Origin of the sequence: Collinsella tanakaei YIT 12063 (assembly GCF_000225705.1) — a bacterium.
GTDB classification, from domain to species: domain Bacteria; phylum Actinomycetota; class Coriobacteriia; order Coriobacteriales; family Coriobacteriaceae; genus Collinsella; species Collinsella tanakaei.
The window spans coordinates 139,440-183,092 of sequence record NZ_JH126467.1 but is presented as its reverse complement, the minus strand read 5'-3'; the positions used below and the strand labels follow the sequence as shown (position 1 = coordinate 183,092).

Genomic DNA, 43,653 nt, shown 5'->3' with positions numbered 1-43,653 from the left:
GAAGCCGAGGCCGGGCCACGGGGTCGCGCCGGCGGCGTCGAGGCACGCCGCGAAGTGCAACCGCCGCCTGCAGGACAGGCGCGACGCCATGTCGCAGGCGGGAAAGAGGCCCTGCGTGGCGAACTGCGCGACGGCCCGCGAGATGGCCTGCTGGGTCTGGGCGATAGCGCTCATGGTCCGGTAGCGCCCGCGGCGAGATAGGAGTCCGACCCCGGGGCGCGCCGCGCTCGAGGCCGTTGGGAGGCCATTCCAGTTCCTTTTTCTGGGCAGCGGGGGACCGCCACGCCCGCCACGAGACTGCGATGAAGCCGGAGGCCCCCAGCCGTAGCAACGAAATGCGGTTCCGACCCGCGGATATTAGAGTGCCGAACGTGCGTCGAGCAGACACGCCCTCAAGCGGCGCGTCCCCCGGGTGAAGATAGGTCGTCCCCGCCCCCCGCGGTAGCTCCCCGGGGGGCGGGGACGTTTTGCCACTTGACAATGTTCAACTCATATTAAAAAGAGACCGCCGCACGAACGCAACGGAGTCTTGCAAGGGCATTTTAATGCAGTTCTAAACGATTTACGCGTTAAAGTCGACCTGGTCGATAACGTCCTTCAAAGCGGAGGCCGAGCGATGCAGCTCGGCGAGCTCGTCCTCGTCCAAGGAGACGGGCACGCGGCACTCGACGCCGTTGCGGCCAACGATGGTGGGCATGGAGATAGCGATATCCTCCAAACCGTACTCGCCGACCATCAGACTCGAAACGGGCAGAATGTGCTTCTCGTCGCGCATGATGGCGGTGCAGAGGCGCTTCACGGACATGGCGATTCCGTAGTAGGTTGCGTGCTTCTTGTTGATGATCTCGTACGCAGCGTTCTTGACCTCGTCAGCGATGCGCTTCTCGGAAGCCTCGTGATCGAAGTGGCCGCGCATCTCGCAGAAATCATGCAGCGGCACACCGGAGACGTTGGCGCTGGACCAAACAGCGAGCTCAGAGTCACCATGCTCGCCGATGATATAGGCGTGAACGTTGCGGGGGTCGACGCCAAGGTGCGCGCCCAGGGCGTCCTTAAGACGAGCGGAGTCGAGCACGGTGCCGGAACCGATAACGCGGCTCTCGGGCAGACCGCTCATCTTGATGGCGGCATAGGTGAGAACGTCGACGGGGTTGGAGACGATGAGCAGGATGCCCTCGAAGCCGACCTCGCGAATCTGCGGAATAATCGACTTAAAAATGTTGACGTTCTTGTTCACCAGATCCAAACGGGTCTCGCCGGGCTTTTGGGCGGCACCGGCGGTGACTACGATGATGGCGGCGTCAGCAGCGTCCTTATAGTCGCCCGCATAGATCTTCATGGGGCTGGCGAAGGGGGCGCCGTGGCTTATATCGAGGGCTTCGCCCTCAGCGCGATCGCGATCGACGTCGATGAGCACCATCTCGCTGAACAGACCGCTCTGCATCAACGCGAACGCGGAGGACGAACCAACGAAACCGCAACCGACGATAGCGACTTTCCTGTCATTAACCATGGGAGATTCCTTCCCTTCAAGCAGAAACTAAGGCAAGCATAGACTGTGAGATAGCGAGCCGCGAATTCCTGCAACAGTAGACAATGAATATTTTAACGCGCTTACACTGGTTTATCAGTGCCGTACACCGATTTTTTATTGACAATAGATCTTATGTTTGAAGCTGACATTAACCAACGATACCAGCATCGCGTATCGCCTGGACAGCAAGCGCAATCCGGTCGGGCGGAAGCACCAGCGCCATACGAACGTACCCCTCGCCCGAAGGCCCAAAGCTGGCCCCCGGAGTAACTATGACACCCGCTTTGTCCATAAGCTCCTCGCAGAACGCCATGGAGTCCGTGCGACCGCCCGGCAACTTGCACCAGATGAACATGGAACCATGCGCGTTGGGACGCTCCCAACCCAAGGACTCAAGACCGGCGCAGAGCGCATCGCGACGCTCCTGATATGCCAGGCGTTGATCCTCAACTTGCTCGAGAGGACCTGTTAACGCAGCGATGGCGGCCTTCTGCAACGGCAAGAACATACCAAAGTCAATCTGGCTGCGGAGCTTAGAGAACGCGGCGACAACATCAGCTCGGCCCACAAGAAAACCAATGCGAGCGCCGGTGACGTTGAAAGACTTGGAAAGCGAGAAGAACTCGACTCCAACCTGAAGCGCGCCGGGATACGAAAGGAAGCTTCCTCCGCGCGGACCATCGTAGGTGATATCGGAATAAGCGTTGTCGTGGACGATGAGAAGGTCGTGCTCGCGCGCGAATGCGATGATCTCCTCGTATAGCTCCGGGGTACCCACGCTACCAACCGGATTGGCGGGCAACGACACGATCATGTACTTGGCGCGATCGGCAACGGCCGGATCGATGCCGGCGACGTAGGGCAAGAAATGGTGCTCGGCATTAAGCGGATAATACGAGAGTTCGGCGCCGGCGAGCTTGGCGCCCGCCTCGAAGACGGGGTAACAGGGATCGGGGACCAGCACAACATCGCCCGGATCGAGCAAGGCGAGCGCAAAGTGCCCCACGCCCTCCTGGGTACCGTTGACCGAGCAGACCATGTCTTGCGTGATCCCATCAACGTCAAAACGACGTTTGTAGTAGTCGCACACCGCCTGCTTCATCTCCGGCAGATCGCGCAGGCTGTACTTCCACATCTGGGGATCGCGCGCAGCATCGATGAGCGCGTCAACGACATGATCATACGGAGCGAAATCGGGTGTTCCCACGGATAGGTTGTAGATAGTGTGGCCCGCCTCCTCGAGAGCAACCTTACGTGCATTGAGGGCAGCGAACACCTCGTCACCAAAACGATCGAGCCTGGAAGAGAATTGCATGGAAACATCCCCTCTCATGATGGGATATCGACATTTATACATCCTCCCCATTATGCACCTGCGTCAAGGCGTAGGCCGCCGCACTTGGCAAGGCGGCCCATATGGAAACCAATCGCGGCGCGCGATGCTTTGCGAACTACTTGACCAGGCGCACGTCGATATAGCCCTGATACTCGTCCACATGGGCAAAATCACCCAGGCCGGGACACTCGACCACGTTGGCACCGGTGGCCATGGAGCGCTTAAGGGCGTCTTCCACGCGGTCGGGCTCGGAACCCCAGATGGAAAGGAACGCAGCGAGCGAGGAGTCACCGGCGCAAACGGTGGAGAGCACCTTCACCTTGTGGGTGTTGTGCGCGAACCACACGTGCTCGCCGTTGGAAAAGTACGCGCCCGCGCCACCCAGCGTGAACAGTACGTTTTGGGCGCCGCGACGGTGCAGATCCGCTAGGGCGGAGACGGCGGAACCATCGTCACCAGGCTGCACGTCCAGGCCGAAGATATCGCGAAGCTCGTCGTCGTTGGGCTTGATAAGCAGGGGCTCGAGCTCAAGCAAATCGACAAGCTGCGTGCTTGAGATATCCAGAACAAAGCGGGAGCCCTTGGCGCGAACGGTCTCAAGGACACGGCGCAAAAAACCATTGGAGGTATTAGGGGGCAGGGAGCCGGAGATGACCAGGCAGTCGAGGTCCTCGAGCGAGGAGATGAGGCCGACCATGGCGTCCTCGTCTGCAGGCGTGATAGCGGCGCCGGCATTAACCATGTTGTATTCAACGCCCTCGCCGGCATTAAGGAAGACGTTGACGCGCGTGATGCCCTCGGTCCAAACGGGCTTCACCTCAACACCGCGCTCGCGCGCGCCCTCGACAATAAACCTGCCGGAGAAGCCGGCGAAGAAACCCAAGATGGTCGTGGGCACGTTGTAGTGGTCGAGCGTAAAGGACACGTTGAGGCCCTTGCCGTTGGGCGAATAAACCGCATCGCGGGTACGGGTGACCGTGTTGGCATCCAAGTGGTCGCAAGAAACGTTGTAGTCGATCGCGGGGTTGGCCGTGAGGGTGTAGATCATGTGAGTCCTCCCGTCACATACAGGTGATAAAGAGAACCCGGACCGATGGAAACCACCGGTCCGGGCGAAACGTCAGCGGACGGCTCTAACGCGAGCCCGCGGCGAGGCCTTAGACCAGGCGCTCGTTGATAAGGGAAGCGACCGCAGCGGGATCGGTCGCGTCCTTGCAGGCGGCGCGGAAATCATCGTCCGTGAGCGCCATGGCAACCTTGGAGAGGATCTGCAGGTGCGAAGTACCAGCCTCGGCCTCGGGAACAAGCAGGGCGATGGCGCAGGTGACGGGCGCCTCGTCCATGGTATCCCATCCGGGGACGCCCTCGGGGGCCTTAAGGACCATGACGGAAGCCTGCTTGACGGCATCGGTCTTGGCATGCGGAATCGCGAAGCCATCGACCATACCCGTAGTACCCTCCGCCTCGCGCTTAAGGAACGCGGCGAGAAGGGCATCGGCATCGTCAGCGATGCCAGCGGCGACGGCGTTGTCGGAAATGAACTTCAGCGCGGCATCGCGGTCATCGACCTTCTGGTCGCAGAAGACGTTGGACGCCTTGACGAATCCACCGGCGACTTCTGCCTCGTCGGCCTTGGTCTCGTCGACTTGCTGGGGCTTAACCGAATCAACCTCGGCGGAAACGGGCTCGGCGACAGAAGCAGGGGCGGCGGGCTCGGCGGAAATGGAAGCCTGCTCGCGAGTCCACTCGTGCTTCTTGAATGCCGTGAACAGAATGCCGCCCACAACGGTGCCGACGAGAATGGCGAGAACCCACTGGAGGCCGCCGTCAACCACGGGAAGCACCAGGAAGCCACCATGGGGAGCGGGGACGTGGACGCCCAACAGCAAGGTGAGCACGGAGGCGATGGCAGAGGAGACCATCATGATGGGCATGACGGGCCAGATGTTCTTAGTCATGAACGGGATGGCGCCCTCGGTGATGTGAGTGCAGCCAAGGATGATGTTGACGATACCGGCGTCATGATCTTCCTGGGAGAAGTATTTCTTGCCGGCGATAACCGCGAAGCTGGTAACCAGCGGCGGAACGATGCAGGCGGCGGAGACGGCGGCCATGAACGCGGTGCCGTCAGCGTACTCGGACGTGCCGACGCCAGCCTCAAGGCCGACACCCAGCAGCATGGTGCCGGTTACATAGGCAGCCTTGTTGACCGGACCACCCATGTCGACCGCGCACATGCAGCCAATGGCGATGCCCAGGGGAATAGCGCCGGCGTGCTGCAGGCTGCGAAGGAAGTCCATCATGCCGTTGTTGATGGTGACCATGGGGCCGGAGATGCCCAGCATCACAAGGCCAACAATGAGCGTGGAGAACAGCGGGTACAGGAAGATCGCCTTGAGACCGTTCAGGTTAGCGGGCAGCTTAGCGAATATCTTCTCCAGCAGCAAAATGACGTAACCGGAAAGAAAGCCGCCAACGATTCCGCCCAGGAAACCAAAGCCCACGCCGGAACCTCCGGCATCGATAAGACCGGTCTCAGCAGAAACGGGCAGGCCCTGGATGGCGATCATACCAGCGACAAAACCAGGAACCAGAGCAGGACGCTTTCCGATGGACTCGGCGATATAAGCGGACAGCACGGGAACCATAAGGTTCATAGCGATACCGCCGATGGTCTTAAGCATGGCGGCGAACGTGTTGTAATCCGAAGCGGTGGAATCAAAAGACGTGATGCCCCACAGGAAGGAGACGGCGGTAAGGACGCCGCCGGCGACGACGAACACCAGCATGTGGGAAACGCCGTTCATGAGGTGCTTGTAGAGCTGATGGCCGAAGCTCTCTTTCTCCGCGCTGAGAGCCTCTTGCGCAACGGCGGCGACGGCATTGGGGTCCGCCTTGGCGGCCAGGGCGTCGTCGATCAGCCTGCCCGCTGCCTCCTGCGAAATGGCGCGCGAAACACCCACGGAAACCATGGGCTTACCGGCGAAGCGCTCGGCGTTGACGTCTTTGTCGGCGGCGACCACCACGGCGCGAGCCGCGGCGATCTCGGCGGGGGTCAGCGCGTTCTCGATACCGACTTGGCCATGGGTCTCGACCTTGATGGTGAGCCCTCGCTCGGCCGCGGCTTTTTCAAGCGCCTCCTTCGCCATGAAGGTGTGGGCGATACCCGTTGGGCAGCCCGTGGCAGCAATAATGTCGTACTTCTCTGCCATGTTCCCTCCCTTAACTTCCATGCACCGGCGGTGCATCTAATAACCCTACTTTACATGAGCACATTTGATGGGTTTCTTTCACGTAGTGTATCATCCGTGAAAGGCTTTTTTACACCTGCGAGCGGTTATGTAAGGTTGCTTCATTACTCCTTCGCAATTGTGCTGCACTTTGGGGCTATGCTGTAGACAGGGAGATTGTAAGGAGAGAATCGTGTCGACTGCAGACCAACCAAGCGCGCTCGCGCTCATTACCTCAACCAGGGATTTTCTGGACAGTGAGCAACGTATCGTTGATTTCATCCTTGCCAACCCTGATAGAGCGCCCCGCATGACCAGCGCGCAGCTATCTGCGGCAAGCTCCACCTCCGAGGCGTCGGTATCGCGTTTCTGCAGGCGACTGGGCTTTGCAAACTACCGCGCCTTTCAATTCTCGCTAGCCCATGACCTTGCAATTCAAGGCGGCAACACGCAGATTACCCGCGAGGTCTCTTTGGACGACGTCCCGCAGTCGATTGCCAACATCAAGCACGCGAAGATACGCGAAATAGAATCGACCCTCGACTATTTGGACGAGAAGACCCTAAGGCGCGTCGTGGACCTGTTTGCCCGTGCCGACATGATCTTGTTTGCGGCGGTTGGCAACACCAACGCCGTCGCCATCGACGCGGCTATCAAATTTGGCCAGCTGGGCCTGCGCAGCGTCGCCACCACCATCACCGAAAGCTCTACGTCGTTGGCGCTCAGCATGCGCAAGGGCGACGTGCTGTTTCTCATCTCAAATTCAGGCAAGTCCAAGCGACTTGAAAAAATACTTCATGCTGCGAAGCAAGGCGGCGCCACGGCGATCCTCATCACCGGCGACGCCACCTCTCCCCTCGCCCGCATGTCAGACATAGTCCTTAGGGCAGTCAACTATGAAGCCCTGCTCACCACCGTGGACTTCACGTTTTCTAAAATATCCGCGACCCTCATCATCGAGGTCATCTACAGCTTCTTGCTGACGGTCATCCCGCACGCACGAGACGCCATCAGCGGATACGAAGAGCTTATCCAACCGGATAAGGAGATGGAGTAGCTCCCTACAGCTCGATACCGTCGACGTCTATGGCATCGACCTCGTCCAGCCACAACCGTGAAGAGGCATCGCTGGGCATGCGCCAATCGCCGCGCGGCGACAACGTCACGCTGCCCACCTTGGGACCATCGGGCAGGCAGCTGCGTTTGAACTGTTGGGCAAAGAAGCGGCGGTAGAACGTGCGCAGCCATACATGAATGGTCGCTGGATTGTAAACGCCCTCAAAAGAGCGACATGCCATACGGAAGATCTTTGACGGCGCAAACCCAAAGCGCAGCATGTGGTACAGGAAGAAGTCGTGTAGTTCATAGGGGCCAACAAGGTCTTCGGTGCGCTGTGCGATCTCATCGTCGCCCGTGGGCGGCAAAAGCTCCGGCGATACCGGCGTGTCGAGCACGTCAAGCAGCACCTCGGCGATCTCTCCCCCAAACACGTCGGCGGCGTAGCGAACCAGGTGGCGAACAAGTGTCTTTGGCACGCTGGCATTGACGCCGTACATGCTCATGTGGTCGGCGTTGTAAGTGGCCCAGCCCAGCGCCAGCTCGGAGAGGTCGCCCGTACCAATAACAAAGCCGCCCAGCTCGTTTGCCAAATCCATCAGAATCTGAGTGCGCTCTCGCGCCTGCGAGTTCTCATAGGTTACGTCTTGGACCTCCGGATCATGGCCGATATCGGAGAAGTGCAGGCGCACGGCCTCACCGATGGGAATCTCGCGGAAGGACGCGCCCAGCTGCTCGGCCAGGCGCTGCGCATTGGACTTTGTGCGGCCCGTGGTGCCAAAGCCGGGCATGGACACGGCCATGATGCCGGTGCGAGCAAGGCCCAGTCTATCGAAGGCGCGCACGCACACCAGCAAGGCAAGCGTGGAGTCAAGGCCGCCGGAAAGCCCTATGACCGCGTTTTGGGAAGGCGTATTTGCCAGGCGCGTGGCCAAGCCAACCGTCTGCAAGTCGAGGATGGTCTCGCAACGCTGCGCCAAGTCGCGGTCGTCCGCGGGAACAAACGGCGCACGCGGCGCCACTCGCAGGGTTTCAAGCGCTGAATACAAGAGCGACGGCGCTTCATGGATCTCGGGCGCGGAGGCATCGCATGCACGCTCATCACAGCGAGGCCTCGCGGCGCCATAGGAGAACGAGACTTCCTGAACCGCTCCGGTCGCAAATACCGGGCGCGTCCATGTGGACGAGGAGCGGCGTTCCGCCGCCAATCGGTCAAGATCGACGTCGGCGGCTACCATCCCCGTGGAAAACAATTCGCTACGGGCCAGAAGGCTGCCGTTCTCGGCAATGATGTTATCGCCCGCAAAAACAAGGTCCGTTGTAGACTCGCCCTCCCCTGCGTCCGCGTACGCGTAGGCGCAATAAAGGCGCGCGCTCTGACCGCACACCAAATCGCGGCGGTAACCGGCCTTCCCGATGACCTCGTCCGAGGCGCTGGGATTCAAGATAACGGTCGCGCCCGCCAGCGCCATCGATGTCGACGGAGGTTCGGGCACCCACAGGTCCTCGCAGATCTCGACACCGATGACCACGCCCGAGCACCCGTCATCCGCGCAGCGATACACAATGCCGGACCCAAACGGCACGCAACGTCCACCGGCAATGTCCGCAGGAACCTGAACAAAGGAGACGTTTAACGGCGCGGGGGCAAACCAGCGCCGCTCGTAGAACTCGCTGTGGTTGGGAAGATGCTTTTTGACGGTAAGGCCCAACAGCCGGCCGCGGCAGCACGCAGCCACGACGTTGTAGACGTTCTCGCCCTGAGCCCAGGGCAGGCCGACGGTGAAGAAGATGGGTAGGTCACGGGTTTGGGCCAGCAACCATGCCAGTGCGCGCTCGCACGCTTGCAAGAGCGTCCGATCATGGAACAGGTCGCCCGCGGTGTAACCGGTAAGGTTCAGCTCGGGCAGCGCCAGCGCGCCCACGCCCGCCGCCGCAGCCTCGCGTACAGCGTCAAGAGCCGCCTTCGCGTTGCCTTTGACATCGGCCACGCGAATCTTGGGCGTCGCCGCGGCTATGCGAAAGAACCCGTCACCATCGCCGGCGCCCGCGGCCCCGCTCACGCCTGCAAAGATCAACTCGTCCATGATGGCTCCCATCTAGATAATCAGCTCCACTCATTATACGCACGAGGCGCAGGCGGAATGAAATGCATTCTCCACAGGCTCTCCTTGTGTGTCGCTTCTTTTTGTTGTCTGGGCGCGGGGCGTTCAGATTTCGTGCAAGCGGTAACAAAATATATGGACGATTTTTCCGGGCTGCCTCATTGCCCGCACACGGCGCCCGACTCATAAGGGGGATTAATGGCAAACGACTTTCCTACATATACCGATATGAAAAGAACCCGCGTGATCGAGCGCGACAGCGTCTACACCAGGCCGCGCGAGAACGCCTCTATTGGCAGCACGCAACCCATCGCGAAAAAAAAGGGGCTGTTCGACGGCATCTCTATAGGCCAGATAGCCGCGAGCGCGGCCGCTGCGGCAACCTCCATGCTGCTAGCATCAAAGATAGGCATCGCAGGCTCGGTCATTGGCGCCGCCGTGAGCTCTGCGGTCACCATTGTGGCCACGCAGCTGTATCGACGCGCGCTATCAGCGGGGGCTCGCAAGCTCCAAAACGCGACGTTCGACGCCGTTCATAAACCGGCGGGCGCCTACGGCGCGCCCGAGCCCACGCAGATGAAAGCGCACACCCCCTATGCACAGGCATACACGAGCGCGCGCAGCGCCCGCGTCGCCCCCACAAAACTGCAAGCACGCGCCGCCGCGCAACGAGCCGGCACCCAGCGCAAGGTGATCGTAGCCTCCATAATCATCGCCGCCCTAAGCCTTGCCTTGGTGAGCGGCGCCATCATGCTCGCCACGGCGGGCGAGGGTCTAGGCACTCGCCCCAACCCCATCTTTACGCAGAGCACCACCTCAACCGATGCGAGCACGCAAAGCGATTCCGAGGCAAGCTCCTCGACCGCAACGGGCACCACGACGGACATTTCGAGCAATTCCAGCTCTACCGCCAACGGGGCGGCCGATGACTCCGCCGATAGCTCGCAGGGCCAGGAATCGATCGACAACTCCGCGCAAACCGGCAGCGATTCCTCGTCCAGCGACTCAACCAACGGCACAACGAACACCGGAAGCTCCAGCCAGCAGGACTCCACCGCAGGCGGAACCTCGTCTGACTCTCAAAAGCAGGACTCGTCCACCACCAACGGCAGCGGCACCACCGACGGCGCGAGCACCTCAAGCGGAACCACCGCCGAATAAGCGCCGCAAGCAACAATATGTAACGCCACAGGCGCTCGCGTCGCTTTTATCGCCCGCGATGCGCCCTGCTATGGCCCGTGGATGTTAAGATTCTTTCCAATCGTACCGTTTGGAAAGAAGCACATATGCCGCGCACATCCACATCGCCTCGCTTCACCGAGGCCAACAAGCTCTTTATGTACCGCCTGCTTCGCGACCAGCTTGGTTGCGGCAAGCAGACCTTTATCACCCGTGTGGACGAGGTTTTAGCGCAAGACCGCCTGACCGCCGAAGACCTGGGGTTTGACTCCACCTTGCAACTTCTAGAGGCGCTTGGCGCCGACGTGGTGAAGATCACCTTGTTTAAAGGCGGCCGCGCCTACGCCACCGTTTTACCCCGCGAGGATTGGGACAAGGCACTTGCCGCCCCCGAGATCAAGACTCCCGCAAAGGGAAACAAGCCCTGGAAGAAAAAGAAGGGCGACAAATCGATCAAGCCAAGCTGTCCCAAGCGCGTGAAGCGCGACGAGGCCCCATCCGACTCCCCCGCCGCAATGACGGACGAGGACGATGCGCCAGCCCTCCCCGATCGCAACGCCGCCGAAGGCAGCGCCTCTGCGTCAGACGCCGCCCTGTCCAATGCAGCGACGGCCGACTCAATGCCCACAGCACCACAGAAAGCCGCCGCCCGCGACCCGCGCCTGCGCAATGCCAACTTCTCGCTTGAAGGCATCGAAGCCGACCAGGCAGATACCGCAAAGGACGAGGGCGAAGGCGAAGCGGACGATACCGCAGCAGAGGCAAACGCTTCCGAGTCTGAAGCCGCACCCGGCGGCGACAACGCAGCGCAAGACGCCGAAGAGCGCGCTGCGGACTCCCCCCGTATCGCCCTCACCGTCACCTATGACCCCTATACGGGCCAGCAGGGCGAATCGTCCCTGGTAGCCACGCCCGAAGAGCTAGCCAAGCGCGCCGCCGAAAAAGCCGCCGCGCAGGCCGCCCGCCGCGCCGCGCAAGAAGCTACCGCCGCCGCAGCACGCGCCGCGCAGATCGCGCGCGAGCGCCGCGCCGCCGTTATCGCCGCCGCCATCGCGGAGCGCGCCGCGCAAAAGGAAGCCGAGGCGGCACGGGAACTCGCCGAAGCGGAAGCCCGCGCCCGCGCAGAGGCGGAAGCGGACATGGCCGCCATGGAGGACGCCGAGCACCAAGACGATGCCGCGCAAAACGAGACGGCCCCAAGCGAAAAGCCCGTTCTGGAGCAGGAGGCCGACGATGCCCCCAACGCCGAGATCTCTCACCAGGAGGCCGCCGACAAGACGCCAAAGGGAGACGCCTCCCTGCCCACGCCGCAAGAGGGAGCAGATCCCTCCGCGACAGCGGCAAAGCCCCTCGCACCCGCCGCCGACTCCTCGTCCACGCCCGCACCTGAACCCGCACCGGTAGCACCCGCGCTACCAAGCGATTTTCCGCTGGACTTTAGCAGCGAGGTCTTCTGCCCCGGTCCCCTGCTGCACTCCCTTACCATGCTCTACCCTTATGGCGCCGACGTCATGGGCATTGTTTCGGAATACTGCCTTATCGCGCGCGAACGCGGAAGCATCGAGGCGAGCAGGAGCAAGGCGACGTTTTCGATCTGCTACTTGCAAAACGGCCAACGCGCGACCGCGGATGTAGTCATTCGCAGGCGTCGCGACGACGGCATGGGGGCCGCGTGGGCCATCGACTCAGTCACCGTCGCAGATAGCGATGACGCAGAGTAGCCCGCTCATCGTTTTGAGCCCATTTATATGGACGATGCCGCGTGGCTGTAAACCAGTCGCGAACAGTTCGCACCAATAGACCGGGAGCGCCCCGCCATTACAGCAGGGCGCTCTTGTTTGTTGCAGCAATCTTTATGCACGGCAGATCTTCTCCAGGGGGCGCCCTTTTGCCAACTCGTCCACAAGCTTGTCGAGATAGCGTAGCTCCCGCATAAGGGGGTCCTCAATCGATTCCACCGCGACCCCACAGACCTTGCCGGTAATGAGAGCGCGGTTGGGATTAAGGCAGGGCGCGTTGCGAAAGAAATCTCCGTAGGGCACATCCTCATCCATCATAGCCTCGATATCTTCAGCGCCGTAGCCGGTCAGCCAGGAAACGACCGCATGAAACTCGTCTTGCGTCCTCCCCTTTTTGAGCGCTTTGGCCTTAAGCAGCGGCAAAACCTTACTTGTTGGCATCTCAAACACGTTCATTCTTGGCGTGCCCCCTTTCAAAGTTTGGGACGGCGCGCGTAGCCACCACAACGCCCGTTACCCTACATTTGGATGATATAGCATCATTTGTAGGGTAACACCCAATACAAAACGGCTCCCACGCCTAACCTGCGTGGGAGCCGTTTGTCTTAGCGAATCTCTCGCGAATAAAGCGCTAGTCGCGGGTGAGCTTGCGACGAATGCGATGGGGCTGAGCGGCGTCCTCGCCCAAGCGCGCGACGCGGTTCTCCTGGTACGCCTCGAAGTTACCCTCGAACCAATACCAGTTACCCGGATTTTCATCCGTGCCCTCCCACGCCAGGATATGCGTGGCGACGCGGTCGAGGAACATGCGGTCGTGGCTGATGACCACGGAGCAACCGGGGAACTCAAGCAGCGCGGACTCCAGGGAGGACAGGGTCTCGACGTCCAAGTCGTTGGTAGGCTCGTCCAAAAGCAGCAGGTTGCCGCCCTGCTTGAGGGTGAGGGCGAGGTTCAGGCGGTTGCGCTCGCCACCAGAGAGAACACCGGCGCGCTTCTGCTGGTCGGAACCCTTGAAGCCGAAGCTGGCAACGTAGGCGCGGCTGGGAACCTCGCTCTCGCCCACCTGCATGATGTCCAGACCGTCGGAGACAACCTCCCACAGGTTCTTATCGGGATCGATTCCGGAGCGGTTCTGGTCGACGTAGGAAATCTTTACGGTCTCACCGATCTCCAGATTGCCGCCGGATAGCTCCTCGAGCCCGACGATGCACTTGAACAGCGTGGACTTGCCGACGCCGTTGGGGCCGATGACGCCCACGATGCCGTTGCGCGGCAGGGTGAAGGAGAGGTCGTCGATCAGCACGCGGCCGTCGAACTCCTTGTGCAGATGCTCGGCAACCAGGACCTTGGCGCCCAGGCGCGGACCCACGGGAATACGGATATCGGTGTAATCGAGTTTCTGGCTGGCGCGGGCCTCCGCCTCCATCTCCTCGTAGCGGGCAAGACGGGCCTTGTTCTTGGCCTGGCGAGCCTTGGGGCTGGAGCGCACCCATTCGATTTCGGCAGCCATGCGCTTTGCCAGGCGCTCGTCGCGCTGGCCCTGGGCGGCGATGCGGGCTGCCTTGGTCTCCAGGTAGGTGGAGTAGTTGCCCTTGTAGGGATACAGATGGCCGCGGTCCACCTCGCAGATCCACTCGGCGACGTTATCCAGGAAGTAGCGGTCATGGGTGACGGCGAGCACGGCGCCGGGGTAGTTCTTCAAGAAGTGCTCCAGCCACAGTACGGACTCGGCGTCCAGGTGGTTGGTGGGCTCGTCCAAAAGCAACAGGTCGGGAGCCTCGAGAAGCAGCTTGCACAGCGCGACGCGACGGCGCTCGCCGCCGGAAAGGACGTTGACGGGCATATCCGAATCGGGCAGCTGCAGCGCGTCCATGGCGACGCCCAGCTTGGAGTCGATATCCCAGCCGTCGGCGGTATCGATCTCGTCCTGCAGGCGGCCCATCTCGGCCATCAGGGCGTCCATATCGGCATCGGGGTCGCACATCTCCTCGCCGATCTTGTTGAAGCGGTCGACCTTGGCAAGGATGTCGCCAAACGCCATGCGGACGTTTTCGATCACGGTCTTGTCATCGTCCAGCGGGGGTTCCTGCTGAAGGATGCCCACGGTGTAACCGGGGGTAAGACGGGCATCGCCATTGGAGACTTCCTCGATGCCTGCCATGATCTTGAGCAGGGTTGACTTGCCCATGCCATTGGGGCCAACCACACCGATCTTAGCGCCGGGGTAGAACGACAGCGTGACATCGTCCAAAATCACCTTGTCGCCATGCGCCTTGCGCGCCTGATACATCTGGTAGATAAACTCGGCCATATAAGCTCCGTTTCATAAGGGGCTCCTCAGTCATACGGGTTTATTGTCGCATGAAACAAAACCCTGCGGAAAATCTTGATGAATTCTGCTGGCACCACCCACGGAACAGTCAGCAAAACCCGGATTGACGCATAATGGTGGAACGACTCTTACCTATATTGTTTTCCAATAAGCATTCGCTACGAAGGGAAGCCGATGGCGCAGCAGCAAACAACGCAAGCCGACAACCAGCCCGCAGAGACCATGACCACCAAGCTCGAGGTCATATTGGGCGAAGACGGCGTCAAGCGTTTAAACCAAGCCCGCGTAGCGGTCTTTGGCTGCGGCGGCGTGGGCTCCAACTGCATTGAAGCCCTGGCGCGCGGCGGCGTGGGCACTCTCGCCATCGTCGACAAAGACGTGGTGGCCCCCAGCAACATCAACCGCCAGGCAATCGCATACCACAGCACCATCGGCCGTCGCAAAATCGACGTGACGGAAGAGATGATCCGCGACATCAACCCGCGCTGCCGCGTGATAGCCCGCCATTCATTTGTGCTCGCGGATAACATTGAGGAACTCCTGGCTCAGCTGGAACGCGAATGCGGCGGACCTTTTGACTACATTGTGGACGCCATCGATACCGTCTCGACCAAGCTCGCCATCGCCAAGCTCGCCCAAGAGCGAAGCCTGCCGCTCATAAGCTCCATGGGGGGCGCCAACAAGTTGCACCCAGAATGTCTGCGCATCGCCGACGTCCATAAAACGGTTAACGACTCGCTCTCGCGCATCATGCGCAAAGAGTGCCGAAAGCGCGGAATCCGCCATCTTAAAGTGCTCTACTCTTGCGAAGAGCCCATGCACCTCAAGGCGCGCGAGGGCGCGGCACGCAGCGAGCGCAGCGACCTGGGCACGGCGTCTTTCATGCCGCCCATCATGGGCCAGATGATCGCGGGCGAGGTCATTCGCCAAATATCCGGCGTAGGCACGCAGTCCGATACCGCCGCAGCACTCGCCATGCATGATGCCGCGCGGCGCGGGGCGCTTGCGGGGCGCAAGGGGCCATCGTCCAAAAAGAAGTCGTGATCCGCGACATGGAGCATTTGTATGACATGCACTGCCACCTTGGTTCCATGCCGAACGCGGACCAGGTAGCGAAACGGGCAGAGCAGCTAGGTCTTGTCCTGCTCAACGTGACGGTCTCCCCTACCGATGCCAACGGGTCCGCGCGGCTGAATCATCACGCCAACGTACGCACCGCATGCGGCCTGCATCCCTGGTGGATCGCTAACGGAGCCTGCGGTGAAGAGGACGTTGCACGGGCGGCGCTCATGTGCGCCGCGTCGCGTTTTGTGGGCGAGATCGGTCTCGACTTCAGCGGCGGGCGCATGGCGACCGCACCGCAGCAGCAAGAAGCATTCGACTGGATCATCCAATCTTGCGCAGAGCATCCCGTGACGGGACGAGTCATCTCCATCCATGCCGTACGCGCGGCAAGCGAGGCGCTCGACACCCTGCAGCGCTTTGACATGCCGCACAACTCGACATGCATCTTCCACTGGTTCTCGGGCACCAGCGACGAGCTTGCCCGAGCCCGCGCTTTGGGCTGCTACTTTTCCGTCAATGCGCGCATGCTCGCCACCAAGCGCGGGCGCGAATACGCACGGCAGATTCCGCTGGACAAGCTGCTGCTTGAAACCGATGCGCCAAAGGAGCTTGGAGACCAGGGCGACGCGCAGGCCCTTGCCGGTGAGCTAACGCAGACGCTCGATGTATTGGACGATATCCGAATAGAGCGAAAAGAGCTCCTAGCCGGCAGCATAGCGCAAACCAGCCAGGAGCTCCTAGGATAATCACGGCGCGGCGCATAAGGACGAGAACATCTCCCCGATAGCTTTAGCGACCTCGCGAGCCAGCTCCCCATGCCCTTGAGGGGTCATATGGATATGGTCGATAGGACTGGGCTCGCACACCTTGGACGCATCCAGATATGCGCACCCCTGCTCATCCGCAACCGCGCGCGATACGCTTCCGCAACCTCATGCGAAACGCGCACCGAATGCTCGCCAAAAGATGAAAGGACCACGTTGCGAACGCCTTCGCCGATATGCGGCGGAGACACAACGAGGATCATTGGCTCCCGGCAGCCGACCGCCCAGGGAAAACGCTTGATGGCAAGCACAAGGGACTCGACACCGCGGGCGATGTCGTTCGCGGCAAGATTGAAGCAGGTCTTCATGTCATTGGTGCCCAGCATCAAAACAATGCAGTCTATAGGCTGGGTGCTGGCGAGCGCCACCGGCAACTCGTCCAAACCGCACAGGCCGCCTTCAAAGGGATCTCGATGCACCGTGGTGCGGCCGCAAAGCCCCTCCTCGACAATCCGCCAATCAGGCCCCAGCAGCCCTTGTAGAACTCCGGGCCAGCGCACATCGACCGGATAGCGAAACCTTGTACCGCTCGCTACACCCTGAGGGTCATATCCAAAGGTGTTGCTGTCACCAAAGCACAGTACCGTTTTAATAGCCATAAGCTCCTCCTCGCAACAAGGATCAGCACATGAATGAAACCGTAACACGCCGCCAATGGTAGCGCGACCGGAACGAGTGCGCATAAGCAAAATGCCCGACCACGCAACGTGGTCGGGCTCGGCGAGCAACCTAGTTCTCGTATACCAGCGGATGGCCCCAACTGCCCTCGACCTTGCAGGTCTCGGCAGCAAAGCTCGCAGCGAAGTCCAGACTCTCGCGAATCGCGTCCGCGCCGCCCTCGCCCGCCTTCTGCTTTGAGAGGTAGGTAACCAAGAACGCCGTTAGCAGCGAGTCGCCGGCCGCCATGGCATCCTTGAGGTCCTCGGGCGCGACGGGCTTGATGCCCTGCTCGTAGAAGTTTTCTCCATCGTATGCAACGGAGCCCTTGCTGCCGCGCGACGCGCATACTATCTGGGGACCCAGAGCCTTCACCCATTCGAGTTTCGACTTGATATCCTCCAGGGACGCATCGCCCATCGGCATAAAGGCATAGGTCACAAACGGCGCTATCTGCTCGAAGTACTCATCGGTCGAGTCATCGGAGAAATCGAAGCTGATAGGCACGCCGGCAGCTTTGATCTTAGGCAGCTCTCGCTCGGTGAAGCATCAGCTTCCGCTGTGCACCAAATCAAAGCCGCGAACGTATTCGGCGGCGAAACGGTCGATCACGTAACGCATATCACCGCGGATACCGTCCTCATTAGACCCAAGGAAGATACGGTCTCCGTCCTCCTCAGCGGAAGCATCGGCGACGGCGAACTCGATGCGCTTCTGCTTATCGTCCTCATACGTTATCGAGGACTTGGGATCGAGCTTAACGCGGCACGCGTAGCGCATGGTCCAGGCAATGCCCACAGCGGTAAAGATGACCCACAAAACGGCGCGGAACCACAGCTAATCCGCCGGGTCAACCTCTGCCTTGATGTTGACGAATCGCATAACGCCTCCTATCGATCATCTGAATGCGGATAGTATGGCGTAGATTCATCCTATGTTGTTCTGTGTTTTTGCAGCACTAATTAAAATCGCCCTTACTCCACAACTAGAGCAAGGGCGGCTGAGATGAAAATTAGTGCCTTGAGAATGCAAGCGATAGGGCTAAGCGATACCCAGGATATCCGAAATTTGGTCGATGATGGCATCCGCCCTATCCTGTGAGAACCCAAAGCGATCCTCGCGCTTGGCGAACACGGTAAGGCCCGCCGCCTTACCAGCGGCGATACCGGGTACGGAGTCCTCGATGCAGCAGCATTCGGATGCATCGAGATCAAGCTTCTCGATAGTGTAGAGATAGATGGCGGGGTTGGGCTTGCTCTCATGGAAGTCCCTGCCGCTTACAATAAGCTCGAACTTATCAGAAAGATCGCACGCTTCAAGAACGGCTAAGATGCTGTCCATGGGCGAAGACGAAGCCAGCGCCACGCGAACACCCCGCGAGCGCAGCTCGTCAATGGTGTCGGCGACGCCGGGGTTCAAAATCGCCTTGTAGTCGCAAGGATGCAGCGCCTCCCAGTCCCTATACGTTTGCTCCGCGGCGTCCAAAGTCAGCTCGCGACCTGCGCGCGACCACCAGTCCGCCAGCACGCGCTGAAACGTTTGGTGCGACTGGCCAACCAGGTCCAAAATCTCCTGGTCGGAAACGTTCAGCCCCATCTCGTTCACAAACCTGCGCTGCTCGCGCTGATAGTACGCCTCGGTATCGACGATCACGCCATCCATATCAAAGATAACGGCCTTGTAGGGAAACGTCTTGTCAGCCATTGCCATCCATCCTCTGTACTCGTCAAACAGATATCGCCGCTATGCCAAAAGCTCTTCAAGAGCACCCGCGATGCCATCCTCGTTGTTGGTGCCGCAAACCATATCCGCCACGCTCTTGAGCTCATCAATGGCGTTACCCATAGCAACACCCACGCCGGCGAGCTCAATCATGGCTCGATCGTTTTGGCCATCGCCAAACGCCGCCATCTCGCTGGGGTCGATACCGCAGCGCGGCAGGGCAAACGAGAGCGCACGGCCCTTGTCGATACCCCGGTCGGTAAATTCAAAATACCACTCGGCCGTGAACATGCAACTCAAACGATCGCTAAAGGGCGCCGCCATCTCCTGGTAGTTCTTCTGAAGATACTCGCCCGTTCCGGCGGTGAGAATCTTATTCTGCGGAACCGTGCACCACTCTGCCAGATCGCGCACCTCATGCAGGCGAAGGTTGCATGCATCGCGTTCGTACTTGATTATGTTCTTGGGCTCGCCGCCGCTGTAGATGGTGCAGTTATACGCATCCTCAATGTAGAGGCGGTCGCCATCGACCAGCATGGGGATGACGTCGAACTTCTTCATGTGAACCAGCACCTCGCGTGCAAGGTCAGCAGAAATAGCCTGATCATAGAGCACCTCGCCCGTGCTGGCATCGCGTACCTGCGCGCCGTTGAACGCGACCAGCAAGCCATTGTGACGGTCGAGCTCGAGCTCGTGCGCAAGCGCACGCAGGCCGTGGACGGGACGACCGGAAGAGAGGATGAGCTTTATACCCGCCTCCTGCGCATCCATCAGCGCCTTCTTAGTGCGTGGCGTGATGACCTTTTGATCGTTTGTCAGCGTTCCATCAATATCGAGCGCGATCGCGCGAATAGCCATAGATGCTTCTCTTCTCCCCTTTTAGTACGTTCCAAGACTTTGTTTCGATTCTACATAATTGCGCGAGTTCGCTAAAGCCCGACGCACATATGCACCCGTAAACCTATCCTTACCTTTACAGCGAAAGCAAGCGCATCAACTCTCGAGACGATACGTGCCGCCCATATAACTAATAGAAGGCATTAAAATCTCGAAAGATGATGCGCGAAGGGTTTAAGCACCCTGACCACTATAAATGGGTTAGGCTGCAGCGAAGACTCCGAGCCAAGTACCCAAAATGCAGATTGCAAAAATGCCGAGGATAATCCAAATGGTCTTGACTCCCTTTTTATAGAGCCATACACAGGTAAACGTTGCAATCAAAGGCAGGATGCCCGGGAACACGGCGTCAAACAAAGACTGGAGCTCGATTTCAGATCCTCCGATGTTGAACACCATAGAGGTGCTGAGGGAAACCATGGTGGCAATCATCGCCCCAACAACGGTCATGCCAAGGACGCCCGCTCCATAGGTAAGGTTGTCCATCAGATTGCCGCTTGCGGACTGCTGGAGAAACTTGGTTCCGACATTGTAGCCGAGATGCGCCGTTCCGATTCGCGTAGCGATATTGATAACGGAGTAGATCAATGCATAGATAATCGGTCCCAAGGGATTGCCGGTAGCGGCAAGACCAATACCTATACCAGCGGCAACGACACGGAACGTGCCCCAGTAAAATGAATCGCCAATACCCGATAGGGGGCCCATCAGTCCCACTTTAATCGCATTGATCGATGATGTATCGAAAGTGGGATCCTTGGCCGCCTGTTCCTCCATAGACACCGACAAGCCGGCGACAAAGGGCAGAATGTGCGGAGTCATGTTGAAAAACTCCGTATGCCGGTCGAGGGCGGCGTAATAATCGTCATCATCGGGATAAATCTTGCGAAGCGGCTTCTCCAATGTGAACATGAAGCCGTAGGCCATCATCTTGTCGTAGGATTGGGAGCACTGACTGGTAAATTGCCTTAAGAACATACTGCGGTATATATCCGGAGTCATGATCTTATCTTGACCGGAATGATCCCTCGCCCCGGTGGCGTTCTCGTAGCCGCACATTAGAAATCCTCCTCTTCCACCTCGGTAGCCTGAGACCTATCGGCGCTCTTGTTAAATACGATGAGCAGAGCGATGCACGTGGCAGCAGCGGCAACGCCGATAACGTCCATGTTCAGATAGACCACCATGATGAAGCCGATGAACAAAAACGGAAGCAGCTTTGCGTTCGACATGGTTCTGATAAGCAGAGCGAAACCAACGCAAGCAAGGACACCTGAGGCAACGTTAAGACCATCCATGACGAACTGCGGGATAGCGTTGAGGGCGTTGTTGATAAGATCGGCGCCAAAAAAGAGCGAACCGAAAACCAGAAGGGCGGATGGGATGCCGATGGAAAGCGGAACGATAGTGAGATGGTAGAAATTCGCCTTCGCTAGATTCCTATCCGCGAGTGCTGCATCAATCTTTTTGCTCGCGAAAGCACCCGGAACCGCATAGCAAAAATTCCTCCAGACCTGGAGAAAAACCGAAACAGGCAAGGCAAGTGCCACGGCGGCTGCGGTACCCGCACCCGTAATAATGGCAAATGCGCAGCCAAGAACGCCGGATGCGTAGACCTCGGGAGGCACTGCGGCACCGACCATAATGGCGCCCATGAACATCGATTCCAAAGCGGCGCCGACGATGCAGCCCGTCTGAACATCACCAAGAATAAGGCCGACGAAAAGGCTGGTGAACAGAGGACGACCGAGCATGGTAATTCCGAATAGCTGCTCGTCCATCGACGCGACAAACGCGACCAGCGCAATGAGTATATATTGCACGACCATTTTGATCCCCTTAAAAAACACCGATGGCCCGGATTGAAGAGAACCCTTCAAACCCGGACCAACGATTGGATGACGCCTGCCTTAGTAATTCATCTGGTGATAGTAGCGGCGAGTGGTCAGCGGGTGGTTTCGCACATTCTCCAGGTGGCAGCTAAGACGCTCGGTGATGGTGTAGATAACCAGCGGGGAGACGATCTTGCGGAACTCGGGCTTGGAGAAAGGCAGCTCGACGGTGGAAGTGTCGAAGGTGTTGACCTTAACCTTAACGCCCTTCTCGTCCTCAAGCAACTTGGTGAAGTTCATAACACGGTCCATCAGCGGACGGGTCTCATCCTCGCCATAGAGCATGATGATGCTGGTGTCGTTCTCGCACAGCTCGATGGTGCCGTGGAAGAATTCAGCCGCGTGAATCGACTTGGTCTTGATCCACTGCATCTCCTCGAGGATGCACATGGCGTAATCGTAGGCCTCGCCCCAAAGCATTCCAGAGCCAACGACCATGTGGTAGTCAACGTCCTTGAAGTCCTCGGCCATGGCCTTGGCAGGAGCCTCGTAAGTCTCCTTGGCCTTGATGAGGTACGGAGTGATCTGGGCGAACTCATCCATAAAGGTGTCGTAGTCAGCGAAGTCGCCGGCGTTCTTGAGGAAGCGTGCGAGCATGGTGATCTGATAGGTGTAAATCGCCTCGCACAGCACGTCGTCCTCGGCAAAGCTGAAGAACTTATAATCGGCGTACTCAGTCGCGGGGGTATTATCGTTGGAAACGTACATCACGGTACGGGCACCGTGCTCCTGGCAGTACTTCGCCGCCTCGATGATCTCGGGCGTGGTGCCGGTACGAGTGGAGAAGACGCAAACGGAATCCTTGTTGAAACGCTTGTGGCCCATAGCAAGGAACTCGGCAGCGATTACGCAGTGGGTCTCGATCTTGGACGTGGTGGTATCGAACCAGTACTGCATGGGAAGGGTGTGGGCCCAGGTGCCACCGCAGCCGATGAAGAAGATGTTGGAATAACCCTGCTCGCAGATCTCATCCACGGCCTTGTCGATCCGGGGACGAAGGGCGAGTGCATCGCCGACAACCTTCTCATAACGCGGAACATCAAAGTTGAACATGGCATTTCCTCCTTTATTTGTGCTGCCTTGCCTTTGAATCCCCCACCCCTGCTTCTTTCTCTGTTCTGGTGGGCTCTTCGTTGTCTGTATTATGTAATATAACGTATCGATATCAAAGCTGTAATACTATTAGTTCCGCGAACGGTGTTCATTATTCCTACCAACGCATTTACCTGCATATTTCAATTGTCTCAACTTGCCGTAAACGGTATATCGTTGCAAAACACAGAAAGACATATAGTCGTAATAGTTATATAGATCTTTTTAAACCATCTGCAGTACGTAACTAGATGGCACATAATATGCGACCGGCAACCACCGTATCTTTTATCGCCCAGATTTTTATTTTTGGCCGCTCTTTTCAATGCGCATATAGAAAAACGAAACCGTCCCGCCTTCTGCCTAACGCAAAAGACGGGACGGAACTTTGTAAATCTGGTCAGAACAATCTTACGATACCGCCCCGTTCAAGAGCCGGGGGGCAAATATCACGAAAGGCAATGGACTACAGCTCGATTTTCTGGTCTCTCGGAACCTGCCTGATCTCCATCTCGATTCCCGCCGACTTGAGCTCATCTATCATCTCGAGATCGGCGTCGCTCGCAAACACCGTTGGAGAAAGTCGATGTATCGCCTCTTTGCGCGGCTTAGTGCCTCCGATATTTATATGGGTTATCGCATCAAAACCCTTAGCGAGCCTATAAGCATCCTCAATGCTCTCAACAACGATGAACAGCCGATATTTATCGGTTACGCCACTTGATAGCGCCTTAATGGAATCATCGATAGATTTGATAACGAGCTTCACGCCCGACGGACGTGCCAATTTAAGCGTATTTTTGCGAACGTCATCTTTTACAACAGCGTCGCTGGCGACAAGGATGCAATCGGTGCCGAGTTCCTGCGTCCACGTCATCGCAACCTGACCATGAATCAGTCGATAATCAACCCTAAGCAGAGTAATCATTGTTAACCTTCCTTATTAGAACTCATCATCTGCTTCAGCTTCTTTTGGAACAACGCATAACTTAGTTCCGCTCTTACCTATCCTATCTACCAAATCTTCCAGCCCCTTATCATCGAGCGAGTCGAGACTTACAAGAACCTCGAGTACCAATGGGAGAGACATACCGGCAACGAGGCGAATCGACTGGTCGCCAAGACGACTCATGAACGCGTTGTTGACCGACCCTCCATAAATATCAGTAACGATGACCCATTCGTCCCCGTCCTCGCGGCCCTCTTCCCAACAATCTATCAGCGCCTCTACATCCATGGATTCGGAATCAACATATGCACAAAGGACATTGATTCGCGAATCCTCTCCGCAGAACATCTGAACGGTTTCTCGCATGGCTCTCGCTAGGGGACCATGACTGGCGAGAAGCAATTTCCTCATATAGCAACCTCATCTTTCTTCAATTACTTAAATGTATACTACGTATTATTTTGTATTGTTATTAGTAGTATGCAAATATTTTTTATGAGGTCAATCTCGTTCTTTTCATCATCCGCAAATGGCAAGCAATTACCCGTAAACGGCAAAAAGGCGCGTATGCAACAAGCAAAACGCGCCCACAAGCAACTATAAATACTGCTTAAAGATAGAATTTCAAACGCTCAGTGCAATACACCTGTCGTGAAAGAAAAATCGGCTGTCCTTCTGAATCACATCGCTTGTCGACAAACAAAAGCAAGGCGGCACCAGTCTCAACATTAAGATTCTCCGCCTCATAACCGTTGGCAAAGCAGACCTGTAAAGTTCTCTCATTCGATCCGAGCGATACCCCATGACTTTCAAGAACCTCCAAAAGCGAGCCGGATAAATCCTCGTGATCAAGAAAGGAAAGGGATGGGGCATAACTGTTGGTTTCCAAAACAGTCGGAACGCCATCGACCAGACGAAGCCTTCTTGTTTGAAGAATGTTCTCGTCCTCACGCACACCTAGGAAGCGCATGTCCTTAAGAGACGGGTATACCCATCCAGCTTGGAGCACTTTGGTAGAGGGCTTCTTTCCGGACAACATGCAAGAATGGGTAAAACTCTCCCTATCGTCAGCGGCATACGTATCGCGCTTCATGGTCACAAAAGTACCCTTTCCCCTGGTCCTTTCAACCATGTCAGCATCTTCGAGTTCCTTGATGGCAGCGCGCACCGTGATTCTACTAACGTCATACTGATCCATAAGGTCAGTTTCCGTAGGTAGTTTGTCTCCCTCTTTGAACACGCCGCCGTCAATCTTTTCCATAAGATCGTTAACAATCTGCTTGTATAGAGGGACTGCACTCATCGCCTTCACCATGATGACATCTACTTTCTACCTTCGCGTTCCTCAAGGCTTTCCCAGTTAACACCCAGTTGGTTAGCCTTATTTGAGAAAAAAACTTGAAATAATCGCCAAGCATCACTTGTTTGGAATAATGAACAGGGGACCCGGTGCTCATATATACGGTTTCGGTTAATATGAACATCGCGGCTTCGCCCTGCACGCCAAGGAGGGCCTTTTCCTCTTCAGTGGCGAGCCCTGCCTCCAAGACAATGGATGGGAAACAATTATCCTCCAGCTTAAGGCCGGTTTCCCGTTCTATAACCGAGTAGAGGGAAGCATCGTTCATATCGATATCCAGCAAAAAGGAAAAACGGGATGCGGGAAGAAAGATGTGCTCGATCATCACAGGGATGCGGTCAATGGATCGGATGCGTTTAAGATATACGGTCTTCTCCCCTTCTTTAAGACGAAGGTAATGGGAGACCGTAGACGGGGGATCGATAAGGGCTAATACCAAGACATTTGAGGATAACTCTATATTGTTAATGTTACAGAAATGACTAAAGCCCTTAAACGTGCTCAAACTCGATGTGACCTTTGCTTGCCTGACAAAAACACCCTTACCATGACGAACATCCAAAACGTCATCATCGATAAGCGTTTGAATCGCTTTGCGCACCGTCGCTCGGCTGACGTCATAATCGGAACAAAGAACGGTCTCGGAGGGAATCGCTCCATTTGCGGAGAACTCCCCTTTTTCGATTCGATTTTTCAAGTCCCTTGCAACCTGCAAATACAGAGGGACCGCACTGGCTGAAGTTATCACAGCAACCCCTATGGAAAGATTTAACATAATACATAATAAGATAACGTACTATGTAATGTTGTCCATACTAAATAGGGCAACGGTACCGATAATTCTGGCACCGTTGCCCTTTTTGGTTAAACTATGCAGTCTTGAGACGTATTAGCGGCGATTTGCGCGATAGAACTCAATCAAAGCCTTAGTAGAAGCATCCTGGGTATCCAGGGCCTCATCATCATGAAAGGCAGGGGTGATTTGCTTGGCAAGCTGCTTGCCCAACTCAACGCCCCACTGGTCGTAAGAATCGATTCCCCAGACCGTACCCTCGATAAAGGTAATGTGCTCGTACAGGGCGATAAGGGCGCCCAGCGCGTGCGGGGTGAGGTCGACGCCAAAGATGGACGTTGTGGGACGGTTGCCCTCGAAGCAGCGGGCGGGAACCATCCACTCGGCAGTGCCCTCGGCGCGTACCTCGTCAGCGGTCTTACCAAAAGCGAGGGCCTTTGTCTGGGCAAGGAAGTTACCCAGGAACAGCTCGTGGACGTCCTGGCCGTTGTCCTCGACCGCGTTGGGGGTATTCACAAACGCGATGAAGTCAGCGGGGACCATACGGGTGCCCTGGTGGATAAGCTGGTAGAAGGCGTGCTGGCCGTTGGTACCCGGCTCGCCCCAGAAGATCTCGCCGGTAGCGGTGGTGATGGGGGTGCCGTCCCAGCGGACATGCTTGCCGTTGGACTCCATGGTCAGCTGCTGCAGGTAAGCCGGGAAGCGGTGCAGGTACTGGTTGTACGGCAAAACGGCGTGGCTCTCGGCGCCAAAGAAATTGACGTACCAAACGTTCAAAAGGCCCATGAGCGCAACAACGTTCTTGTCGAACGGGGTGTTGACAAAGTACTGGTCCACCTCATGGAAGCCCTCGAGGAAGCCCTGGAAGCGCTCCGGCCCCAGTGCAACGATAAGGGACAGGCCCACAGCGGAGTCGACGGAGTAGCGACCGCCAACCCAGCTCCAAAAACCAAAAGCGTTCTCGGGATCGATGCCAAAATCCGCAACCAGGTCAAGCGCGGTGGACACGGCGACAAAGTGACGGCGAATCGCCTCGGCGTCCTGCTCGGGCGTGCCGTCGATAACGCCGGCGTCGCGCAAGCTCTTGAGCATCCAGGTCTTAGCCTCGCGCGCGTTGGTAAGGGTCTCGAGCGTTGTGAAGGTCTTGGAGACGACGATCACCAGCGTGGTCTCAGGGTCGAGGCCCTTGACCTTCTCGGCCATGTCGTTGGGGTCGATATTGGAGACGTAGGTGCAATCGATGCCGGCGTCAGCATAGGGTTTCAGGGCCTCGTACACCATGACCGGGCCAAGGTCGGAACCACCGATACCGATGGACAGCACATGCTCGATGCGCTTGCCGGAGACGCCCTTCCACTCACCGGAGCGGACGCGCTCTGCGAAGGCATACATGCGGTCGAGGACCTCGTGCACGTCGGCAACGACGTCCTGGCCGTCAACCATCAAGGTGCCGGCATCGCTTGCGGGGCGGCGCAGCGCGGTATGGAGAACGGCGCGGTCCTCAGTGGTGTTGATGTGCTCGCCGGCGAACATGGCGTCGCGACGGGCCTCGATGCCCAGCTCGGAAGCAAGGTCGAGCAAAAGCTTGACGGTCTCGTCGGTAATGAGGTTCTTGGAAAGGTCGAAGTGCAGATCGCCCAGGTCATAGCTCAGCTTGGCCACGCGATCGGGATCGGCAGCGAACCAATCCTTCAGGCTGATACCCTGGGAGACCAGCTCGTCATGATGCTTCTGCAACGCAGCCCACGCGGGGGTCTTGGTCGCATCGATGGGCGCGGAGACGGTTGTCATATGCTTCCTCCTTGTAATGGACGCGATGGAGCAGGCTCAGGCGCCCGCCCCGCTGGACGGCCCTCCCGTACGAGGCCGAATGTCCAACATCTCTATTGTATCCCTATTGCACCTCGCGCAGCCCGTCCTCGCCCAGAAACGCGGGCGCCGCCAACTTGGTATAGAACACCAGCCAGATGATCGATGCGCAAAAGCCTCCAAGCACGTCGGAAGCGTAGTGGACGCCAAGGTAGATTCGGCTGATGCCGATCATAACGATCACCGCGCTGAACGCGACCGTCAGCAGAAGGCGCTGGCGACGGTCCTGCTCGTAGTGCCACACCATCCAGACGATCAGCCCAAAGAACGCCATAGCTGCCATGGAGTGGCCCGAGGGAAAGCTGAAGCCCGACTCTACCACCAAACGGAATCCTTCGGGCCGCGGGCGCTGTATCAATGTCTTGAGCACCACGTTCAGCAAAACCGCAAGAGCAAGGTTGACCGTGCAAAACCAACCGGGACGCTTACCCGGTGCAAAGGCGGCGATTACCAAGAGCATGGCGATAAGCGAGACCGGGGTCGCCAGCGCGGAGAACGACTCCATGATGGGCGTCAACCAGTCTGAACGAAGGGTTTCGACCACAAGCCAGTAGGCCATCTGGTCGAGCTTCATCACCTCGCCTCGCAGGACATATGAGAGCAGGCCTAAAAAGATCGCGGCGCATGCGGTCACCAAGAGAATCGTCTTGTTATTCCTCGCAGCGCTCGCCACGCGACCCGCCATCTTCTCGCGCTCGCGAGGCGCCAACGGGCTCTGCTCGTCAAATTGCTTCATAGACAGCTCCTTGTAAATGCGGGATCGGTTTAAGCGCCAACCGCTCCGCAGCCTAAGGGTCGTATACGTTGCAGGGCATTGTAGCAAAAGGCTTTGACGTTCCACGCGTATAAGAGTACTATCGAACAGTAGTTCTACAAAACATGTGTTCGTGTAAGGGAGGCGCCGTGGCACAGAAGACCTATATATGTATTGACCTCAAAACGTTCTACGCCTCGGTCGAATGCGTCGACCGAGGGTGCGACCCCTTTACCACCAACCTAGTGGTAGCGGACCCGGACCGCAGCCACACCACCATCTGCCTGGCCATCACCCCCGCCATGAAAAGGCTGGGCATTCACAACCGCTGCCGTATATTTGAGATTCCGCCCGGAGTCGACTACATAATGGCCAAACCGCGCATGCGCCATTACATGGAGGTCTCGGCGCAGATCTACGGCATTTACCTGGAATACGTGAGCCCGGAAGACATCCATGCCTATTCGGTGGACGAGTGCTTCATCGATGCGACCCCCTACCTTAAGCTCTATCGCCAAACCGCGCGCGGGTTCGCCAAGACCCTTATGGACACCGTGCGGTCGCGCACGGGCATCTACGCCACAGCCGGCATAGGCCCCAATCTGTTTCTCGCGAAAGTCGCGCTGGATATCACCGCCAAGCACGTGGACGATGGCATAGGGGAACTTGACCAAGACGAGTTCAGGCGCACCATTTGGCGGCACCGCCCCATCACCGATATCTGGGGTATTGGCCCCGGCATCGCGGCACGGCTGGCAAAATACCATGTAGAGGACCTTATGGGCGTAGCCGCGCTGGATGAGAGCATCCTCTACCGCGAGCTTGGCGTCAACGCGGAATACCTCATCGACCACGCTCACGGCATCGAGCCGTGCACCATCGCCCAGATACACGCCTACCGACCCCAGGCAACCTCGCTGATGAACGGACAGGTGCTCTCACGCGATTACAGTTTTGAAGAAGCCCGCACCGTGATGCGCGAGATGGTGGACACCTCCGTGCTCGACCTGGTGGAGCGTAAGGTGGTGTGCGACCAGATCTCGCTCTACGTGGGCTACGGCCGCGACGAGGCGCCCAACCGGAATATCCCTTCTACCTGTATCGATTTCAAGACGCATAGCGCGCTGGACGACACGGTCATGATCGGAAAGGGGCGCGGCCGCATGCAGGGAGGACCTCTGTTCCGCGGAGAGCACGGGACCAGGCCGGCGGCGGGCTACGGCGCCTTCGAGCACGGCGGCGGGCAGCGAAAACTAAGCGAGAGGACAAGCTCGTTCAAAAGCCTCATGCCCTGCTTTGAACAGCTGTTTGACCAAACCATCGACCCCAGGCGCGCCATTCGCCGGGTAAACATAGGCTTTGGCAACCTGCTGCCGGAGGAATTTGCAACCTATAACCTGTTTACGGACCTCGAGGCCGAGGCGGAGGAGCGCAGCCTGCAGGAGGCGGTGCTGAGCGTGAAGCAGCGCTACGGCAAGAACGCCCTGCTTAAGGGAACCAGCTTTAAACAAGGTGCCACCGGGCGCGAGCGCAACGAACAGGTGGGAGGACACCGTGCCTAATAGCTTAGACCGCGAGCAGCCGGGCCACACCCGCGGCGGCAGACCGCGTGCGGACCGCGCCCAGCAGTTTATGCCCTTCGCAGCGCTCACGGGCTACTACCAGATGATTCGCGAGATGCAACGCGTGATCGAGGAGCGCCATGAGCTTACGGACGAGGAAGCCGCCGAGCTTGACAACGTGCTGGCGCAGGTTCACCGCGGGGACCTGGTGCGTGTGCGCTACTACGAGCGCGACGGCTATGTATCACGAACAGACATCGTCCGTCAAATCGATGCGACGCTGAGAAAGATGCGGCTGGAGCATATGGACATTCCCTTTGCGGACGTGCTCTCGGTAGAGATCGTAGGCCGCTCCGAATAGGCGTCCCGCGCGTCTCTTATCCCCCGTCGCGGCAGCCCGCAACGGACATAAACAAGCCGTCGTATTATGCAGCGCCGTGGCTTACGGTCTCCACTGGCTTCTCATCCAGAAAGATTTGTTTGCTTTATCTAGCTTTCTTCTTAACGGAGACATTGCTCTCATTTAAGTTATCCCTGTCTAACTTGCATGCGACCAAAGGGGGACCATGACGCGCGAGATCACCAAGCAGGCACTTGAAGCCGCGATCGTTCGCAACTGCTCGCCCATGCTCGCCGGCCTTAAGCCGGCATGCCTGTTCACGTTTCCCGGCGTCTTTTTGGCGCAGGGCGAGCACGTCGATAAGCAAGGGCTGGCACGCTCGAACCGCACGAGGCTCCTTGAAGAGCTGAAACCATGCGCCAAGGCGCTCGCACCAAGCGGCATCTCGCTGCGCGTTCTCACCTGGAGATCATGCGGGGCGCTGGTGTACGTCTACCGACCGGCCATGCTTAGGCGCTGGATCGCGGACCCGCATGCGGCGCGCCCTTTAAGGGAGATGGGCTACACCGCAAGCGACCTCGAGCGCGACCTTGACCGCCTGGCGCAGCGCCTGGGAGGCGAGGCAGCACCGCGCGGCGAGAAAGCGGACTGCCCCATGACCTGCAAGCACGCCGGCGGCCGCTGCAAGAAAGACTTCCCCCATGAGATCGGCTACTTCTTGGGATACCCCTATGAAGACGTCGCCGGTTTCATCCGCCACAAGGGCGAGCGCTACCTGGCGTTTGGCCAGTGGAAAGTCTACGCGAACGTCAGCAGCGCGTTGGAAACGTTCGCGCGGTACAAGCGGTGCACGGCAGACACCACATCCGCGTACCGCAGCGGCCGCGACCTGGGATCCCTCGCGGTCGCCGCCATGTAGGAAACCCCCGATGCGGGGCGAGAAGAAGGAGAACAAACCATGAGCAAGATCGCAGTTGTGTATTGGAGCGGCACCGGCAATACCGAGTCCATGGCCGCGTCGGTTGCGGACGGGGCGCGCGAGCAGGGAGCCGAGGTGGACCTGTTCCAGGTTTCCGATTTTGACGCCTCGATGCTGGAGAATTATGACGCTCTGGCGTTTGGCTGTCCCGCCATGGGATCGGAGGAGCTTGAGTCCGAGGAGTTCCAGCCGCTGTGGGACGAGGTAAAAGACCATCTTGGCGAGCGCAAGGTTGTGCTGTTTGGCAGCTATGAATGGGCTGATGGCGAGTGGCTTGAGAACTGGAAGGCGGATGCGGAGGACGCGAGCGTAAACGTTGTCGACTCGCTTGCCGTCTACGACGCCCCCGGCCCGCAGGAGCAGGCCGCCTGCCAGGCACTGGGTGCCGCGCTGGCATAGCCAAAGGCTGCCAAAAGGCTGCCGGACTGCCGTCAAGAGGCTGTCAAACAACGGTCAAAAGAGGCCCCAAATATAAGCGCACGGGCCAAGAGGGAAACGCCGGCGCTACAATAAAACCCGCGCGGGCGCACCAACCGTCTTCTTGCAAGCGGTGCGCGCCCGCGCTGTGTTTTGAACGCACGGGCCATGCTCTAAAAACTCGTCCAAAAACCCGCACGCCAAACACCCGTGCAGGCAAAAGGCGAGCCGACGGGCGAACCTGCAGATTGGAGCCTTATGAACGATTTTTCCTTCTACTCCCCCACCCGCTTTGTTTTTGGACGAAAAGCGACCGATAAGGTTGGCGAGACCCTGTCCGCCTCCGGATACCGCCGCGCGCTCATCGTCTACGGCCAGGGATCCGTGGCTCGCTTGGGCACGCTGGACCGCGTGGTGGCATCGCTTGACGCCGCGGGCGTGGAGCACGTTGAGCTGGGCGGCGTGCGCCCCAACCCGGAGATTGGCCTGGTCCGCGAGGGCGTCGAGCTTGCCCGCAAGCACGGCGTCGACGTCATCTTGCCCGTTGGCGGCGGCTCTGCCATGGACTGCGCAAAGGCTATCGCCCTGGGCGCGGTCTACGACGGCGACGTGTGGGACTTCTTCCGCAAGCGAGCCACGCCCGCCGCACGTGTCGACGTCGCCTGCGTGGTGACCATCCCGGCATCCGGTTCCGAGGCCTCCAATTCCTGCGTTATCAGCAACGACGAGGAGCATCTTAAGTGCGGTATCAACACGGACCTTAACCGTCCGGTTATCGCCATCCTTGATCCGGAGCTTACCTTCACGCTGCCCGCTTACCAGACCGCCGCGGGCGTGACCGATATGATCGCCCATATCATGGAGCGCTTCTTCTCCGGCGAGCCCGCCGTGGGCGCAACCGACAACATCGCATGCGGGCTGGTGCGCGCCGCCATGGACGCCGCGCCCAAGGTGATGGAGAACCCCGAGGACTACGACGCCCGCGCCGAGATCATGTGGGTGGGCACGCTCGCCCATAACGGTCTTGCCGGCTGCGGCCTGGGCATCCCCGGTCTGCGCGACGGCGACTGGACCTGCCACGGCCTTGAGCACGAGCTGTCCGCACTGGACACCAAGATCACCCACGGCGCCGGCCTGGCCGTGATCTTCCCCGCCTGGATGCGCTATGTGTGGCGCGAGCACCCCGAGCGCTTCTTGGAATTTGGCTCCCAGGTCTTTGGCATCGAGCCGGTCGATCCGGAAGTGGACGAGCTCGACGTGGAGGTCACGCCCGGGCAGGCCGTTGAGTATGCGGTCGAGGCCACCATCGATGAGCTGCAGGAATTCTTTGTCTCGCTGGGCATGCCCCGCACGCTGTCCGAGTTTGGCGTTACCGAAGACGACATCGAGAAGATGATGCCCGGCCTTAAGATCAACCGCGGCGAGAGCTTTGGCAGCTTTATGAAGCTCACGCTGGACGATGCGCGCGAGATCTACCGCAGCGCACTGTAAGCGCCCCCGTTTTTGCAGACGGCACCGCGCCGTAACCCCGGGACGACGCTGCGCGGGCGCCGTCCGAGGACCCGCCGCCGGCTTCCAGCGCGAGCCCTACACCTTGAGACCCGCAATAAGGACGCTTTTCCAGATCAAAAAGGCTGGAGAAGCGTCCTTTTTGTGGGTCTCATGAACACGGGGAGCTATTGATAGAGCCCTAATGCCCAAGCAGGCCGGCTCGCCTCGCCCGCAAGCTGCTCCGGACGCACCATGAACAGCTGGCCCACGCGCTGCTCCAAGCTCATGTTGGCCAAAAGCTGCGTAGGCGACTCTGCCTGCGAAGAGCCGGGTGCGTCGCTCAAAGCGCCAGAAGAGGCGACAGAAGCAGTGAAAGAAGAAGTGGACGAGGGAGAGGAAGAGCCGGGCGCTGGCGACCCGCTTTGCGCTGCGGGCGCGCACCCGGCAAGGGCGGCAGGAGCGATCGCGGCGGCTGCAAGCGCTCCGAGCCTTGAGATGCTCGTCTGTTTTAGCCAGCTATCAACGTAATTCACAGCAAGCCCTTTCTTGCATTTCTTGCGCTAGCCTGCCAAAAGAGCCTGGCAGGCCAGACCATGGACAACCCTCGCATGTGCATGGGAGTCGTTCAAACAAGGAACGTACACCAAGCGGGGTAAAAGCGCACGGGCCTCAAATAACTGCGCGGGCTCAGCGTCGGCTCGGTCTGCGTCTGACAAACCCGCGAGAAACGCAGGCGCTAGCTCATGGGGAACGTCATAGAGCGTCTCCAGGCAATCAAATGCGAATCCAGGGCAAATGCAGTATACGTCTCCCCCGTCTTGCCGAGCCTCGCGCGCGAGTTCACCAAGCCGACTTGTGGTGAAGGGGCCGAGCCATGTCCTGTTGTCCTCAAAGGGCGATTGATAAGAAAGCGACCAACGTTCTCGAGGAATCCCCAGCAATCGCGCAACGTCCTCACACGTCGCCTCAACCTGAGAAGAATAAGCATCGCCGGCCTCAACGTCCGTCAACGGAATGGAATGGAAAGAGAATGCAACGCGGTCTTTTGCCACGTTGAACCCGGCAGCGGCGACCGAGGAGGCAATCGCGTCCACATATACTTGGTAAGACCCGTAGGATTCAACCTCGCGCACGTCTGGAGACCAGCCCATCTCTTTAAGACACGAGCGTACCCTTCGAAGGGCCGACCCCGTGGTTGAATGGGCGCTTTGCGGATACAGGGGGATAACCGCCAGGCGCTGGCAGCCCTCCTGCCGCAAGCGCTCGAGCGCATCGCGAATGGAGGGATCGCCATATGACATGCCACAAACCACGCGACACCCCTCTGGAAAAACCGCGCGGTCATCATCAAACATGCGTTGCACGCCGCGCGAAAGCGATTGCGCATACACAACAAGCGGCGAGCCTTTATCTAGCCAGACTTCGCGATACTTTGCCGCCGAGGTCTTTTTTCTACAAGGCAATATGCACGCGTGCAAGATAAGCCACCATGGCAGCGCTGGCAGGGGACGTATCGCGCCATCCATAAGGAACTCGGAAAGATAGGCGCCCACCGCCTGGGGCGTCGGAGCGGCCGGAGAACCCGTATTCACCAGCAAAACACCTGTCTTTTCTTGAATCATAACGGCTCCCTTTTAGGCCATAGCGCGGTCCCTTTTCCATATGGCGGCGTACAGGCGGCAGGCCTCTCGCAGCCGGCCCGTCCGTAATGTGCGCAGCGTTAGTAGAGCGAATACCAGCCGTCGTGCTTTGCCACCGTCAAAGGAACGCTAAACAGGTCGCTCATAACTTCGCTGGTAAGCAGCCGCTCTTTGGAGCCATTAGCAAACACTGCGGCGTCCTTTATCAGCAGAATGCGATCGATTTCCGGGACGATGTCCTCTGGATAGTGGGTCACCAAAATGATGGAGCGGCCATCTTCCGCCAGGGTGCTCATAATCTGTCGCAGGTGGTACATGCCCTGCGGGTCAAGACCGGTACAGGGTTCGTCAAACACCAGCACCTGGGGGTCGCGAACAAGCTCGCGCGCCACCAGCACGCGGCGAACCTGGCCGGTAGAGAGCGTCATGATGTCGCGGTTCGCAAGGTCGCCTATACCCAGGCGCTCAAGAGCGTCCCGCGCGCGATCGCGAACCTCGCCATCCACGCTGACGCGCATGGGCAGGCCAAGCGTACCAAACACGCCGCCCATAACGATCTCGATCGCGGGCAGGTGGACGCGAACCTGATCGTGCATGGTGGCACTGACAATGCCCAGCGAAGAACGGATGTCCTCAAGCAACGGGCGCGCCTGGCCGCGAAACCTCACCGGCGGCTCCTCGCGAAACAAAGGGAACACCTCGCGCGTAAGCAGTTGGATAAACGTGGATTTGCCCGCGCCGTTGGGACCAAGCAGCGCCACATGCTCGCCCTCGTCCAATGAAAAGTCAGCAACGTGCAAAATGGTCTTGCCCGCACGCACCACCTCGGCGTCGCGAATCTGGAACAACGGCGCAGATGCGCAGCTGCCGGCCTGAGTCAACATGAAGCCCTCCCCCAAGTTGTAATGAGTTGTCTGCTATCTTACCCCTAACCTTATGGCACAACCTCCGCGCGAAAGAAGTTAACCATGTCAGAAATGCTCACCTTAGAGGCGTTTGAAGAGGCCTCGATCAAGGTCAAGGAAGTTACGCAGGAGACCAAGCTGGTCGAGAGCCCCTACCTTACTGCCGCAACGGGCAACCGCGTATGGCTCAAGCCCGAGAACATGCAGCGCACCGGAGCCTACAAGGTTCGCGGCGCGTACTACAAGATTTCCACCCTTACGCCCGAAGAGCTCTCGCGCGGCATCATCACCGCCAGCGCCGGCAACCACGCCCAGGGCGTCGCCTTCGCCGCCACGCGCGCGGGCGCGAAATCCATAGTGGTCATGCCCACCACCACGCCGCTCATCAAGGTCGAGCGCACCAAGGACTACGGTGCCGAGGTCGTTCTTCACGGCGACGTCTATGACGAGGCCTGCGAATACGCCATGCACCTGGCCGAGACCGAGGGCTACACCTTTATCCACCCCTTCAACGACCCCGTTGTCGCCACCGGCCAGGGCACCATCGCCATGGAGATCGTGCAGGAGCTGCCGCTTGTCGACACCATCTTGGTCCCCATCGGCGGCGGCGGGCTCTCCTGCGGAGTCTCCACCTTCGCCAAGCTCTACAACCCCAAAATCCGCGTCATCGGCGTTGAGCCAGCGGGCGCGGCGTGCATGAAGGCCTCCGTGGAAGCGGGCCATGTGGTCAAGCTCCCCGCAGCGAGCACCATCGCGGACGGAACCGCGGTCCTTGAACCCGGCGACCTGGTCTATCCGTATGTCCGCGACAACGTTGACGAGATTATCACGGTCGAGGACGAGGAACTCATCGTGTCGTTCCTGGATATGGTCGAGAACCACAAGATGGTGGTGGAGAACTCCGGCCTGCTCACCGTAGCGGCGCTGAAGCACCTCCCTCCCGAGAACAAGCGCGTTGTCTCCATCCTCTCCGGCGGAAACATGGACGTCATCACCATGTCCTCCGTGGTGCAGCACGGCCTGATCCAGCGCGGGCGCATCTTCACGGTCTGCGTGCTGCTGCCCGATCGACCCGGAATGCTCTTAAGCGTGGCGAGCATCATCGCGCGTGAGAACGGCAACGTCATCAAACTCGAGCACAACCAGTTCGTCGGCACCAACCGCAACGCCGCCGTCGAGCTGCGCGTCACGGTCGAGGCATTCGGCGAGGATCACAAAAGGCAGATTGTCGACGCGCTCGAGGCAGGCGGCTTCGACCCGTCCATCGTCCAAACATCGCTATAGTCTCTTCGGTAGGCAGTGTTATTTTTCGGCCGGCGGACACTTTGTTACAAAGAAGTGTCCGCTGGGTCTTTTTTATTGCACCACGCTAAAGCGCCCTGTAAAGTTTGCCCCAATGAGCAAATGCGAGGACAGGGCGAGTACGCGCCGCATCCATCCCACAGCAAGCGGGCAGTTTGAGAACCCGCGGTGGACGGCGAAGAAAAGACCCTCGAGCAGTCTTGGCAACGCAGCCGTCGCCCGCGGTCATCCCCGCGAAGGACGGACTCGCCAGTACCCAAGACCGGCCGCCACCGTTACCGGCATCGAGCGACGCGCACCTCCGCGGCCTCGCATTTCTCCCACCCGCAATAGCGCGCAGGCGTTTTTTGGAAGAGAGCGAGGACAAGGATGCAGCTGAGAAGCGATGCCATCAAGAAGGGGCTGGCCAGAGCGCCGCATCGCAGCCTTCTCAAGGCCGATGGATTGACGGATGAAGAACTCGATCGACCGCTGGTCGCCGTTGTCTCGTCCCAAAACGAAGTCATTCCCGGGCACATCCACCTGCAGCAGATCGCAGACGCCGTCAAAGCGGGCGTTCGCCTTGCCGGCGGCACCCCCCTGCAGGTCAACACCATTGGCGTATGCGACGGCATCGCCATGAACCACGAGGGCATGCACTATTCGCTCACCAGCCGCGAGGTCATCGCGGACTCGGTCGAATGCGCCGTGCAGGGCCACCAGTTCGACGCCATGGTCCTCATCCCCAGCTGCGACAAGATTGTTCCCGGCATGCTTATCGCGGCGTGCCGCTTGAACATCCCCACCGTTCTCATCTCCGGCGGCCCCATGCTTGCCGGCCGCGGCCGCTGTGGCGAGCAGACCGACCTCAACACGCTCTTTGATGCCGTGGGCCAGGTAACCGCCGGAACCATGACGCAGGAGGAATGCCATTGGCTCGAGGAGACCGCCTGCCCCACCTGCGGAAGCTGTTCGGGCATGTTCACCGCCAACTCCATCTGCTGCCTGTCCGAGGCCCTTGGCCTCGCGCTTCCCGGCAACGGCACCGTTCCGGCCGTCTACTCCGAGCGCATCCGCCTGGCAAAGCGCGCCGGCATGAAGGTGATGGACCTTCTAGAACAGGGCATCTGCGCTCGCGACCTTATAAACCCCGCATCCATTCATAACGGCATGGCGCTCGATATGGCTTTTGGCGGATCTACCAACACCATGCTCCATCTCACGGCTATCGCCCACGCGGCAGGCTGCCCCGTCACCATGGACGATTGGGACCGTGTTTCAGCGACCACGCCCAATATCGTCCGCATCGCCCCGGCGGGTCCCTTGCACATCCAGGACCTTAACAACGTGGGCGGTGTTCCCGCCATCATGCACGAGCTTTGGAGCGCCGGCGTGCTCGACACCAGCGCACTCACCTGCATGGGGCCGCTCGCAGACATCGTCCAAACCTATCCGCAGGCGGATGGCGAGGTGGTCCGCAGCCACGCAAACCCCTACTCTCCCGACGGCGGCCTTAAGGTTATGCGCGGCAACCTCGCACCGGACTGCGGCGTGGTCAAGAAGAGCGCCGTCTCCCAGGATATGCACTACCACCAGGGGCCCGCTCGCGTATTCGAGAGCGAGGAAGAAGCCTGCACCGCCATCTTTGGCGGCCAGATCAACCCCGGCGACGTAGTGGTCATTCGCTATGAGGGACCGGCCGGCGGCCCCGGCATGCGGGAGATGCTCACCCCCACCAGCGCCATATGCGGCATGGGCCTGGACAAATCCTGTGCGCTCATCACCGACGGTCGATTCTCCGGCGCCACCAAGGGCCCAGCCATTGGCCACGTGAGCCCAGAGGCCGCAGCGGGCGGCCCCATCGCCCTGGTGCAAGACGGCGACGTTATCACCATCGATATCGATGCGGGCACGCTCACCCTTGAGGTGGACGAGGACGAGCTGGCGCTTCGCCGCGCCGCTTGGCAGCCGCCCGCACCCAAGTACACCACCGGCGTACTCTCACGCTATGCCAAACTGGTAACCAGCGCAGATAAGGGGGCGTACCTCTCATGACAAACCTGGATGAAAAACTCGCCCGCCGCCAGCGCGCTATAGAGGGCAAGCCCTTTGGGCCGGGCAGCGCCACGGAGCATGAGGGCAAGACCATGTCCGGCGCGCAGGCCATCATCGCAAGCCTTGAGGCCGAAGGCGTCGACACCATCTTTGGCTATCCCGGCGGCCAGGCCATCAAGATTTACGACGCGCTGTATGACTCAAAGAAGATTCGCCACGTGCTGGCCCGCCACGAGCAGGGCGCCACGCACATGGCGGACGGCTACGCGCGCGCAACCGGCAAAGTCGGCGTAGTCCTGGTCACCAGCGGGCCGGGCGCCACCAACACCGTAACCGGCATCGCAACCGCCTTTATGGATTCCGTGCCCCTGGTGGTTATCACCGGCCAGGTCACACGCGGCGTCATCGGCACGGACGCATTCCAGGAATCCGACATTGTCGGCATCACCATGCCCGTGGTCAAGCACAGTTTCCTGCTGCAGTCTTGCGACGACCTCACCCGCACATTCCGCGAGGCCTTCTACATCGCCTCCACCGGTCGCCCCGGCCCCGTGCTGATCGACATCCCCAGCGACCTTTCGGGCTCCCAAATGGTCTTCCACTACCCGGATTCCATAAACATTCCCAGCTACAAGCCCACCTACAAGGGCAACGCCAAGCAAGTGCGCCAGGCCGCGAACCTGATAGAGTCCGCCAAGCGCCCGTTGATCTACGCTGGCGGCGGCATTGTCTCAAGCCACGCCTGCGCCGAACTGACGCAGCTGGCGGAGCACATGCGCATCCCGGTGGTCACCTCGCTTATGGGCAAGGGCGCCATGCGCTGCTCCAATCCGCTCAACCTGGGACCCGTGGGCATGCACGGCTCCAAGTACGCCAACATGGCGGTCACCGAATGCGACCTGCTCATCGCCGTGGGCGCGCGCTTCTCCGATCGCGTCACCGGCAAAGTCTCCGAGTTCGCGCCGCACGCCAAGATCATCCACATCGACATCGACCCGGCGGAGATCGGCAAGATCATCGACCCGGCCGTCCCCATCGTGGGCGATGCCAAGGTGGTGCTTGGCGCAATCTGCGATCGCCTTGCAAAAGACGGCGCCGCGCCCATCGATCAAGAGTGGGAGAAGACCGTCTTTTCTTGGCGCGATCGCTGGCCGTTCTACGCCGCAGACTTCGCTGACTATCCGGACAAGATCGCACCTGAGATCGTCCTCTCCAAACTGTCCGATAAGCTAGATCCGGAGGCTTCTATCGTCACCACCGAAGTAGGACAGCACCAGATGTGGGCGCACCAGAATATCCATCGCGAGCACGCCCGCACCTTCATCTCCTCGGGCGGTCTGGGCACCATGGGCTTTGGCTTCCCCGCGGCCATCGGCGCTCAGATCGGCTGTCCGCAAGACCAGGTGGTCTGCATCGCAGGCGACGGTTCCTTCCAGATGAACTCGCAGGAGATGGCCACGGCCGCCATCAACCGCGTACCCCTTAAGGTAGTCATCATCGACAACCGTGCGCTCGGTATGGTCCACCAGTGGCAGAGCCTCTTCTATGACCATCGCTTCTCCTTCACGGAACTGGATGCCAACCCGGACTTCGTGAAGCTGGCTGACGCATATGGCTGGCAGGCCATGCGCATCGAGCATCCAGACCAGGTCGACGAGGCGCTCGATACCATGCTCGCCTCCGACGGCCCGTTCCTGCTCGACGTCATCATCCCAACCGAGCAGACCGTCTACCCCATGGTCGCCCCCGGCGCCGCGCTCGACGACATCATCGGCGCGCTCGACGTCACCCTAGGCGGCGTGCGCGTCAGCGAAAAGGGCTTTGGTTCAACGCCCTCTCCATTTGCAAATAAGGAGGACGAGTAGCCATGATTCACATCCTCTCCGTTCTCGTCGAGAACAAAAGCGGCGTTCTGTCACGCGTCACGGGCATGATCAGCCGTCGCGGCTTCAACATCGAATCGCTGACCGTCGCCCCCACCGAGGACGAGACCCTTTCTCGCATGACCATCATTGTGGAAGCGGACGAGGTGAGCTTCGAGCAGATTACCAAGCAGCTTCACAAGCTCGTCGCGGTGTACAAGATCTCCGACCTCACCCATTCCGATGCCATCGAGCGCGAGCTCGTTCTATTCAAAGTTCAGGCCCCGCCCGAGCGTCGCCACGAAATCATCGAGATCGCCGGCATCTTCCGCGCCAACATCGTCGACGTGGGCAAAAACACGCTCACCATCGAGGCGACCGGAACCGCCAGCAAACTCGATGCCATGGAGGACCTCTTCCGAAGCTACGGCATCAAGCAGCTCACCCGAACCGGCAAGATCGCCATGTCGCGCGGCGCGCACGATCAGTAAGCGCCCTCGCCAACCGTCTCACCAAGCGCGCCCGCGCTTATGAGAAATAGGCTTAACGCAAGCCATGCACACACAAACACCAGCAGGTACGTATGTAAGGAGAACAAGGAAATGGCAGTTACCGTTTACTACGACCAGGATTGCAAGCCCGAGGTCATCCAGGGAAAGAAAATCGCCATCATCGGCTACGGCTCTCAAGGCCACGCCCACGCGCTCAATCTCATGGACTCCGGCTGCGACGTCCGCGTCGGCTTGCGCGAGGGTTCCTCGTCCGCTCAGAAGGCTGCCGAGGCCGGCCTCAAGGTCATGGGCATGGCAGAGGCCGCGGCCGAGGCCGACGTCATCATGATCCTCACCCCCGATGAGACCCAGCCCAAGGTCTACGAAGAGTTCATCGCTCCCAACCTCAAGGCCGGCGATACCCTGGCCTTCGCCCATGGCTTCAACATCCACTACGGCTACATCAAGGCTCCCGAGGACGTCAACGTCATCATGTGCGCCCCCAAGGGACCCGGACATATCGTTCGCCGTCAGTTCACCGAGGGCTCCGGCGTGCCCGATCTGGCCTGCGTGGCCCAAGACGCTACCGGCGATGCCTGGGATATCGCCCTGGCCTATTGCTGGGGTGTCGGCGGCGGCCGTTCCGGAATCCTCAAGGCGACCTTTGCCCAGGAGACCGAAGAGGACCTCTTTGGCGAGCAGGCTGTTCTCTGCGGTGGCCTGGTCGAGCTGGTCAAGGCTGGATTCGAGACCCTTACCGAGGCCGGTTACCCCGAGGAGCTCGCCTACTTCGAGTGCTATCACGAGATGAAGATGATCGTCGACCTCATGTATGAGAGCGGCATCCACTTCATGAACTACTCCATCTCCAACACCGCCGAGTACGGTGAGTACTACGCCGGCCCCAAGGTCATCAACGATGAGAGCCGCGCCGCCATGAAGCAGATCCTGGCCCGCATCCAGGATGGCAGCTTTGCCCAGGAATTTGTGGACGATTGCAACAACAACCACAAGTGGCTCCTTGAGCAGCGCGAAGCCATCAACACGCACCCCATCGAGACCACCGGTGAGAAGATCCGTTCAATGTTCAGCTGGATCAAGAAATAGAAGCTCGAATCCGCATCTCCTGCTTGATGCCCTCTATCTTCTTGCAAAGGCTTCTATTAAACAGATCGACGCCTCCTCCCCATCTTATCTGTACCGAGCACCGTGCGCCCGCAGCCATCAAACTGGCTGCGGGCGCCCGCTTTTGTTAGCAGAGTGATTTTGATTGCAGCAGCTCTTGCATCATGCATGCAGCGTATCCAAGGTCGCGGCCGGCACGGATCAGATCGACGCCGGCTCGAAACACCTCATCGCCAAATAATCTGAACGAGCGCCAAATAATCGCCTGGTGTAGTAACGGAGCCGTGCCAAATAATCGCTTAGTGCGGAGATTTGGACAAATATTGAGTTAGTGCGGTTTGAAGGCGCTTCTGGTCGTCGCTCTTATGCATCATACAAATCGACGCAACTCATTTACCTCGTATGATGCAAACTCAATATTCACATGGTACCTTGACGAACCATCATCATCCCGCACTAAACCATTATTTGTCACGCTAGAGACCGCACTAACGCATTATTTGGCCAAACCTCCGCACTAACTCACTTTTTGTCCCAACTGGATTCCGCCAGGAAACCCCCGAAGCGCTGCGCCAGGTCACGTGTTGGCCCAATCCAGCAGAGGAGCAATGAAAACCGGTAAGCTCAGTCATCGCGAGCTTACGCGCACGAGACGATATGAGAAAGCCATTGAAGGGAAAGCCTCCCCGCGGCATACGGGGTCGCGGGCTGGGCGGGAACAATGGTTGTGTATCGTCAACCTGCGGTGCCGCCGTACCGCACGTATGGGAGGAGGCTCCCATGACCTATATTACCTCCATCGGCCTCGACGCACACGCGCGCTCCGTCTCGGCATGCGCCTTCGACCCGTTCACCGGCGAGGCGGCCCAGAGGAGGTTCGGCACCGACGCCGGCGAGATCGCGGAGTGGATCCTGGGCTTCGAGAGCCCCAAGGCGGTCTACGAGAGCGGCCCGACTGGCTTCGCCCTGTGCCGCGAGCTGCGCGCGCTGGGCGTCGACTGCGTCGTGGGCGCCGTCTCGAGGATGCAGAAGCCGTCGGCCGAGAAGAGGCGCAAGAACGACAGGCGCGACGCCGCCTTCCCGGCGCGCCTGCTCGCCACCCGCAACATCGTCGAGGTGT

The 43,653-nt window shown here is 59.2% G+C and carries 39 protein-coding genes and 1 pseudogene; 16 read left to right on the top strand and 24 right to left on the bottom strand.

Going from position 1 to position 43,653, the window contains the following annotated elements; all coding sequences use genetic code 11:
* Positions 1–562 precede the first annotated feature (562 nt).
* From HMPREF9452_RS00860 to HMPREF9452_RS00845, 4 genes are all read right to left on the bottom strand, one after another.
* Positions 563–1,513, bottom strand: coding sequence for an L-lactate dehydrogenase (locus tag HMPREF9452_RS00860; protein WP_009140202.1), 951 nt, complete (start codon positions 1,511–1,513; stop codon positions 563–565).
* Positions 1,514–1,682: 169 nt separating this feature from the next.
* Entirely contained in the window at positions 1,683–2,849 is a 1,167-nt protein-coding gene (locus tag HMPREF9452_RS00855; RefSeq protein ID WP_009140201.1) for a pyridoxal phosphate-dependent aminotransferase, read from the bottom strand.
* A 136-nt stretch (positions 2,850–2,985) separates the two neighbouring features.
* Entirely contained in the window at positions 2,986–3,918 is a 933-nt protein-coding gene (locus HMPREF9452_RS00850; protein ID WP_009140200.1) for a 1-phosphofructokinase family hexose kinase, read from the bottom strand.
* Positions 3,919–4,027: 109 nt separating this feature from the next.
* On the bottom strand, positions 4,028–6,082 hold the full coding sequence (locus tag HMPREF9452_RS00845) for a fructose-specific PTS transporter subunit EIIC (protein WP_009140199.1): 2,055 nt from the start codon (positions 6,080–6,082) through the stop codon (positions 4,028–4,030).
* A gap of 211 nt (positions 6,083–6,293) precedes the next feature.
* Here HMPREF9452_RS00845 and HMPREF9452_RS00840 point away from each other — a divergent pair, with 211 nt between their 5' ends.
* Positions 6,294–7,157, top strand: coding sequence for a MurR/RpiR family transcriptional regulator (locus tag HMPREF9452_RS00840; RefSeq protein WP_009140198.1), 864 nt, complete (start codon positions 6,294–6,296; stop codon positions 7,155–7,157).
* A 4-nt stretch (positions 7,158–7,161) separates the two neighbouring features.
* On the opposite strand, the gene HMPREF9452_RS00835 is transcribed toward HMPREF9452_RS00840, so the two are convergent.
* On the bottom strand, positions 7,162–9,243 hold the full coding sequence (locus tag HMPREF9452_RS00835) for an NAD(+) synthase (protein WP_009140197.1): 2,082 nt from the start codon (positions 9,241–9,243) through the stop codon (positions 7,162–7,164).
* 216 nt (positions 9,244–9,459) lie between these two features.
* Here HMPREF9452_RS00835 and HMPREF9452_RS00830 point away from each other — a divergent pair, with 216 nt between their 5' ends.
* Together HMPREF9452_RS00830 and HMPREF9452_RS00825 are read left to right on the top strand one after the other, a co-directional pair.
* Entirely contained in the window at positions 9,460–10,422 is a 963-nt protein-coding gene (locus tag HMPREF9452_RS00830) for a hypothetical protein (RefSeq protein WP_009140196.1), read from the top strand.
* 125 nt (positions 10,423–10,547) lie between these two features.
* Positions 10,548–12,161, top strand: coding sequence for a hypothetical protein (locus HMPREF9452_RS00825; protein ID WP_009140195.1), 1,614 nt, complete (start codon positions 10,548–10,550; stop codon positions 12,159–12,161).
* 132 nt (positions 12,162–12,293) lie between these two features.
* Here the strand turns inward: HMPREF9452_RS00825 and HMPREF9452_RS00820 are convergent, their stop codons facing one another.
* Together HMPREF9452_RS00820 and ettA are read right to left on the bottom strand one after the other, a co-directional pair.
* Positions 12,294–12,635, bottom strand: a complete 342-nt coding sequence (locus HMPREF9452_RS00820) for a DUF2200 domain-containing protein (protein WP_009140194.1) — start codon at positions 12,633–12,635, stop codon at positions 12,294–12,296.
* Between the two features lie 175 nt (positions 12,636–12,810).
* Positions 12,811–14,490: an energy-dependent translational throttle protein EttA gene (gene ettA / locus HMPREF9452_RS00815; protein WP_009140193.1), complete on the bottom strand. Its 1,680-nt coding sequence runs from the start codon at positions 14,488–14,490 to the stop codon at positions 12,811–12,813.
* Positions 14,491–14,685: 195 nt separating this feature from the next.
* On the opposite strand from ettA, the gene HMPREF9452_RS00810 reads away from it, so the two are divergent.
* Both HMPREF9452_RS00810 and HMPREF9452_RS00805 read left to right on the top strand, forming a co-directional pair.
* Positions 14,686–15,555, top strand: coding sequence for a tRNA threonylcarbamoyladenosine dehydratase (locus HMPREF9452_RS00810; protein ID WP_009140192.1), 870 nt, complete (start codon positions 14,686–14,688; stop codon positions 15,553–15,555).
* A gap of 8 nt (positions 15,556–15,563) precedes the next feature.
* Complete coding sequence (locus tag HMPREF9452_RS00805; protein WP_009140191.1) at positions 15,564–16,322, top strand: TatD family hydrolase; 759 nt, start codon at positions 15,564–15,566, stop codon at positions 16,320–16,322.
* A gap of 83 nt (positions 16,323–16,405) precedes the next feature.
* On the opposite strand, the gene HMPREF9452_RS00800 is transcribed toward HMPREF9452_RS00805, so the two are convergent.
* From HMPREF9452_RS00800 to HMPREF9452_RS00740, 14 genes are all read right to left on the bottom strand, one after another.
* Positions 16,406–16,999 carry a GDSL-type esterase/lipase family protein gene (locus tag HMPREF9452_RS00800; RefSeq protein ID WP_009140190.1) on the bottom strand — a complete coding sequence of 198 codons (594 nt, stop codon included), beginning with the start codon at positions 16,997–16,999 and terminating at the stop codon, positions 16,406–16,408.
* A gap of 130 nt (positions 17,000–17,129) precedes the next feature.
* Positions 17,130–17,564, bottom strand: coding sequence for a PfkB family carbohydrate kinase (locus tag HMPREF9452_RS00795; RefSeq protein WP_009140189.1), 435 nt, complete (start codon positions 17,562–17,564; stop codon positions 17,130–17,132).
* A 42-nt stretch (positions 17,565–17,606) separates the two neighbouring features.
* Positions 17,607–17,876, bottom strand: coding sequence for a hypothetical protein (locus HMPREF9452_RS11160; RefSeq protein WP_050797601.1), 270 nt, complete (start codon positions 17,874–17,876; stop codon positions 17,607–17,609).
* A 222-nt stretch (positions 17,877–18,098) separates the two neighbouring features.
* Complete coding sequence (locus tag HMPREF9452_RS00790; RefSeq protein WP_009140187.1) at positions 18,099–18,761, bottom strand: HAD family hydrolase; 663 nt, start codon at positions 18,759–18,761, stop codon at positions 18,099–18,101.
* Between the two features lie 39 nt (positions 18,762–18,800).
* Positions 18,801–19,637, bottom strand: a complete 837-nt coding sequence (locus HMPREF9452_RS00785; protein WP_009140186.1) for a Cof-type HAD-IIB family hydrolase — start codon at positions 19,635–19,637, stop codon at positions 18,801–18,803.
* A gap of 240 nt (positions 19,638–19,877) precedes the next feature.
* Entirely contained in the window at positions 19,878–20,735 is an 858-nt protein-coding gene (locus tag HMPREF9452_RS00780; RefSeq protein ID WP_009140185.1) for a PTS system mannose/fructose/sorbose family transporter subunit IID, read from the bottom strand.
* Entirely contained in the window at positions 20,735–21,505 is a 771-nt protein-coding gene (locus HMPREF9452_RS00775; protein WP_009140184.1) for a PTS mannose/fructose/sorbose/N-acetylgalactosamine transporter subunit IIC, read from the bottom strand. Before HMPREF9452_RS00775 ends, HMPREF9452_RS00780 begins: the two co-directional genes overlap by 1 nt.
* 81 nt (positions 21,506–21,586) lie before the next feature.
* Positions 21,587–22,621 carry an SIS domain-containing protein gene (locus HMPREF9452_RS00770; RefSeq protein WP_009140183.1) on the bottom strand — a complete coding sequence of 345 codons (1,035 nt, stop codon included), beginning with the start codon at positions 22,619–22,621 and terminating at the stop codon, positions 21,587–21,589.
* Between the two features lie 505 nt (positions 22,622–23,126).
* Positions 23,127–23,588, bottom strand: coding sequence for a PTS sugar transporter subunit IIB (locus HMPREF9452_RS00765; protein WP_009140182.1), 462 nt, complete (start codon positions 23,586–23,588; stop codon positions 23,127–23,129).
* A gap of 15 nt (positions 23,589–23,603) precedes the next feature.
* Positions 23,604–24,020 carry a PTS sugar transporter subunit IIA gene (locus HMPREF9452_RS00760; RefSeq protein ID WP_009140181.1) on the bottom strand — a complete coding sequence of 139 codons (417 nt, stop codon included), beginning with the start codon at positions 24,018–24,020 and terminating at the stop codon, positions 23,604–23,606.
* Positions 24,021–24,219: 199 nt separating this feature from the next.
* Positions 24,220–24,924, bottom strand: coding sequence for a GntR family transcriptional regulator (locus HMPREF9452_RS00755; RefSeq protein ID WP_009140180.1), 705 nt, complete (start codon positions 24,922–24,924; stop codon positions 24,220–24,222).
* A complete protein-coding gene (locus HMPREF9452_RS00750) occupies positions 24,878–25,717 on the bottom strand; it encodes a GntR family transcriptional regulator (RefSeq protein ID WP_009140179.1) in 840 nt (279 codons plus the stop codon). The genes HMPREF9452_RS00755 and HMPREF9452_RS00750 overlap by 47 nt, the downstream gene beginning before the upstream one ends.
* Before the next feature lie 141 nt (positions 25,718–25,858).
* A complete protein-coding gene (pgi, locus tag HMPREF9452_RS00745; RefSeq protein WP_009140178.1) occupies positions 25,859–27,553 on the bottom strand; it encodes a glucose-6-phosphate isomerase in 1,695 nt (564 codons plus the stop codon).
* A gap of 103 nt (positions 27,554–27,656) precedes the next feature.
* Entirely contained in the window at positions 27,657–28,367 is a 711-nt protein-coding gene (locus tag HMPREF9452_RS00740; RefSeq protein WP_009140177.1) for a phosphatase PAP2 family protein, read from the bottom strand.
* A gap of 143 nt (positions 28,368–28,510) precedes the next feature.
* Between HMPREF9452_RS00740 and HMPREF9452_RS00735 the strand changes: the two genes are divergently transcribed.
* From HMPREF9452_RS00735 to HMPREF9452_RS00715, 5 genes are all read left to right on the top strand, one after another.
* Positions 28,511–29,947, top strand: coding sequence for a Y-family DNA polymerase (locus HMPREF9452_RS00735; protein WP_040362076.1), 1,437 nt, complete (start codon positions 28,511–28,513; stop codon positions 29,945–29,947).
* On the top strand, positions 29,940–30,308 hold the full coding sequence (locus HMPREF9452_RS00730; protein WP_009140175.1) for a YolD-like family protein: 369 nt from the start codon (positions 29,940–29,942) through the stop codon (positions 30,306–30,308). Before HMPREF9452_RS00735 ends, HMPREF9452_RS00730 begins: the two co-directional genes overlap by 8 nt.
* A gap of 205 nt (positions 30,309–30,513) precedes the next feature.
* On the top strand, positions 30,514–31,206 hold the full coding sequence (locus HMPREF9452_RS00725; protein WP_009140174.1) for a DUF3793 family protein: 693 nt from the start codon (positions 30,514–30,516) through the stop codon (positions 31,204–31,206).
* A 39-nt stretch (positions 31,207–31,245) separates the two neighbouring features.
* A complete protein-coding gene (locus tag HMPREF9452_RS00720) occupies positions 31,246–31,665 on the top strand; it encodes a flavodoxin (protein WP_009140173.1) in 420 nt (139 codons plus the stop codon).
* A gap of 276 nt (positions 31,666–31,941) precedes the next feature.
* The gene (locus HMPREF9452_RS00715) at positions 31,942–33,174 is read left to right on the top strand and encodes an iron-containing alcohol dehydrogenase (RefSeq protein ID WP_009140172.1); all 1,233 of its coding nucleotides are present in this window, start codon (positions 31,942–31,944) and stop codon (positions 33,172–33,174) included.
* A 185-nt stretch (positions 33,175–33,359) separates the two neighbouring features.
* Here the strand turns inward: HMPREF9452_RS00715 and HMPREF9452_RS11710 are convergent, their stop codons facing one another.
* The 3 genes from HMPREF9452_RS11710 to HMPREF9452_RS00700 all read right to left on the bottom strand — a co-directional run bounded on the left by HMPREF9452_RS11710 (position 33,360) and on the right by HMPREF9452_RS00700 (position 35,698).
* Positions 33,360–33,707 carry a hypothetical protein gene (locus HMPREF9452_RS11710; protein WP_147568189.1) on the bottom strand — a complete coding sequence of 116 codons (348 nt, stop codon included), beginning with the start codon at positions 33,705–33,707 and terminating at the stop codon, positions 33,360–33,362.
* A 27-nt stretch (positions 33,708–33,734) separates the two neighbouring features.
* A complete protein-coding gene (gene hemH / locus HMPREF9452_RS00705; RefSeq protein ID WP_009140170.1) occupies positions 33,735–34,796 on the bottom strand; it encodes a ferrochelatase in 1,062 nt (353 codons plus the stop codon).
* A 98-nt stretch (positions 34,797–34,894) separates the two neighbouring features.
* Positions 34,895–35,698: an ABC transporter ATP-binding protein gene (locus HMPREF9452_RS00700; RefSeq protein WP_009140169.1), complete on the bottom strand. Its 804-nt coding sequence runs from the start codon at positions 35,696–35,698 to the stop codon at positions 34,895–34,897.
* Between the two features lie 84 nt (positions 35,699–35,782).
* Here HMPREF9452_RS00700 and ilvA point away from each other — a divergent pair, with 84 nt between their 5' ends.
* From ilvA to HMPREF9452_RS11900, 6 genes and pseudogenes are all read left to right on the top strand, one after another.
* On the top strand, positions 35,783–37,003 hold the full coding sequence (gene ilvA, locus HMPREF9452_RS00695) for a threonine ammonia-lyase (protein WP_040362075.1): 1,221 nt from the start codon (positions 35,783–35,785) through the stop codon (positions 37,001–37,003).
* Positions 37,004–37,390: 387 nt separating this feature from the next.
* Positions 37,391–39,055 carry a dihydroxy-acid dehydratase gene (gene ilvD / locus HMPREF9452_RS00690; protein ID WP_009140167.1) on the top strand — a complete coding sequence of 555 codons (1,665 nt, stop codon included), beginning with the start codon at positions 37,391–37,393 and terminating at the stop codon, positions 39,053–39,055.
* A complete protein-coding gene (ilvB, locus tag HMPREF9452_RS00685; protein WP_009140166.1) occupies positions 39,052–40,920 on the top strand; it encodes a biosynthetic-type acetolactate synthase large subunit in 1,869 nt (622 codons plus the stop codon). Before ilvD ends, ilvB begins: the two co-directional genes overlap by 4 nt.
* 2 nt (positions 40,921–40,922) lie before the next feature.
* Positions 40,923–41,408, top strand: a complete 486-nt coding sequence (gene ilvN / locus HMPREF9452_RS00680) for an acetolactate synthase small subunit (protein WP_009140165.1) — start codon at positions 40,923–40,925, stop codon at positions 41,406–41,408.
* A gap of 39 nt (positions 41,409–41,447) precedes the next feature.
* Positions 41,448–42,515, top strand: a complete 1,068-nt coding sequence (gene ilvC / locus HMPREF9452_RS00675) for a ketol-acid reductoisomerase (RefSeq protein ID WP_083821650.1) — start codon at positions 41,448–41,450, stop codon at positions 42,513–42,515.
* A gap of 798 nt (positions 42,516–43,313) precedes the next feature.
* Positions 43,314–43,653 (top strand): annotated as a pseudogene (locus HMPREF9452_RS11900) (IS110 family transposase); the annotation flags it as partial.

Coding starts and splice junctions, on each gene's coding strand:
- HMPREF9452_RS00860 (WP_009140202.1), bottom strand. CDS start 1,513: ATGGTTAATGACAGGAAAGTCGCTATCGTCGGTTGCGGTTTCGTTGGT.
- HMPREF9452_RS00855 (WP_009140201.1), bottom strand. CDS start 2,849: ATGCAATTCTCTTCCAGGCTCGATCGTTTTGGTGACGAGGTGTTCGCT.
- HMPREF9452_RS00850 (WP_009140200.1), bottom strand. CDS start 3,918: ATGATCTACACCCTCACGGCCAACCCCGCGATCGACTACAACGTTTCT.
- HMPREF9452_RS00845 (WP_009140199.1), bottom strand. CDS start 6,082: ATGGCAGAGAAGTACGACATTATTGCTGCCACGGGCTGCCCAACGGGT.
- HMPREF9452_RS00835 (WP_009140197.1), bottom strand. CDS start 9,243: ATGGACGAGTTGATCTTTGCAGGCGTGAGCGGGGCCGCGGGCGCCGGC.
- HMPREF9452_RS00830 (WP_009140196.1), top strand. CDS start 9,460: ATGGCAAACGACTTTCCTACATATACCGATATGAAAAGAACCCGCGTG.
- HMPREF9452_RS00825 (WP_009140195.1), top strand. CDS start 10,548: ATGCCGCGCACATCCACATCGCCTCGCTTCACCGAGGCCAACAAGCTC.
- HMPREF9452_RS00820 (WP_009140194.1), bottom strand. CDS start 12,635: ATGAACGTGTTTGAGATGCCAACAAGTAAGGTTTTGCCGCTGCTTAAG.
- ettA (WP_009140193.1), bottom strand. CDS start 14,490: ATGGCCGAGTTTATCTACCAGATGTATCAGGCGCGCAAGGCGCATGGC.
- HMPREF9452_RS00810 (WP_009140192.1), top strand. CDS start 14,686: ATGGCGCAGCAGCAAACAACGCAAGCCGACAACCAGCCCGCAGAGACC.
- HMPREF9452_RS00805 (WP_009140191.1), top strand. CDS start 15,564: ATGGAGCATTTGTATGACATGCACTGCCACCTTGGTTCCATGCCGAAC.
- HMPREF9452_RS00800 (WP_009140190.1), bottom strand. CDS start 16,999: ATGGCTATTAAAACGGTACTGTGCTTTGGTGACAGCAACACCTTTGGA.
- HMPREF9452_RS00790 (WP_009140187.1), bottom strand. CDS start 18,761: ATGGCTGACAAGACGTTTCCCTACAAGGCCGTTATCTTTGATATGGAT.
- HMPREF9452_RS00785 (WP_009140186.1), bottom strand. CDS start 19,637: ATGGCTATTCGCGCGATCGCGCTCGATATTGATGGAACGCTGACAAAC.
- HMPREF9452_RS00780 (WP_009140185.1), bottom strand. CDS start 20,735: ATGTGCGGCTACGAGAACGCCACCGGGGCGAGGGATCATTCCGGTCAA.
- HMPREF9452_RS00775 (WP_009140184.1), bottom strand. CDS start 21,505: ATGGTCGTGCAATATATACTCATTGCGCTGGTCGCGTTTGTCGCGTCG.
- HMPREF9452_RS00770 (WP_009140183.1), bottom strand. CDS start 22,621: ATGTTCAACTTTGATGTTCCGCGTTATGAGAAGGTTGTCGGCGATGCA.
- HMPREF9452_RS00765 (WP_009140182.1), bottom strand. CDS start 23,588: ATGATTACTCTGCTTAGGGTTGATTATCGACTGATTCATGGTCAGGTT.
- HMPREF9452_RS00760 (WP_009140181.1), bottom strand. CDS start 24,020: ATGAGGAAATTGCTTCTCGCCAGTCATGGTCCCCTAGCGAGAGCCATG.
- HMPREF9452_RS00755 (WP_009140180.1), bottom strand. CDS start 24,924: ATGGTGAAGGCGATGAGTGCAGTCCCTCTATACAAGCAGATTGTTAAC.
- pgi (WP_009140178.1), bottom strand. CDS start 27,553: ATGACAACCGTCTCCGCGCCCATCGATGCGACCAAGACCCCCGCGTGG.
- HMPREF9452_RS00740 (WP_009140177.1), bottom strand. CDS start 28,367: ATGAAGCAATTTGACGAGCAGAGCCCGTTGGCGCCTCGCGAGCGCGAG.
- HMPREF9452_RS00735 (WP_040362076.1), top strand. CDS start 28,511: ATGTGTTCGTGTAAGGGAGGCGCCGTGGCACAGAAGACCTATATATGT.
- HMPREF9452_RS00725 (WP_009140174.1), top strand. CDS start 30,514: ATGACGCGCGAGATCACCAAGCAGGCACTTGAAGCCGCGATCGTTCGC.
- HMPREF9452_RS00720 (WP_009140173.1), top strand. CDS start 31,246: ATGAGCAAGATCGCAGTTGTGTATTGGAGCGGCACCGGCAATACCGAG.
- HMPREF9452_RS00715 (WP_009140172.1), top strand. CDS start 31,942: ATGAACGATTTTTCCTTCTACTCCCCCACCCGCTTTGTTTTTGGACGA.
- hemH (WP_009140170.1), bottom strand. CDS start 34,796: ATGATTCAAGAAAAGACAGGTGTTTTGCTGGTGAATACGGGTTCTCCG.
- HMPREF9452_RS00700 (WP_009140169.1), bottom strand. CDS start 35,698: ATGTTGACTCAGGCCGGCAGCTGCGCATCTGCGCCGTTGTTCCAGATT.
- ilvA (WP_040362075.1), top strand. CDS start 35,783: ATGTCAGAAATGCTCACCTTAGAGGCGTTTGAAGAGGCCTCGATCAAG.
- ilvD (WP_009140167.1), top strand. CDS start 37,391: ATGCAGCTGAGAAGCGATGCCATCAAGAAGGGGCTGGCCAGAGCGCCG.
- ilvB (WP_009140166.1), top strand. CDS start 39,052: ATGACAAACCTGGATGAAAAACTCGCCCGCCGCCAGCGCGCTATAGAG.
- ilvN (WP_009140165.1), top strand. CDS start 40,923: ATGATTCACATCCTCTCCGTTCTCGTCGAGAACAAAAGCGGCGTTCTG.
- ilvC (WP_083821650.1), top strand. CDS start 41,448: ATGAGAAATAGGCTTAACGCAAGCCATGCACACACAAACACCAGCAGG.